Raw genomic sequence first — 57,671 nt, 5'->3', positions numbered from 1 at the left:
ATCAAATCAATCAAGTTGGTTGGATTGGTATTGGATTAGTTAACTTAGTTATTGCAGGATATGTTGCTTATGCCATTGGTGATAAACCCGCACTAGGTGCAGGTTTTATTGGTGGACAATTAGCTACAACTATTAACGCCGGATTTTTAGGAGCTTTGGTTGCTGGATTTGTTGCCGGATATGTTGCACGTTACTGCAGAAAAATTAAAGTCGGTGAAGCTTGGAAATCAGCTCTTCCATTGTTGATTGTGCCACTTCTTACCACAGGTGCGGTTGCAATTGTTGTTGGCGTTATTTTATCTGGACCATTGTCATGGTTAAATGTCACCCTAGTAAATTGGGTTAAGGCTATGATTAATAATCACACAAACGGTGCAATCGTTGCACTAGTTCTAGGTGCCATGATTGGTACTGACTTAGGTGGACCAATTAATAAGGCTGCCTGGATGGTTGGTAATATTCTATTTATCGAAGGTATTTATGGACCAGCTTTGATGACAAATATTGCAATTTGTTGTATTCCATTGGGTTATTCTTTAGCAACATTTATCTATCCACGTAAACGCTTCTCAGATGAAATGTTTATGGCAGGCCGTAATGATTTAATTATGGGATCATTTGGTATTACTGAAGGTGCTATCCCATTCTTCCTTGTTAGTCCTTTGAAATTATTACCAGTTAATATGATCGGAGGAGCTTTAGGTGCTGTAACTGGTGAACTTTTAGGTATGAAATCGCATATTCCTCCATTGGGTGGACTTCCTGGGATTATTACAGCTGATAATAAATTAGCCTATATTGCTGGTATTTTAGTCGGTGCATTATTTATTGGTATTGTTGCTCCACTTGTCGCAAACTTCAATGTTTCATCCGAAGAAAAAGAGGAAGATGAAGACTTAGACGATATTAAAATCAGTATAGAATAGAATTATTTAGAAGGAAGTTATAAGAAAAAATGGTTAAAACAGTTCACGTTATTCCACATACCCATTGGGATCGCGAGTGATATTTTACTACCTCACGCTCAAAGGTATATTTACTCAAGGATTTAAGAAATGTAATAAATAACTTAGAAAATAATGTTGGATATGATCGTTTTATCTTGGATGGGCAATCTTCACTTATTACTGATTATCTAAAGTGGAGACCACAAGACGAAAATACAATTAAACAACTAGTATCGGATAAGAAGCTGATATTAGGACCATGGTACACTCAAACAGATCAATTTGTTATCTCTGGAGAGAGCATTGTCAGAAACCTTCAATGTGGCATGGATATAGCTAGTAAATTAGGTGGCTATATGAATGTTGGCTATGTTCCTGATTCATTTGGGCAGGAATCAAGTATGCCTCAAATTTACAAAGAGTTTGGTATTTCAGATACGATGTTTTGGAGAGGCGTGTCTGATGAAGACGTTAAACACAATGAGTATCTTTGGAAAGGTGAAGATGGTACAGAAGTAAATGTCTATCAAATACCTTGCGGATACTATATTGTCGGTGTTGTTGATGAGACTCAGCTTGATAAATTAATGCACCAAGAACCATTTTCATCACTGGTTAAAAGAGCTACTACCAATCATATACCACTTCCAAATGGCTTTGATCAAGCACCAGCCAGAAAGGATCTACCTCAATTAATTAGTAAATTGAATAAGATTGATAAAGATTTTCATTTTGAGGTTAGTTCCATTCAGGAATACATTGATGCTGTAAAGGATGAGAATCCTAAGCTAGAACAAATTAGTGGCGAATTGACTAATGGAAAGAATATGAGGATTCATAAATCTATTTATTCATCACGTTCAGACTTGAAAAAATTGAATACTCAAATTCAATATTATTTAGTTAATATCTTGGAACCAGTTTTGACTATGGGAGAGCACTACGGAATCGATTATCCTCGGGAGGCAGTTAATGATATTTGGGAATTAATGTTTGAAAATGCAGCCCATGATTCTATAGGATCTTGTGTATCTGATACGACTAATGAAGACGTTTATATGCGTTACAAGCAAGCTCGAGATATTAGTACAAACTTAGTTGAAGTCACATTACGTGAAATTGCGACTAGAATTAAAATGAATCAGAAGTATTCAATTAGTTTAACTGCGTTTAATACATTGCCAGTGGATAGGACTGAAATTACTCAAATTTCCTTCTACGCTCCATCCAAGGACTTTGAAATTATTGATGAAAATGATAATTCCATTGATTTTACAATTGAATCCGTTAAAGACGTTACTGATTATGTTTTGGAACAAACAATTCAACTAAATCCGGGTGAAAAGATTTATCGTCCTGAAAAAGTGTATAAAGTTGTTGCTTCTGTTTTTGTAAAAGATGTTCCAGCAATGGGATACAAACAGTTATATTTGAATGAATCAAGAGCACAGAATAAAGTTCTCAAGGAAAGTTCCAATAATAAGTTTGAAAATGATTACTTTGAAATTGAAATTCAAGATGATGGATCGCTTAATATCAAAGATAAGGAATCTGGAGTTGTTTATAAAAATCAGGCTATTCTTGAAGAGAATGGGGACGATGGTGATTCATTTAATTATTCTCCAGCAAAAAAAGATATGGTTATCTACTCAACAAATCAAAAAAGTAGTTTCACCATTGAAAAATCTGAATTAGCTTCGATTGCCAAGATACATTTTGACTTTAAAGTACCTCGTACTTTAGAAGACAGAGCTCATAAAGATTGTAATGTTGCAATGCCCGTTGATCTAGAGATTAGACTTAATAAAGCATCTTCTACAATCGGATTTAAAGTTTCAATTGATAATAATAAGCCTTTAGATCATCGTTTGTGCGTCGATTTTGCAACGGGAATTGCTTCTAAAGTTTCGTATGCGGATCAGCAATTTGGAGTAATTAAGCGTCCAGTATATCGTGAACAGGCAATGCAATTGTGGCAACAAAATAAGGATGAGTGGAATGAAAAACCAATTTCTATTGAAACTTGTCAGTCATTTGTTGCATTAGCAAATAATACGAATACTGTTGCTGTATTTCCCAAGGGGGTCAGAGAATACGAGATTATTGGAGACAACTATTCAACAATCAGATTAACTTTGTTTAGAACGTACGGCATGATGGGTAAAGTTGATTTATTATATCGTCCAGGTAGAGCTTCGGGGGAAAGAACTATTGCCACTCCAGCTGCAGAGTTAAATAAAAAACTTACTTTTGAATTTGGATTATTTATTGGAAATAGAAGTTTTGACTTGAGCAATGTCGCTAATAAGGCTAAAGTTTTTGATACCCCTGAACAATTTTACGAATATTCAGAGTTCTTAAATGGTCGCTTAATTTTTAATATGGATTCAGTTGATCGTATTTTAAACGAAGAAGATAGCATACTAGAGACTCAAGGTAACTTAGTCTTAAGTACTTTAAAGAAAGCCAACCATCGTAGTGGATATATTGCAAGATTTTATAATGGTGTTAGTGGAGTAACTCAAAATGATCAAATTATCTTTAAAAAGCATCCAACTAGAGTCGAGCAAGTTGATTTGAAAGAAGATAAGATTAGTGATCTTAAGGTAAGTAATAACACTGTTAAATTGGACAACATTGAACATGCTAAAATTGTAAGTATCTATTTCGAGTACTAATAATATAACCAATCTTCAAATAAAAATATTGAAGGTTGGTTTTTTATTAGATTAGTGACTGAATAAGGAGGAATGGAAAATTGCTCAAACTCTCTTATCCACGTTTAAAACAAATCTTGATAATAATTCTTTTAGCAAAAGTTGAAGTCCAAGGGAATGAATTGTCAAAGAGGTTAAAAGTTAGCACTAGAACGATTAGAACGGATATAAAAAGGCTTAATGCAGATATAGAAAGTTATCATGTATCAATTGAGAATCATCGTGGGAAAGGATATTTTATTCAACTAAATGAAAATTCAAAAATAGATCAAATAAAATCTGATTTGAAGGTTTTAGATAAACATGCTTCTTTAGAAACATCAAATGACAGAATCAAATATCTTTTAGCAAGTTTATTAGAGTCTGACAAGCCCCTGTCCATCGATAGTTTATTAGACAAATTATATATTAGTATTAATACTCTAAATAACTACATATCAGAATTAAAGAAAATACTAGATCAATATAATATAGAATTACATCATAAAGATGGTGGGTTAATTCTGGTCGGTGATGAGGAAGACAAACGTTATTGTTTTATTGAACAATTGGAAAACAAAAATTATCACGAATATATCTTAGGCTTTACTGAGAGTGAAAAACGTTTATTTAATAATATAAATCTACAGACTATTGATAAGTTTGTTAATGACTTTATTAGTTCAGTGATGGAAGATATTTCTGATTATAATAGAAAAAATATTGTCGTTCACGTGGCCTTGGCTATTTCTAGAATTAAGTCAGGACATGAATTGACAAATTTTAATAGTGATCTGATAGTTACAAAAGATTTTCAAAGCTCATTTGATCAATTGTTTTTTCAGTTGGAGAAGAGTTTGAAAATTATTATTCCACCATCTGAAAGAGAATATGTTAAATACCATGTGGCTTTGAATAATCCAGAAATAGTAAATGGATCTAGTTCAGCACAATCTGAAATGATAAGAAAATCTATACTACTTTTTTTGGATAAGATTAGAGATAACTATACATTCAATTTGTTAAATGATAATTTATTGATTAAAAATTTAACAGAGCATATCAAATCTGTGGTTAAGATAAAGGAATTAGTCCAAGGCAGAAAGAACCCCTTACTCGATGTAATTCAATCAACTTTCCCATTAGCATACGAAATGACAGCCACTTCGATAGGTATTTTAGAAAAACAATTAAATCTTGATTTATCGGAAGATGAGTTATCATTCATTACTTTGCACATAGGAGCTTCAATGGAACGAAATTATAGTAACCATTGGGAAAAGAGAAATGTTGCAATTATTTGTGGGTCTGGGACAGCTACAGCCATTTTATTAAGAATTAAATTAGAAAGTAGGTTTAGCGATTATTTAAATATCAATGGTGTATATTCATATGCCGATTATAAAAAATCAAATTATCCTCAAAATGTTGATTTTTTGATTTCAACTGTGCCAATTCTCAATAGCAAAATACCAGTGGTTCAAGTGGATTTAGCTAACTTCGCAAATGATAGTAAGGAACTTTATGATTTCATAACCTCAACGTCCAATGGACAACAGATTTTATATAATCTTTTCAATCCTAAATTAACATTTGTTAATAGTAAATTGAAAAGCAGAGAATCAGTTCTAAATTTTCTCTGTGACAAGTTGGAAACTCAAAATATTGTAAATTCAGATTTTAGAGAAAAAATGTTTCGGCGAGAGCATATGTACTCTACGGCTATTGGTGGTGGTATTGCCATTCCACATCCAATTAAATTTGCATCAAAAAAGTCTAAAGTTGCTTTTATGCAATTGAAACAGCCAATTAAGTGGGATAAAAATGGCAATGAAATCAATCTTATTTTTTTGTTGGCAATCAATGAGCAAGAATATCCCAAAGTTCAAACTTTGTTTAGTTTTTTGGTTGATTTACAAAATGACGTTCGTTTTGAGAATGCAATGAGTAAATGTATTAACTCGGAACAGGCTATTAAAGTGATTAATTCATTTATTCAGGATAGTGTCAATAAATAGTTATAATCATGATTTACATATCTCCAAGTTGCAAAAGAATTGAAAAAAATAAAAAAATTTCAGAAAAAACTTACGAAGAAAATTTTTTTCTGTTATATTAATCAATTGTTGCAACAAATGGAGGTAACTTATGAGTCAAACTCAAAAAATTAATACAAAACCTCTTCATCCATTATTATCATTAATGGGTGTTCTGATTGGTGGATTCGTCGGCATGTTCAGTGAAACTTCATTGAATATTGCTCTTCAATCTATTATGAAAGCTTTTAATATTGAAACAGGTACTGCTCAATGGTTAGTTACAGGCTATATGCTTGTAATTGCTATCGTTTTGCCTTTGTCCAGTCTCTTGACCAAACATTTCTCAACTAGAGGCTTGGTCAGATTTGGATTAATTGATTTTATTGTTGGTTCAATTATCGCCGCTGTAGCGTTTAATTTTCCAATGTTATTAGTTGGTCGAATGATTCAAGGTATTGCGACCGGAATTATTTTGCCACTAATGTTTTCTATTGCCATGAGAATATTCCCACCTAATAAATTGGGCGCTGCTTTAGGGATGGCAGCCTTAGTAATTATGTTTGCTCCTGCTATCGGGCCTACTATTTCCGGAATTATTTTGGGAGTTTCATCTTGGAGATTTATCTTCTGGTCATTCATTGTTTTCCTTTTGATCGGTTTAGTTATCATGGAAAAGAATTTAACGAATGTCTTTGAAGTCACAAAGCCAAAAGTTGATTGGGCAGCAATTGCTCTTTCTACGATCAGTTTCGGTTTAATTGTCTTTGGAATTAGTTTCCTAAGTAAAAATATGGCAATCGCTTTGGCTGCATTAGTTGTCGGTCTGATTTTCTTGGTTGTTTATATCAGACAACAATTACATGCTCAAACTCCAACTTTGGACTTTGCTGTTTTAAAGAATCCTAAATTCGTCACTGGTTCAGTTTTGGTCATGTTGAATTTTGGGATTACTTTGTCAGCGATGTACTTATTGCCAATGTACTTACAAAATGGTCTTGGCGTTGCGGTCGCTTTAACTGGGGTAGTGATGTTACCTGGTGGTGTGATCAATGCAGTTGTTTCTTTCGGAGCTGGTAAAGCTTACGATAAAATCGGTGCTAAGGTTATGTCTCGTTTAGGATTTTTGATCTCTATCATTGGTGCTGCAATGTTTATTTTCAGTAACTCACATAGTTCACTAGGCTATATCATTGCTGCACATATCGTCTTGATGATCGGGGTTCCACTAGCTATGTCACCATCACAGACTTATGGTTTGAACTCGCTTGATGCATATCAATCAGCTGATGGGTCAGCCATTATCAATACGTTCCAACAAGTTATTGGTGCGGTTGCGACCGGAATTGCTACCATTTTGTTGAGTACTGGTCAGTCCAATTACTTTGCAAATGGCGGAAGTTCATCGAAGTTAGCGTTTACTAATGGCGCTCACTACGGTTTTGTGTTTACATTAGTATTAGCTGTTTTTGGATTCATATTAGCATTCCGTGTGCATAATAAGAGCGAAGAAACAGTCAGTGCTAAGGAGTCAGAATCGGCAGTGGAAAAAACTGATGATTCTGCAGCCGAAGTAAACTAGTTGCGCAGTTTCTCGGTTAAAAACAATTGATACTAAGAAAACTGATCAAGATGATAATTGATTAGTTTTTTTTATGCCAAAGTAATTTATTCAACTAAAATTTACGGTTGAAATCTGAAATGAATTCTCTTATAATAATAGGGTTAATAAAATAAGTTAAATGTATAACAGGAAGGAGGGTTTTTTAGATGTCACAAAATACACATAAAGGTATGACTGGCCACCGCCGTCCTGTAAACCAAAAAAATGGTGCAGAAAAACGCGCTAAAACACAAGCTGTTCTTGACTTTTTAAAGAGTCGCGACACAAAAGAATCTAAATAATTATAAAAGCCTCTGGTCTTGATGATCAGGGGCTTTTTTTTACGGTTGAATGGTTTTGAGAAGTTTTAATTACCCCCAGATTTCGTCTTGGATTGATTTAACGAGTTTTAATTTGTCCCATTCTTGTTGTTCGGTCAAAATATTACCTTCTTCAGTGGAAGCAAATCCACATTGAGTTGATAACCATAGTCGATCCAAAGGCAAATACTGGCTGGCTTCTTTGATACGATCAATGACATCTTGGCGGTCTTCCAATTGGCCGGATTTAGTAGTTATTAGTCCTAAAACAACACGCTTGTTTCCAGAAACCTTGAGCAAAGGTTCAAAACCACCTGCACGTGTGGAATCATATTCTAAGAAGTAAGTGTCGACATTTTCTTTGGCAAATAAAGTATCTGCGACTGGTCCATAGCCGCCTGAAAAGGCAAAGTCAGAATGATAGTTGCCACGGCAAACGTGAGTATTGATCGTTAGATCCGCTGGTAAGTCTTTGATAGCGTTGTTATTCAAATCCAAGAGGATGTCTTGAATACCAGATTCAGCGTAAGCTTTGCCATCAGGTGTGGCTAAGAAACTATCATCTAAAAATAGTCCCCATGAACAATCGTCTAGTTGAATAACTCTAGCTCCTTCATCATAAAGGGCCACGATAGTGTCATGATAAGCTTTTTCAATATCGAGGTATAAGTCATTGATGTTGGGATAGAATTGCTTGATTTTGTCGTTATTAGTACCGCGGATCAATTCAATATACAACTGAGAAGGTGCAGGAATGGTCTGTTTAGGTTCGATATCCAAATTATCGGTTAATGACTTAAGATAGGCGAAATGCTTTAGGAAGGGATGATTAGGGTTGAACCTGATTTTTCCAGACAAAACGGCGGTATCGTCACGAGTTTCTTCATGGGCAAAATGATACCCCTCACCGTAATGAATATGATCGATTCCATCTAAACCCCAGAAGAAATCCAGATGCCAGTATGAGCGGCGGAATTCACCATCAGTAGCATAGTCTAAACCCACAGCGACTTCTTTATTAACGAGTTCCTTAATACTTTGATCTTCAACTGCTGTCAATTGTTCTTGAGTAATTTTTTTAGCAGCAAAGTCTTTTCGAGCCTGTTTCAGTTCGGCTGGTCGTAGAAAACTTCCTACATGTTGAAAACCAATTTTGTTTAATGTTTTTGTTGTCATAAGTGAATCCTCCTGAGTTTTAGTTTATTCAATTTAAAGGTAAAGAAGAGGTTAGAGTCATTTCAGTGCAGTGAATTGGGAACAAAAAAATCGTCCCTACATTAACAGAGCTTCTCTGCAATGTAGGGACGATCACCCGTGGTACCACCCTAATTTATATTTTGCTGACACAAAATACCTCAACGACACTAACATGTCCGGGATGATATCGCATCCTTGCGTACCTTCGGCTTTCACCTAGGTAAGACTCCAAGCTCATCTTCAATCAACGTTTGTTCCATCTTTTCACTCACCGATGGTCACTCTGCAAACTACTAGTTGATCTACTCTTCTCTTCAACGTCTAATTAAATTAAATAAGTTTTAATTATTTATTGGTGAATAATCTACACCTGGTTTTGATATTTGTCAAACTAAGATTTGAAATTACTGGATCAATTTGTCAGCATTCAATTCAAGAATTCGATTGAGGCGGACGATTTTAGTATTTTTACGATACTTGGCTGTCCCTGATTCAAAAATGGAGAAGATAGTTTCATCATTAGAAGCTAATTGTTCCAGATAAGGTGGTGCAGGGATATCTTTGAGAGGTTTTGTATCCAAATTAAAGTCAAAACCATTAGTTGGTGCATTGAAAACTAAAATGTGTGAGCTTTTGGGACCGTAGGATTTGGATAATAAGATCTTGTCTTTATAAAAGGCAATTCCTTGCATTTTACTGTCCAAGGAATAAGTTTGTTCGGGTTGAGCTAGCTTTCGTTGTTTCAAAACCTTCAAGGTTTTGTTTTTGTCGATATCCAAAGTACCGTTTTCGTTGACACTGTATCTAGCTAAGAGACCATCTTTTTTCTTATCAAAGAAGCCGATAAATAATGAATTCTTATGTTATGAAACAAATGAAGCTTCTGGAATTGTTCCTAAATTGATACTTTGCTTGTAAGTGATAGGTTTTTTGGTATTTTTGACATTATAATTTTCAATTTTGTCGAGGCCAATACTGGAGATTTGAGCGTGTTTTTTGCCATTGACAGTTGTGATCCACAAATTTTTATTTTCGGCATCATAAGCCAAACCACCAGCATGTGGATGCCCTTTAAGTACAATCGTCTTACTGAATTTTCTAGTGTCCTTGTCTAAAACATAAATTACGGAATTATTTTGATGATGGCGATCATAAGCTGAAATCAGCAAATAATTGTCAGCCAAAACTAAGCCCTGGGGGTCCATATTTTTGGCCGATACGACTGCCCCTTGTTTATTCAAAGTAGTTGTATGATTTAAATTGGGAATGATAAAATTCTGACCAGCTTCATCCAAACGAGTGTATTGGTAAAAGTCTGGATATTTCTTTTTCAAGATTTTCTTTAATTCACTTTGAGTGTAAACTGTAGTGCCTTGTTGTGCTCTTTGATTATGAATATAAAAAAAGGAAATCCCAGCTACAATAATTACTATTAGCGCAACGAAAATCCCTCTCATTTTTTTGGATTTCATAATTTCCCCCTCTAATTAATATTCAAAAACTATATTTAGTTTATAGCCAGAGAGAATAATCAGTCAATTAATATGAAACCCTTTTCAATTTAAAAGTTAAAGCTAAGGCCACGATTAGAAAACCTAGACAGGCAAGAAATCCCGCTTGAATACCGACTGCTTGATTGGTGGTACTGTTAGTAATTATTTTGTCAGCTAAGGTAATCACAGCAATGATTATTGCTGTCCCAAAGGATGCAGCAATCTGCCTCAAGGTATTGAACGTTGCTACACCGTCAGACAGAAACTCTTTGGGAACAGCGCTCAAGGCATGCGTTTGAATTGGAATCAGGATTAAGACTAAGCCTAATTGGCGAATTAATTGACCTAAAGTCAACATCAAAACGGAAGCATTGACATCGATGACAGCTTGCATGAAAGTTCCAAAGCAGTCGATCAAAACTCCGGTGAGAACGATTCTTCGGATGGGGTATTTATCAAACAGCCTACCGCTGACGGGTGACATGAAACCAGTTAGGATAGCTCCAGGTAAAAGCGCTAGTCCTGAAACTAACGGGCTCTTGTGTAAGATCATCTGTATCATTAACGGTAAAAGAATCGTATTACCATACATGGTTAAAACAATCAGCATATTGATCGTAGTAGCAAGGGTAAATTGAGCGTGTTTGAATATTTCGAAGTTGATGATTGGTTTAGTGGATTTGTTTTCTAAAATGGAGAAGATAGCTATGAGGGCTATTCCAATCAAGGTAAAGCCAATTACGGGAAAGGTTAGGAAGTTTGTTTGTCCGATATTTGAGAAACCACTGAGGAGGAACAGTAAACCTAAACTGATTGTGATCAAACTAGGGACGTCAAATTGTGGATTTTGGTTGGTTTCAATTTGTGGTAATTGCCAGATCGACAAAATTACTACTAAGATAATGAAAGGCAGAATTAAGATAAATAAATATTGCCAAGGAAAGTACTCTAAAATCACTCCTGACAACGTAGGACCGATGATGGGGGAGAAATTAAAAGCCAGACCGATAATCCCCATAACAGCTCCTTGTTTACTTCTGGTAGTATATTTCATTGCTAAGACGTTGACTAACGGCATCATCATACCAGTCCCGATTGCTTGGATCATTCGACCGATGATCACCATAATGAAAGTGTTGCCCAGTGCTCCCAGAATCGTTCCGATTAAGAAAACTGAACTGAAGGTAATAAATAGGTGTCGGAAGGAAAATTTCTTTATGAAAAAGGCACTAGTAGGTATCATGATGGCATTGACTAAAGTATAGCCATTAGTTAACCACTGTACGGTAGAAGAATTGACGTTAAAGACTCGCATAAAGGTTGGTAATGCTGTGTTCATCAGAGTAGAGCACAAAACACCAAAGAAGGTCCCAAAGACCATGATAAAAAGTGATTTCTTGATTTGTTTCGACATGTTTAATGCTCCTAAATAAAAAGTAGTAACTTATTTAGTTTAGTTATTCCAAGCTAGATGGTCAACACGACAAAAAGAGCAGCAACCCGATTTTGAGTTGCTGCTCTTTTTAGCCAAAGCACAAGAAACTGTGCTTTTATTCCGCATTTTTACTGTAATAGTATGTATCGGTATTTTTATTGATTATAAGTTTAATTTTGTATAAACGTCGCTAGGAATATCTTTTTGGAAAACTTCTTTGTATGAATAAACGTAACTCCCCTTGGTATCTAGTTCTAGATAATGTCCTTGCTTCAACTTGCCCATACCAAGGAATTGAATGGGATGTTCTTGTCCATCTTTGTCATAACTCTTTAAATCATAAGTGTAGTTACCGTAACCATCAGTATCCTTAGCAGATTTATTATCGATCTTGACGTATTTAGGCTCACGCTTGACCAAAATATTATAGGCATTGAATGCTTGAGCTACCTGACTAGTATTGTCTTTACTGTAGAAACAAGCTCCGAAATATCCCACCATCATTACTACTAAACCTAATAAAAAAACTCTTAATAAACTTCTCATTTGAATTACCTCCTGAAAAGTATATTAAGGGTTTTGATATTTTTTCTACATTTGATTCACTAACATTACTCTTACAGATTTGTAAGCTAATTGTTACCACCAATCAAAGTTAAGCGTATAGTCTACAATTCTGTTGAACAACTTTGCTATAAGTCTCATAATATAGCGCCTCCAACATCATAAACTTTAATTCTTAAGTTCATTATAGTTCTCTTTGAAAGCGCTATCAAATATTTTCTTTGCTAATTTTACGAATTACTGCCAAGGGAACTAGTTAAGGTCCAAGTAAGAGTTCCTGTATATGTACCACTAGTATTGGAACCTGTTTGTTTCAAAAGTAATCCCGAATTATCGGTCCAGTTCTTAGAAATGTCAGTTTCAATTAGATTATTACTGATTGTAGAGTCTGATTCAATCAAAGTTGGAGAGCTAGTTAAATCCTGAGAGTTAGAAGCTTCTGAATGCTTATAAACGACATTACCATTGAAAGCTTGGCCACCTTGAGCCAAACCATTAGAAGAAACGCTCAATTTCCAAGGATCTTGTCTACTTGAGATTGATAGATCGAAATTAGTTTTACGTTTTAGTATTCGAGAAGTACTGAAGGTATTAGTACTCTGGAATGTCAGATTTTTTGTTACCGTCATGCTTAGTAAGTGATCTTCATGAATATTTACATTGTAGGTAACGCTGTTCGAAACCAAACCGGTCTCACGGTCATAGGCGGTTACAGTGACCTTTTGAGTGGTGTTGGCTGGGAAGAGATCCCAGAAATCATTGACAGTAGAATCAGCAGCAATTAAGGATTTCAGAGGGACTGAGCCATTGTAAGTTTTTAGATCACTAGATAAATTGGCACCTGTTTCAACTGTGTGATAAGTATGGCCATTAACGGTGACGGTATAATTCATCGAGCTATTTTGGTCAAAAGTATTACCATTACTATATTTCAATTGTGTAGGTAACGTTAAATCTGTATTAGCTTTCTTGTAATATAGATCGATATCACCACTAGGGTTTGCTAATTGTAACGTATAATCCTTTTTGCCTTTGATAATAAACTTAGGTGAACTAGTTGAGACGATGGCTTCATTACCGGTGAAGACCGATGGTGCCGGTCCAACTTTTAGATCCGAAGTAGTAGGATTATTTGCTTGTCCATTGATACTAATCTTAACTTTGTCAAAGTCAGCACCACTTTGAGCACCTAAAGCTTTACTCAATGTGAAGTTTAATTGTTGTGCAGTTAATTGGGAACCGCTGATATAGTCAGTTGATGTTTTGTTAGTTAACGTGTTTGTATAAGTTATTGTAGCAATATTACCGTTGGTATCAGCTTTATAGTTGATATTTGTTGGCAAATTCATTTTAGCAATTACATTAGTCCAGTTCTTACGGCTAGCTTCACGATCAACATCTAAATTGTAATCAAGCGTCAGGTCATCGCCATTGTTTACGGTCTCGACATCTGAAGTGGAATCATCATAGATTACCTTATTTAAATTATGATCAGTAATAGTTGTTGATGGAGTTACTGTAACCAAAGCTGGAATTGATTCAAAGACAACTAGTTTATTGTAAGTAGTAGGATTTTTAGGATTGCCAGAAAGGCTCGCTGTAGCTGTATTTGAACCGGTGAATCCCCAATACACCTTGCCATCTGAACCAGCATTTAAAACTTTGGGATCGACTGTGAAAGTTTTATCTAAATATTCATAGTCACTATTATTAGCATTAGCATTTAGAGTACCATCTAGATATTTATCATTTATTTGGTATTCAAGTTGATTGGTTTTACCACCGTCAGTTGATTTATGCCAAGTAATAGTAACATGATGCCAATACAAAGGATTATGCTGGAGATCAGTACCATCTACTAAGTCAGATACCTTAGTACCTGAATGGAAAACAGAATATGCTTGATCAAAGCCCTTAAAATTGTTAATGAGTAAAGAGAGAAGGTCATTACTTAAATTTTGGGAACCAACGCGTCCCAAGGCGTAAGATTCTTTTTTACCAGGATAAGTTAAGGCAATATGACCAAATGGACCTGCGGCACCGAGTTTTGTATCTTTTGGATACCCATCGGGAGCGGTGATTTTGCCTGTTGTGTCGGCTGTGTCATATCCGTTTAATGTGTAATCATATGTACCCAAGCCACTACCTTTTTGAAGTGGTAGTGGTGAATTTTCACTTGTTACATCATTTGTTAAGGAATCAAATTCCAAAGCCATACTGTTTTGCACAGCAGTTGAAGCGATGTAGTCAGTTGATGGTAAACGGGAATAGAAAAATGGTAAATAGGTAGACTTATCGTATCCATAGACGCCTAACCCTTGATCACCTGCACCAATAGCATTAGTTTTTCTAGGATCATTCTGCAAGACAAAAGCCATACCTTGACCGTTTAAAGAGGCATTATCACCAGCAGCCCCGAAATATAACCAGGCAGAGATGGTTTCTGTTTGATTGATATTAAAATAGTTGTCATTAGACTGATTGGACCAAGATACGCCATAGGTACCATTACCGTTGGTTAAACCAAGAATCGTATTATTTCGATAAGTAGTTGCGGAATTAGTATTGTATGGATTATTATCCCCATAGACCGTGGGATTGGTTGGCAAAACAAAGTATTTGGATATATCAAGACCAGGTGGAGCTGAATTAATCGCATTCTGATTATCATCGGTATCGGCCAAAATTTGGGTCGTTTTTATTGGGAATAAAAGTGAAAATAAGAGCACGATAAATGAACCAACAACCAACCTCAGGCCGTTTTTCAAGAACCTCATAAATATTCCTCCCCTTTTTAAATATAAAAAAAATTATATATATTCCTCTTTGTAATTATAGCGGGGATGGATAATAAAAATATTTCATTTTTGTATAGAAAAATTATTGAGATATGATTTATTAATATAGATTGTTATTTATAAAAATGTGTGTTATAAAATATATAAATGTTATTTTTTAAAACAAAACAGAACTAAAAAAAGCCTTAACTTGTCTAGAGAATTATTTTCTGACAGGTTAAGGCCATTTTTTACCGCTAATATTTGATAATCACTATTATTTTTGAGTGTCGACAACTGTAGCTGGAGTGGAACCTTCAATCAGCTGCTTGTTGGAATCAAATGCGGTCGTGATCATATTGTGAATTGCCGTTTCCGTGTAAAAAGCGCTATGAGGAGTAATAATAACGTTGATGCGATTAGCTAAATTTTTGATTTTGGCGTCGGGAATATTCTCGGGACTGCTCCAAACCTTGCCAAAGACTGCATTCTCGTTATCTAAAACGTCCAAGCCGGCACCAGCAACTTTGCCACTATCTAAACCTTTAATCAAAGCATCAGTATCGATCAATTCGCCACGGGCACAGTTAATAATATAAACTCCGTCTTTCATTTGGGCGATAGCTTGGTCGTCGATCATATGTTTATTGCTATCGAACAAAGGTACATGAAGTGTGACGATATCTGATTGCTTGTAAAGCTCTTCTAAGCTATCAACGTAGAGACCAAGTTTTTCGATATCTTCATTATGATAGACATCATAAGCGACTACTTTAGCACCGAAGCCTTGTAAAATTTGAATAACCACGCGGCCAATGTGACCTGTGCCAATGACACCTACAGTTTGTTCACGATATTCTTTACCAATTGTTGGAGCCCAGGTGAAGTCACCGTTATCAAATTTTTGGTCGAATTCAGGTACACGACGAAGCAAACGTCCCATTAACAGAACTGTATGTTCAGCAATGGCATTAGGTGAATAGACGGGCACATTTGTTAAAGTGAAATCTAAATCGTTAAGATCGGTGAAATTAAAATTATCGACACCTACATTACGGATTGAAATAAATTTAATTCCCAGTTTTTGTAAAACTTCCAAAGCTTCACGAGTGTAAGCAGCGGTTTGTAAGGTAACGACACCATCTGCACCCTCAGCTAAGCGAGCTGAATCGGCCGTCAAAATATTTTCCGTGAAAGCTACCTCAACTTCAGGATTATTTTCCTGCCACTTTTTGAGTGAAGGTTGTTCATCCTCACGAATACCATAAGCAAAAATTTTCATCTGTGTTCCTCCTTGAATAGCATGTATAAGTATATTAAAACAGAATTTTCGTAGTGCTTCAAAAAAATGCCCTCTGAATTCACATTAGAATCAGAGAGCATTTTGTTTAATTACTTGTTGAAGAAATCATCCGACATCGTCATAACGGTTCAAGACATAAATCGCAAGAACTACGATGATGGCACCGATAATTTCTGGTAAGTTCACAACATATTTCAAGAAAATAATACTTAAAATTAGGGTAGTAAATGGTTGTACAGCATCAGTAATACTTACGATTGCTGCAGTTGTGTATTTCGTACTTAGAACCATCAGTAAGAAGGCAGAAACTGTACCAATTAAGATAACTGTACCTACACCTAGAATACTAGCAGTATTCATTTTAGGGGGGTTGACCCAAATGGGATTAAAGCAGTTAGCGATGATTCCCGCTAATAACATACCCCAACCGGTGATTAAAATACCGTGGTATTTAGCAATCAGTTTTTGAGGAATTGTAATGTACAAGGCAGCAGTGATACCACTACCGATTCCCCAGATGACTGATACCAAAGGAATAGATAGATGACTAAGGTTTCCACGAGTGATCATCAAGACGACCCCGACCAAAGCCAGTGCAAAAGAGATTACATCGATTCGAGAGGTCTTTTTCTTTGTGAAAATAATTGCCCCAATCATGATAAAGAGTGGCGATAAGTATTGCAAGATGGTTGCAGTTGATGAATTACCAGTTTGAATTGACAAGAAGAATGTATACATATTAGCCAATAGTCCAAAGACTGAGAAGCTCAATAATGTTAACAGATCTTTCCAATTCTTGAAAACAGCAAAGAATTGATTTTTTGGCAAAACAATTAAGCCGACGATCAATAGAATGATTCCAGCTACAGTTGTTCTAGTGCCAATGAACCACATTGCCGGGATGTTAAGATTCTTAGCAACAACTTGTAAAACAGTACCTGAAATTCCCCAGAGAGCAGAAGCACAAAACGCTAACCAGAAACCACGGTTAAGTGTTTTCTTAGCTAAGTTTTTACTTTCTTCCATTAAAAATATCCTCCTAAAAACTAATAGAACTATTATACCTGTGCTTATTTGATTTTGACTATCATTTTTTTCAATTTGTGAAAATCAGGTGGGATGAATCTGCCCCAAAGCTATGATACTTAAGGATTTCTGTGCTTAAATATTGATAAAATAATTTAGAATCTTCCAGAAAAATCAAAGATGAATTTCAATAATTTTAATTTGGTATGAATTGTCTGGGGCGACAACAGTCACGGTATCGTTCACTTTGTGGTGGTTCAAAGCCTTGCCAATTGGGGATGTAAAGGAGATTTTGTTTTTTTCCAAGTTGGCCTCTTGTTTACCAACTAGCTGGTAGGTGATCTGCTCATGGTCGTCTAAGAACTCAATTGTTACGAATTTACCGATATCTAATTGGTCATTATCTTCTGGTTGAACGACATCGGCATACTGTAATTGTTTTGATAGATAGTGCAGACGCCCGTTTAATCTGCCCAATTCTTGTTTAGCAGTTGTATACTCGGCATTTTCAGAGCGGTCACCAAGTGCAGCTGCAGCAGCTAGGTTTTTAATCTTTTGGGGGCGTTGTTTTTTCAATTCCTTGATTTCTAATTCAATGGCTTTGTAGCCAGCTGGAGTCATTTTATTGAATGTTGGTTCCATGTCTAAAACCTCGTATTTAATGAATTTCTATCATCAATTTAGCGTAATTTAGTATAGAAATCAAAAAACATCTGCTGACTATTATAAAATCAGCAGATGTCTTAATTGCATCTATGATAACTAACGATATTTCGTTAAGCTTCAAGATAATTGATTAAAGGTTTTCGTCCATGTTAAATGTAAGTTTTGAAAGGTTGATACCTTTTGTATAGAGTTCACCAAATAGTTTGTGAGCCTTATCTTGCATTTCTTTAACAACAGCTTGGTTTCTGTCAGTTAAGAATTCTGTTAATTCATCGCCAGAATAGTTAGCCGCCAGTTTATCTGTTTCAGCAACGGCCATACGAAGATCTTGACGAACTTCTGTTAAGTAGTCGATGTCGTCTTGAATGAATTCAGAATAGTTTGATTCAACAAGAACTGACAAAGCGTTATACATCCAGTATGCATCCTTGAAATTGAACTTGAGTGAAGCGTCGTTATATGATGGGTCAGTTTCGTTCATATTAGTGTAGAAAGGAATGTAAGGTGTGAATGTAGGGAAGCCGATACATAACCACATGATAGCTGCAAATTCTTCTGGGACATCGTTTCTGATTTGAAGAACATGTGAGTTTTGAGTTCTGTTCAAACCAATTGGACGGTAACGGTGCTTATCTTCATCAGAAGCATATGGGCTATATGGATCGTAAGGTGTTTCGTTGTAGTGAGAACCAAGAACATATTCAATATCGTCAACTGAAATCTTGTGATCTGTCTTCATGATGAATGGTAATTCGCCATCTTCAGGGTCTTGTTCGATTTCTGGATTGAAGAACTTTTGGCCGAACCAAACACGTGGTGTGTTATAGTGACGGTCTTTCAAGTTATCTGTACCAAAGATATGTCTGAAGTTCCAACCAGTTTTATCAGTATTTAAGTGGTTCTTTTCGACGAATTCTTGGATACCTTCGGACCACATGAATTCATCAGGTTTGTTAAAGTCGACTTGTTGAATTGAAACACGGTTAGCACATACGGCATAACTGTCATCAGGAATTCTTTGAGCTACCCAGTGATGACCAGTAACGATTTCCATATACCAAACGTCATTTTTATCACTGAATAGAACTGAGTTACCAGCTGGTGAACCAAACTTCTTGATCAATTCGCCGGTACGTTCAACAGCTCCTCTAGCTGAATCAACGTAAGGAAGAACCATACGTACGATGACATCTTCATCCATACCGTCTTTAACTAATGGGTCAAAAGCTAAAGCACGTTCGTTACCATAAGTACTTTCAGTAGCTGACATGGCAACGTTCTTTCCATTGATACCACTTTCGTCATAGTAACCGAATTTCTTGTAATCAACGTTAGGAACGGCTGGCCATTTGTAACCATTTTCTGGAACTTCTGATTCAAAGCCATTCAACCATGACTTAACCTTACGTCCTTTTTCGCCCTTAACAGCAGGGTTTAAAACAAAACTGTGTGGTGCTACAGCAAAGAATGTATCGTCATTTCTGGCAATCATTGTTGAACCGTCTAAACTGGCGTCTTTACCAACTAAAATAGTTGTACAAGCGTCATCTAAATGATTTTTCTTCATTATAAGAATTCCTCCTCTTCATACTCATCTCATTTTAGCATAACTAAACTTAAGAGTTATCCAAACTTGTTCTTTATTATGTTTTGAAAATAATGCTATACTTTTCTAAATAATAGGAGGGCAATAATGGATCTAGATACAAAAAAACAGGGCGATTCTTTTCTGAAAAATCTGCTCTTAGGGTTTCAACATTTATTGGCCATGTACTCCGGGGATATTCTGATTCCAATTCTGATTGGAACTTCACTAGGGTTCAACGCCAAGGAAATGACTTATCTAATTTCAGTTGATATTTTTATGTGCGGGGTGGCTACACTCTTACAAATTAAACGCACACCTTTGACTGGTATAGGATTGCCAGTGGTTTTAGGATCAGCTGTTGAATATGTAACGCCGTTACAAAACATTGGACATCACTTTGGGATTGCCTATATGTATGGTGCCATCATTGTTGCAGGTGTCTTTATCATGTTGATTTCGAAATTATTCGCTAGTTTAAAGCGCTTCTTCCCTCCAGTCGTAACTGGATCTTTGATCACCTTGATTGGATTTACTTTAATACCGGTAGCCTTTCAAAATATCGGTGGCGGTAATGTAGCGGACAAAAGTTTAGGTAATCCTACTAATTTGATTTTAGGCTTTAGTACAGCTCTAATTATCGTTGTTATTAGTATTTGGGGTCGCGGATTTATCAAACAAATTGCCGTATTGATTGGAATCGTGATCGGATACTTAATGGGTATTGGTATGGGTGAGATTGGCTTTAAGACAGTTAGTTCGGCCCACTGGTTCCAAATACCTCAACCATTTTATTTTGCAACGCCAAAGTTTGAATGGTCGTCAATCTTGGTTATGTTACTGGCTGCTTTGACTTGTATGATCGAGTCGACTGGAGTTTATTATGCTTTAGCCGAGTTAACTGAAAAAGATTTAGATGAAAATGATTTACAAAGAGGATATGCTTCTGAAGGTTTTGCAGCTATCCTAGGTGGTATCTTCAACACCTTCCCATATTCAACTTTCTCCCAAAATGTTGCGGTTGTACAACTTTCAGGGATTAAGAAGAACAAGCCAGTTTATTTTTCAGCTTTCTTGTTGATCATCTTAGGATTGATTCCTAAGGTTGGAGCGGTGGCAGAATTGATTCCTAATGCTGTGTTAGGTGGAGCCATGTTGATTATGTTCGGTACCGTTGGTATTGAAGGAATCAAGATGCTTTCAAAGGTCGAAATGAATAATAATAATATTATGATTATGGCCGTCTCAATCAGTTTAGGCTTAGGTGTGACCGTACAGCCTACCTTATTGCACTTCTTGCCATCAGCAGTCCAAACAATTTTGAATAACGGATTAGTTGTTGGTAGTTTTTCAGCTATCTTGTTGAATTTGTTGTTAAACCCTCAAAAGAAGACAAATTAGATAGTTCAAGCTTTTTCAAGACAATTACAAAGTTTAGTCATATTTTCATCACATTTGCTACGTATACTTATCGAGAAAGTTAAGATAAGTGTACGTTTTTTTAATATAAAGGAGTGAAAAATATGACAGAATATAAATATATCAGCATTGTCGTTAACAAGTTTGATCTGCCGATGGAAATTAAATTAGCTACTCCCAATTCAAGTTTGATCGATACTAAAGTAATTGATGCGACTATCGAAAAAATTTCAGAAAAAATCAAAGAATATGATAACGTCTTTTCATTAGAGAATAGCAATTCCGTTTTAGCAAGATTTCAAGATGGTGAAGAGACTGGTTTGATGACTTCAAAAGTCTTTCGTGAGGTATACGAGCAGACAATCACGGCTGAACAGATGACTCAGCATTATTTCAGTTCATACTTCAATGGTAAATACGATCCCATTGGTTTGTTGAATGGTTGGATGATCGATCAGATTTTTAATCGCTATTTACTCTCATTACTCAGCGCAGACGGAATCGATGGCGTGTCCTTGAGATGTGGCGAGGATGTTCGCTTGGCCAGTCGTCCCAATATTGATTTTCGGTGGCGGATTGCAATTAAGGACCCTAAGAAATTAGATATCCTTTTGGCAACTTATTTCTTGCAAAATGGCGCTGTCTCGACTTCCAATGAATTGCGTAGTTTACGTAAAGAGAAGAGTAATATTGAACAAGTTACAATCGTCAGCAGTAACGCGCTGGATGCCAATATTTGGTCTTCAGCTGGAATTGCTGCTGGAACGGACAAATTTCCAGAATTTATTTCCAAATATCACTTAACTGGTATGTTGGTTGATAAGAATTTGGGAATGGAAAACTTCCGTGATGGATTTTCAAATAAAATAGCTGTTTCCAAGTGAGACATATAACGTCGTTATATGTCTCTTTTTTCACAAATTTTTTCCTAATTACTTCATAAATAATTCAAATATGCTGAATATAATCAGCCTTAAAAATAAAAGATAGAAGGACAGACCAATGATAAAAAAAGTGACTGGAGTGGCACTATCGGTTGGCGTCGCTATTGCTATGGCAATTGATGGTTATATCGTTTTCTTTAAAAACCAACAAACAAGTTCCACTTCTAATGCAGATACACAAACTACGAATAAAACAGAAAGTTCGAAAACCTCATCCTCGTCTTCATCTTCATCGACGAGTGATTCATCAACAGGAAAATATAAGGATGGAACCTATACTGGAACGGCAACTAGTACTCAATGGGGCGATGTCCAAGTTCAAATTACTATATCTGGAGGGAAACTAACCAAAATCAATGTTTTGTCTTCGCCAGATACTGAACAAAAGTCAGTCGAGATCAATGAACAAGCTTTACCAACATATAAGTCAGAAGCAATTAAAGCTCAGAGTGCTAGCATCCAACAAATTTCTGGTGCAACGGAAACGTACAAAGGATTTACCGGATCATTGCAGGATGCTTTAAATCAAGCGGAATGATGAGGTAATAATAAATGAAAAATATACAGTATCATTTTCCCAATCGAGTGATTAATCAGATGAACATTCCTTTTACAGTAAAATTAGCGACATTTGATCCGGATGAAATAGTAATGGAACAACTAGATTGGGTTACTGAAAAAATAAAAAAACGACTACATCAAATCGATATGGACTTTTCGCCTTTTCGAACGGATTCCTTAGTATCAAGGTTTCAAAGTGGCGATCGTGATCCTATTTTGGAGTCAAAAGATTTTCAATCGGTCTATGCTCAATCCGTATTGGCTGAACAAATGACCGACAGTCTGTTTACACCTTATTTTTCGGGACATTATGATCCAACTGGGTTAGTAAAAGGTTGGGCGATCGAGCAGTCATTTAACGACTATTTAAAACCACTTTTACAAGATCCGAAGATTTACGGTGTCTCATTAAATGGTGGTGGCGATATGAAATTAGCTACTCGCTCTGACAATGATTTTTGTTGGGGAATTGGCATTGAGAATCCGGAAAATTTACAGGAGATCGTGGCTGTCTATTATTTGAAAAATGGCAGCGTAGCTACTTCGGGTAATAATAAACGTGGTGAACACATAGTACGTCTTGATGACAACGATGTTAAACAAGCAACTATTATTAGTGATAGTTTGGTTAATGCTGATATATGGGCAACGACTGGTATTGCTGCTGGTCATGCAAAATTTCTTGAAATGATTGCTCAAAATGATCTTTCAGGACTGTTAGTAAATAAAGATTACACCTTGACAGGTTTCAGTAAAGGAGTGCTGGCTAATGCTCAAAAGACACCGTTATAGTTTTGGATTATTTTGGTTGATTGCAGTCTTTTTGTTGCCCCTGCCATTTATTCAAACCTTGTCAGCTGGGTTGCCGACTATTTATCAAAGCGAATACCGAGCTATTTATTATGGAACGATTGCTTACGTGTGGATGCTATTTGCAGTTTATCTGAGTACTAAACCTAAGTGGTTAGATAGGCTGATTGGGTTACCAGAGATGTACATGGTTCACGGCATGTTGAGTATCGCGGCGATAGTTTTGGCATATTTACATAAAGAAGGTGCCCCCTCAACTGGTTGGATCAAAACAACTGGAGATTGGGCATTTGATCTCTTCTTAGGATTGATGATTTATTCATTAATTTTTATGGCCGGGTGGTTGACTAACCGAGTTTCACTTCTTAAAAAGATCAAGCAGTTCTTAGAAAAATTATTTAGACACGAATTGTCCGTTTGGATTCATCGATTGAATATTGTAGCGTTGATTTTGGTATTTATTCATGTTCAATTGATCAGTTATATTACCGCAATAAAACCTTTTATTTATCTTTTTGATATAGTCAGTTTGTTAGTTCTAGTCAGTTATATTTTTAGCAAGCTAGTTCAACCATTGACGTATGAGCAAGGAATACTATCATCTAATCAAACGATCGCCAACAATATTCAGGAACTAAAAATCAGATTACCGCGTAGTTCCCATATCCAACTGTTGGCCGGTGATTATATCTTCTTGTCGTTCCCAGATTACCCTGGTTTACAAGAGATGCATCCTTTCTCAATCGCTAACGCCCCTAATAAAGAGCGAGAGATCACCTTAGCTATTCGTGGTGATGGGGATTTTACTAAATCGTTGACCCAAGTTGAAGAAAAAGCCCGCGTCAAAATTGACGGAGGCTATGGCCGATATCAAGAATTTTTAGAAGAGCAGCCAGCTAATGCCAACATTGTGATCTTAGCTGGTGGAATTGGTGTAACGCCGCTATTATCAACGATTGATGCCAACGTTGGTCGTAACATGCGTATCTTTTATACGGCTCATAAACAAGATGATCTCTTGTATTTAAATCGCTTTGAAGAGTGGCAGAAACAAAATATTGTTGACTGTCACTTGCAAGTCGGCCGATTTAAAAATGAGCAAGTTTTGAGTAATTTACCGAATGGTTGGCAGCAAAATACGATTTTTCTGATCGGCGGACCAAGTTCGATGATGCATCATTGGATTAGAGTTTTGAAAAAGCACGGAGCGGGCAATGGTCAAATTTATTTTGAAGAATTCAGTTGGTAAACTATTGTTACGATCTTATAAAGATAGTTCATCAAAGGATAGTTCTTTTTTCAAAAGTTCATCATAAAGTCTTCAAACTTCATCTTTATACTTTTAGTTGTATCAAGAAATGATATTGATAACGAGGTATAAATTAATGAAAGCAAAAAAACAATTATTATTTAAAAAAGAAATTAATCAGATGAATATGGATTTAGTAATCAAATTGGTCACTTTAAGTTCAAACGTAACGGTGATGGAACGCATAAAAGTGGCGGTAGAAGAGATGGAGGAACATCTAAAGGATATTGATACGCTATTTTCACCATTTCGGTATGATTCACTAGTCTCTAAATTTCAGCGTGGTGATCACAGTCCGTTGACTACTTCAAATGAATTCAAGTCGATTTATAATTCAGCAATTTTATCTGAACAAATGACAAATGGTATCTATCGAGCATACTTTGCCGGGCGCTTCGATCCATCAGAGGTTGTTAAGAATTGGGCAATCGAACAAGTATTTAATGATGAATTAAAGCCGCTGTTAGAAAATCCAGAAATAATTGCCATTTATTTAAGCGGTGATGGTAACAGCAGATTTGCTACAAACCAAAATGTAGACTTCAGTTGGGACATTAAGATAGCTGATACTAGTGAGGACGAGGTATTAACTACTTATTATTTAAAGAACGGTGCCATAGCTACTAAATATGATGAACGAAGCCATCAACAGGCAACGATTATTCGCAGTAGTTTAGTAGAAGCTGGAATTTGGTCTTTAGTTGGAGCCAGTGTCAGTTTTGAGGAATTCTGGCCCTTTGTTGAACATTATAATTTGACCGGAATTACGACAGATCAAGCAAATGAAGTTCAAAATTTCAACCTTGGTTCACTGATTTCTCCCGAAAAGGCATTTAACGTAACCGTAAAAAAATAAAATACAAAAAGACCCCGAAAATTCGAGGTCTTTTTGTATTTTATTTTCATATCTAATGAAACTAGATAATTATTTAGTAAATTGAGCTTGGTCATCCCAAACGTCAACCTCATCTTTGTAGCCATCAGGATTGCCACTCCAGTAGAAACCGCCATACCAAAGGCTGCGTTTGTCTTCATCAAAGCCGTTGATTTCTTTCATATCATCGGCGCTGATTTCGAAGTCATAAACATCCGCATTTTGAACGATTCTTTGTTCATGGACTGACTTAGGTATCGTTATGACACCGTTTTGCAAGTCCCAACGCAAGATCAATTGAGCAACCGATTTGTTGTATTTGTCAGCAATGGCCTTGAGTCTAGTGTCTCCTAAGACAGTACCGCCACCAAGTGGTGACCAAGCTTCAAGGTAAATATTGTTTTTGTCACAGAAGTTTTTAATATCAACTTCTTGGCAAAGTGGGTGATATTCCATTTGATTGACTGCTGGTTTAACGGAGCAGTTTTGAAGAATATCGTTCAATCTTTCGATATTGAAGTTAGATACACCAATAGCACGTGCTTTGCCCTCTTGATAGATCTTCTCTAATGCACGCCAAGTTTCTAAATAAGTGCCATCGACTGGCCAATGGATCAAGAGTAGATCAACATAGTCAGTTTGCAATCTCTTTAATTGACCTTCGAAGTTATCGAGAACTGATTGATAGCCTTGATCGCCGTTAAAGATCTTAGTAGTTAGAAAAATATCCTCACGCTTGAGACCATTTTCAGCCAAACCTTTTTGTAATCCATCACCGACACCGGCTTCGTTACCATATTGCTTGGCAGTATCAATGGCCTTATAACCATGCTTTAATGCCCATTGAACAGCTTGAGAAGCACCGGAGTTATTAACTTTCCAAACTCCCATACCTAATTGAGGCATCTTAACACCATTATTCAAAGTTACTGTTGAATCTAATTTCAAATTCATAATAATAAAACCTCCTATAAATATAATTCTAACTCAAATATAATTGTGAGACTTGGAATTAGTGTTTCCGTTTGGTATAGTTCAATTGTATACGCTATCAATCAAGATAGTTCAAGCACTTTTTAGGGGAAGGCTGATAATCATGGATGAAGATTTCATAGATGTGGACAAAGTGAAGACAAAAATTGTAAATTTAGCGGCTAATTTGCATCTTCCAAAGGGAACTGAAGCCTTTATTAGTGACATTCATGGTAATAGCGATAATTATCTCAATATTGTTCGTAGCGGGGCCGGCAATGTCAGCCGCAAAGTTGAAGAAGTTTTCAACGGTCGCTTGACGGATCTGAATCAGCAGAAGCTGGTCTGTTTGATATATTATCCAGAAGAAATATTACCACAGATTCGTCAAAATTTTGTTGATGAAGATAGTTCAAGACAGTGGTCGATGGATACGATCAATCGTTTGATTGAAGTGATGCGTTATGTAGCGGATAAATATCCACGAAACATCGTCGAAGATGCCATGGACAGTAATCTACGTGATATAGCGCGGGAATTATTCTTAGGTAATTTAGATGCTGCAGATAAGCAGTCGTACTATCGGGAAATGATCAAATCATTAGTCAATCTAAAAATGAGTGATGAGTTTATTATTGCTACCTGCCATGCTATTCAAAAACTGGCAATCGAGCGTATTCATATTTTGGGCGACCTCTATGATCGAGGCAGTCATCCGGATGGGATCATTAATCAGTTGAACGAGAGCTGGCAAAATTTTGATTTTGAATGGGGCAATCATGATGTCTTGTGGATGGGAAGTCTAGCTGGTTCCAAGTTGTGTATGTTGAATGTCGTACGCATCTGTGCTCGCTATCATAACTTGGGATTGTTGAAAAATGTCTACGGAATCGACTTAACTTCGATAGTTAAATTTGCCATGAACTCCTATCGTCCATTGCCAAATTTTGAACCTCTAGGCGATTTAACTGGAGTCAGCGATGACGAGCGCAATATCGACAATTGTGTGCAACAAGCCGCAGCCATAATGCAATTTAAGCTCGAAGGGCAGGCTATTAAGCGTAATCCAGAATTTGGAATGGAGAACCGTCTGTTATTAGATAAAATCAGTCCGGATAAAAAGAGTTTAATGTTAGACGGTAAATCGTATCCACTCAAAAATGGCTGTTTTCAGAACGTCAATCCGGCTAAGCCCTATCAGATTATCCGTGGTGAACAAAATGTCATCATCGACTTGATCAATCAATTTATTCGTTCGTCACAATTGAATGAACATATGTGGTTCATGTTTGATAATGGTTCAATGTACCATCGTCATAACGGTAATTTATTATTTCATGGCTGTGTTCCCACAGCTAAGGACGGTAGTTTTATACCAGTTAAAATTGACGGAGAGGAGTACTCTGGTAAGGCACTTTTTGACAAGGCCAGTGAGATCATTAGAGATTCGTTGAGACATCCGACAACTGGAGATTGCTTCAATTCGGATTTCATGTGGTATTTGTGGGAAGGAAAAAATTCGCCTCTGTTTGGTAAAAATAAAATGGCAACCTTTGAACGTTATTTTGTGGAAGATCAAACTTTACAAAATGAAACACCTAATCCATTTTATAAACTGAGTCAACAGGAGTCATTTGCTGACAAAATCATGGAAGAATTTTCAATCAATAGTCGTGGACATATCATTATTGGGCATACGCCAACAGGTGAAATCGAACCGATAAAAGCCAATAAGAAGATCATTGTGGTCAATGGTCTGTCGGAACTTGATTACGGTCAGCATGATATTGGTGGTTTTGCTTTACTGTTTGATTCATTTGGAATGCGCCTGGAGACTTTGAAAAAATTTGATTCTTCGAATAAGACCGTGGCAGAAATGTCAGATGTGGTGCTGGATAAGCAGATTATCGAACACTATTCTGAGCGTAGAACGGTAGCTGATACTGATTATGGAACCAAAATAAAAGAGCAGATAGAAGATCTATCTACTCAACTTGATTAATTATTTTTTGGAGAAGCCGTTTAGGCTTCTTTTTGTTTATCTTTTTTCCACTCGTCTTTATCATCATCCCAACGTTCTGATAGGGCATGCTTTGGTAAGATCAAGTTTAAAATAATACCGACTACTGTTGCAACACCGACACCAGTAAATTGGAATGAACCCATTTGTAGATAAGCATTACCAATTCCGATTACTAAGACAACAGAGGCAATCATTAGGTTGCGTTTTTCGTTAAAGTCGACTTTATTATCAACTAGGATTCTTAAACCACTGGAAGAAATGACACCGAAGAGGACAAAACTGATACCACCGATGACTGGACCAGGGATTGTTTGGATCAAAGCACTCAATTTACCAATGAAACCGAATAAGGCAGCTAAGACAGCGGCCCCGATAACAACGTAGACACTGAAGATCTTGTTAACAGCCATAACACCAATGTTTTCACCGTAAGAGGTCACAGGAGGACCACCAAGGAAGGCGGCCATGATCGAAGCAGTACCATCACCGGCTAGAGTTTTGTGAAGACCTGGGTCTCTAAAGAAGTCACGGTTGGTCAACTCGTCAAGAACCATGATATGGCCTAAATGTTCAGCCATGGTAACAAAGGCAATCGGAGCAAAACTCAGGATAGCGCCCCAATATATTTGTTTTGGCATATAATTAGCAAACATAATATCGAAGGCAGGCAGTTTGAACCAAGGGGTGGAGATAACTTTTGAAAAGTCAACGATTCCACAAAATACAGCTAGAATGTATCCACCGACAATTCCCAAAAGAATGGCGATATTACTCCAAAAACCACGAAGGTACATATTCAATAGAACTGTTAAGAATAACGTGAACATGGCGATTCCAAAGTATTTCAAGTCGTAATGTGAACCATTCATCATGGCATTGTTAGCAGCACTTCCGGCAACTGACATACCAATGACGATAATGATTGGGCCAACGACGATTGGTGGCAAAGCTTTATCGATCCAATCAGAACCGACGAAGCCGACGATCAAGGAAACAATTAGGTAGACACAACCTACGGCAATTGTACCTTGAGCAACTCCGGGATAACCAACTGTTTTCATCAGCGAAACCATAGGCACAATGAATGAGAAACTAGAACTCATGTAAGCTGGAATCTTTCGATGGGTAATTAAGATATGAATGATCGTACCGACACCGGAACTGAACAAAGCGATACTTGGATCAAGTCCGACTAGTAATGGTACTAAAACCGTTGCCCCAAACATTGAGAATAAGTGCTGTAACGATAAGAACAACCAGCTGCTCAGTGGTGGCTTTTCATAGACATCTAAAACAGCATCTGGATTTCGATAGTCTTTACTATTTGGATCCATAAGAAACATCTCCCCTGTAATTTTGCAAAAAAATAGCCCTTCATCCCGTGTATGCGAAATAAAAGACTGAACGTGTTTCCTTATTAGCCTCACGGGACCAATTTTTAAAGGACTCTATTTAATTGATTTCACTATAATTGAGTTGCAATGTATTGTCAATAATGAAATACTAATTGATATAAATAAAAGCGCTAACAGAGGAGAGTTTTATGGTTGAATTATATATTGTCAGACATGGCGAAACAGATACCAACTACGAAGGACGCATCAATGGAATGTCAACTGACAAGCCTTTGAACGCCAATGGTATCAAACAAGTTGAGGAATTGAAAAAACATATCGATATTACTAAATTCGATGAAATTTATTCAAGTCCAATGAAAAGAGCAGTTCAAACTGCTGAGATCCTAACTGATGGTGCTTTGGAAATAAAGCAAGACAAACGTTTATATGAAGCTGATTATGGTTCATGGGATGGTCTAAAGGAATCAGATTTGCATGATAAATATCCTGATGCTTTCGATGAGAATAATTATTTATTACCAGCTTACACAAAGTATGCCAAAGATGGCGAAGAATATGATCATGTCTATCAACGGGTCAATGATTTCTTGAATGATATGGCTACTAAAGGTAATGAAAAAGTCATGGTCGTATGTCATGGATTTGTCAGCCGAGCCTTTTTAAAAGTTGTGACTGAAGCCAAAGATGTTTCTAAGATTATCCAGCCAGATAACGCAGGAGTATCGAAGTTTGTTATTTCAAAGAGTGGCACAAGCTATGTTCACTATTATGGACGAGTAAACTATATCGACTAGAGGCAAATGATGGGACTAACGAACAAAGTACCAGAAAAAGATGTACAAAAAACATTTAATGCAATTGCTGGTAATTATGATCGACTCAATACGATCATGAGTCTAGGTACACATCAACAATGGCGTAAAAAAGCTACTGCTAGAATTACCGTGGGTCCGGATAAGATTTTAGATCTTTGTTGTGGGACGGCCGACTGGACGATTATGTTAGCTAAACAATTTCCCCATGCTCAAGTTATCGGAATGGATTTTAGTCAAGAAATGTTGAAACAAGCTCAAAGTAAAGTCGCTCGATCTAACGTTACTAATGTGACTTTAGAAACTGGGGATGCGATGAATTTGATCAACTATGCAGACAGCAGTTTTGATGCAGTGACGATTGGCTTTGGACTTCGTAACGTTCCCGATGCGGCAAAAGTTTTATCGGAGATTTATCGAGTCTTAAAACCAGGAGGGCAGTTCGTCTGTCTGGAAGCCTTTAAAGTTGAGACACCAGTCATAAAAAAAGGCTGGCAATTGTATTTCAATCACGTGGTACCTTTGATGGGAAAAGTCTTTGCAAAAAAGGGTAGCGAATATCAATATCTTGATGATTCCGTTAATAAATTCGTCAGTATCAAACGCTTGGCTGAGATGATGCAGATCATTGGCTTTAAGGAGATAACAGTTGACGATTTGATGTTGAAAGCTGCCGCAATTCATTCAGCTTATAAATAAGACAAAAAAAGAACACCCGGGGAAGGTGTTCTTTTAATTTTTTAGGGGATTAAATATATATGTTATAGGGGGGATGAGATGAGATTTACTTATCTCTCATCTACAAGTAATACTATACTTGATAAGTGTGAACCAAATATTTTGAAAATGTGAAGAAATTATGAATTTTGATTTCTTTCATAAAAAAGTAAATAATTTACTTTGTAGCAAGCTAACAATTTTAATTTGAGGTGAAAACCATGGCAAATATCCGTGATGTAGCAAAACTTTCTGGACATTCAGTCTCTACTGTCTCACGAGTGATCAATCATCAGAGTTATGTAGCTGACAATACGCGCAAGGATATTTTATCGGCAATGAAACAACTAGATTATCATCCCAATGACGTGGCAAGAGCCTTGAGTATTGGGAAGACTTATCAGGTTGGAGTAGTCTTGCCTTACATTGATATTCCGTACTTCCAACGCTTAGTTTCGGCCATCACCAAAGTGGCTTTTAAAGAAAATTATCAAGTGACTCTATTGCCATCGGATTATAACGAAAAAAATGAAATAAAGTATCTAGAAATGTTGAAGCACCGCTCCTTTGATGGCTTGATTTTTACTTCTAGAACCATTTCCTTTGAAAAAATTCTTGAGTATAGTCAATATGGCACAATTACTTGTTGTGAAGATACGTTCAACTATCCCATTTCCTGTGCATATACTGACCGTAGAGAATCATATATGAAAGTTTTTGACTTATTGAAGAGATTAAAATTTCAACATATCGGCGTTACACTGAGTCGTAGTGCTAAATATAGCCAATCGACTAAGCAGACTAGTTCAGCTTTTAAAGAAATATTTGGACACGAAATCCCTAAAGAGGACTTATATATGGGTGCTTCTAATTATAGCGATGGTATTAAGGCCGCTAAGTCATTATTGCAAAGCGATTCAAAAATTCAAGTGATTTTTGCCAATAGTGATCAAGTTGCCGCCGGCATTTTACAACAATTAAAATTAATGAAGGTTGATATTCCGGTTATCGGACAAGAAGATTTTGATTACAGTCGCTTATTGAACTTTTCCACTATCGATCACAAACTAACCGAAATTGGCGAATATGCCTTTTGGTCACTTTTTGCAGATGGTATCGTCAAAAAGTCAATCCCGTCAGAGTTCATTTTGAGAGGGACTTTAATAAAATAAAAAAGAATCGATCATGAATTATTAATTCACGTCGATTCTTTTTAGTCACGAGACTGTTTTAACGCAGCCTCTTTTTTAGGGGATTGAATCTGTTTTGTAGGGGAGAAAGAATAGAAGAAACAAGTTCTATCCTGGTTTTATAACGAGCGGCTTATCATAAAAAGTTGTTAGTTTAATTTAAAAATGTAAGTGTATCTTAGATACCAATAGATAAGTCTTTTTTATTATATAAATTCTTTAGTCCTTTGTAGCTAAACGCTACATCCCATGAGAGTGGAAAAATTCCACTCTGCATTTAATAGTATAGCTTATTTTTAGTCCAACTACTACTGATAGAAGTCTAAAAACATAAAAAAACACCTCGGGGAAAGGTGTTTTAATTTAGGGGATTAAATATATATGTTATAGGGGGTGAGAAAAGGGATTAGGGATATCTCTTATCTACAAGTAATATAATACTCAATATATATTAATTAATTATTTGTAAAATGTGAAGATTTTGTGAAATCCTCTGTCAAAAGTAACTAAAAACCCGGTGATTCCAATCATAGAACCATCGGGCTTTTAGAAAAAATCAACGTTCAGTTAGTCAATATCTACGTGATGACCAGATTCGACTTTGTTTTCAAGCTTTGGCAAATTGATCTTCAAAACACCTTTGTCATATGTAGCTTTAATGTTGTTTGAATCAACTGCTGGCAAGTGATATTGTCTCGTGAAACGACCACTAGAACGTTCGCTCATGATCATATCGCCGTTTTTATCGTTATGGTCATTGAAGCTATCACGGTGTCCACTGACCGTCAAAACATTATTTTCATAGTTAATATCAATATCTTTCTTATCGAAAGCTGGCATATCTACATGGACTTGATAATCTTTATCAGTTTCCTTAATATCTGTTTTTAGAGTTGAATCTTCAGGGAAATTGTTGTCAAATATTGATGGAAAACTATTCATCCAAGAATCATTGTTAAACCAATTTCTCATCAAATTGTTACGATCCATAATTTCATTTGTCATACTACGTTACTTCCTTTCCCTTCATTACAAGTATATTATAGGTCGTGAGGGAACAAGAGTTCAAGAATTTAGCACTCTTAATTGATTAGTGCTAATTATTGGAATTTGGAAATGAATAGTTTAATTCGTGTGATACAATAAATTTTATAAAAGAAGGCTAGTGAAATGACTCAATTAATTATGAAGCGGATATATGATAAGGAATTACCGACAGGCTATCGTGTTTTGGTGGATCGCTTATGGCCTCGAGGAATGTCTAAAGTTCGAGCAGATTTGGACCTTTGGGCTAAAGAAATCGCTCCCTCAGCAGATTTACGCAAGTGGTTTGGTCATGATCCCGATAAATATGAGGAGTTCAAGAGTAAATATTTAGCAGAAATTAATACGAATTCATATACACCAGAGTTTTTAACAAGCATCAAAACGGCTTTAAAGGATCAGGATGTTCTTATACTGTATAGTGCCAAAGATCAAGAACATAATGATGCCGTAGTTTTAATGGAATATCTAAAATCTAAAGTATAAAAGTTGTAGATTGGGTTGGCTAAAAATATGGAAGAATTTGACTTACAATCTTTATTATCGAGCAACGAAAAAATGTTGATTAGATTACTGCAATCTTATGCACAGACCAGCAACATTGCGGTTTTTATCTTGGGGAATGATGATCACTTGCGTGCTGGAATTTTTGGCGAATTGGCAGAAGGCAATAATTTAGTAAAGATGAACCAATTGGCTGATTTATCTAAGTTGAGTGTCAATAAATATAAATATAATATTGAATACGCTGATGCACCGTTGCGGATAGCATCCATCAATCAACGAGTTGGTAAAGTTTGTGTTGCCAAAGATATCAAAAAAGGTACGGGAGCAGAACACGTAGCAGTTATGCAACAGCTGCAAAGTCATGCCACTTTTTTGAAAATGTTAACAGAAGACTTTTCTAAAATGATCATCCAAAATCGAGGGATCGATAATTTTATTATTAAGTATTCCCTGGATGTTAATAACGCTATTGATGAATTACAAGACAATGAAGGGCATGCTTTGCAACAGATCAAAGTAATGTCGACATCTAATACTTCGATCATTTCAGCGATTGAATACATCGATAATAACTTGAATAAACGGTTAACGCTTGATCAAGTTTCGAGTAAGGTCTATTTATCAGATTACTATTTCAGTAAACTCTTTAAACGGGAAACAGGGCTGAGTTTTTCAGTTTATTTGAATGCCCGGAAGATCCAAAAAGCAATGCTCTTACTTCGAGAGTCAGAAAAAAGTATCAATGAAATTTCGGATGCTTTAGGTTTTACACGTCTAAGTTACTTTAGTCAGACTTTTAAAAAATATACCGGCATTGCGCCCACGAAGTACAGAACTGAAAATGATAAAAAGTAGTTCTAAATGAAGATTGTGGAGTGAACCCACTTAGTTTGGAGATAAACCAAACTAAGTGGTTTTTTTGTGACGAATTTACATTTGAAGGGCAACATAGAAGAGAATACAAAACATAGCGAGTAGGGCAACCTTGTGAACATAAGATGAACAATTGTTTATAAATAATATACAAAATGACTTTTTTCATGAAAACAATTGTAGTAGACTTGAGACTTAATGTAATCGTACTACGTAGTTTTAAGGAGAGAGTTTCATGAAAAATGTCTTTAAGAAGGAATCCGTCGATACATATTTGAAGGCCGACTCCAGATTGACAAAGAGTCTCGGTGCTAGAGATTTGTTGGCCCTAGGAATTGGCGCGGTAATTGGGACTGGTATTTTTATTTTGCCGGGACACGAAGCAGCTTTGCACGCTGGACCTGCAGTGACGATTGCTTTTTTGATTGCTGCCATCGTTTCTGGATTAGTAGGAATGGCGTATGCTGAATTTTCTTCAGCGATGCCAGTAGCGGGATCGGCCTATTCTTTTGGCGCAGTTATTTATGGAGAAATTGTCGGCTGGGTACTGGGCTGGGCTTTGATTCTTGAATACTTTTTGACAGTTTCAGCGGAAGCAGTTGGATTCGCATCGTATTTCAATAATAATATCCTGGGAGCTTTTGGAGTCCATATGCCCAAGTTCCTTGCAGCTGGTCCTTTGGAAGGTGGCGGTATCAACTTATCGGCAACTTTGATTGTTTTATTGATTGCTGCCATTATTTTGAAAGGCGCTAGTCTCTCTAAAAAAGTTGAAAATGTGGCTGTTTTGATCAAGGTTGCAATTATTATTCTATTTATTGTCGTTGGGGCCTTTTATATCAAAACTAGTAATTACGTTCCTTTCTATCCCAAGCAGTTTCATACTGAACCTTTTGGAATGGGTGGAATCTCAACTGCAACGGCCACAGTTTTCTTTGCTTTTGTCGGTTTTGATGCTTTAGCTGCCAATTCAGCGGAAACAATCAATCCGAAAAAAGATGTCGTACGTGGAGTTTTGGGCACAGTCGTTGTCGCAGTTATTTTATATGTCGGTTTCTCATTTGTCCTGACTGGAATCGTTAATTATAAAGATTTAAATGTTGACGATCCGGCGGCCTATGCTTTGAAGGTGGTTCATTTGGACACTTGGAATAAATTGATCACCATTGGAGCTTTAGTGGGGATTTTTACCTCACTGTTAACGATGTTCTTCGGTGGTTCGCGTTTAGTTTATGCATTAGGCCGTGATGGTTTATTGCCTGAGAAGATGGGAGAAGTTGATGAAAAGTTTTCCGTACCTCGAAACGCCATTATCGTGGCGACAGTTGTCCAAGCATTCTTTGCTGGATTAGTGCCTTTGACTGAATTGACATCTTTGATTAACGCTGGAACGTTATTAGCCTTTGTCTTCATTTCCTTTGGAATAATTCCCTTGAGAAAACGTAAGGATATACCTAATGATGGTTTCAAAATGCCTTGGTTCCCAGTCTTACCAATTTTTGCTGGGCTGGCTAGTTTGTATTTCCTATTGATGTTACCAACTATTTCCAAAATCAGTGTTGGCTTGTGGATCACGATTGGAATCATTGTCTACTTTATCTATGGTTTGAGACATTCAAAATTACAAAATAAAAAATAGCCTCTGCGGAGACTATTTTTTTTTGCTCTTAGGAGCACGATTATTATTAATTTGGTGAATTATCAAAGTTATGACTATAGCGGCAATTAAAACACCAACGAAAACTAAGTTAGGTATTTCGATATCAATTGCTGGAATAGATAAGAATAATTTGATTGAGATGAAAAGAATCAAGAAGTACGCCATACCGTTTAATTCAGGAATACGACGCATCAAGCCCATAATCATTTCGGCGATTCCTCTCATGGCTAGGATACCGATCATGCCACCAATCAGCACGATTACGGGGTTACTAGATACAGCCAATGAAGCTAGAACTGAATCAATTGAAAAGACGATATCCATCAATTCAATCGAGATAACGACTTGCCAAAAGCGGGAGATATGTAGATGACGCTCTAAAGCATTGTCCTTATGTTCTTTTTTTGTAGCGCCATTAGTCTGACGTTTTTTGGAGAAGAAGAAGTGACTCAAGAACAGATAGAAAAGATAACCTGCTCCGAGAACTTTGATCCACCAAAAATTAATTAGATAAACTCCGATTCCGATAACTAAGAACCGAAAAATATAGGCTCCTAAAAGTCCATAAAAAAGTGATTTTTCCTGTTCGACTTTCGTTGGCAACGACTGCGTTTGTGCAGCCAAGACGACAGCGTTGTCCACTGATAGCATGCATTCCATGACTACCAAAGACAGAATAACTAGCCAATCTTCCCCCGACTCGATAACGGTTGCCCAATTATGGAGATCAAAGAATGGCCCATACATATTTACAATTGCATTCAATCAATATTCCTTGCTTTCTATTTGTTTTCCTAAACTGATAATAACAGATTGCTTTTAAGATTTACACAAAAAATATGAAAAGCAAATATCCCCATATTACATGTGAAAACTCCAAAAAGTAGGATTGATGTTGGAATCGTAATCAGAAATTGTTTGTCCAATCGTTTTGATTCCGGTCTCTATCTGGCTTTGATCGACTTGAGAAATGCTTAAACGTAATAGAGAAATATTCTTTTGTAACGGTAAAAACATCCGTGAAACGTCATCAACGAGGATATTCTTTTGAGCAAGCTGTTGCGTCAAGATAGTAGAGTTGATGCCGCGAGGTAACTTGATCGAAGTGTAAAATCCGGTTTGGGGATGATTGATCGTTGCGCCATTTGGTAAGTATCGATCGGCAACGTCCAGTAAAGTGGACATTTTTTTTGCGTAGAGTTGCTTGATATTTTTTAGGTGGACTGTAAACATCCCATTTTCCATAAAAGTGGCCAAGGTGGCTTGAGAAAGAGTGGAGGTGTAAGAATCTAAATATGATTTGTACTCCAAAAAAGCTGGAATCAGCACTTCTGGAACCACGATAGCGGCGATACGTAAACTGGGCAAGAATATTTTAGAGAAACTCTTCAAGTAGATAACCCGACCATTTGGAGAATCTGAGAAGAGTGGGTCACGTTTAGAGATTTGATCAATATCACCCAAATAATCGTCCTCAACCAAGTAGACATCGTATTTTTCAGCTAAATTTAACAGTTTTTGTTTTTCCTTTTTTGAATAGGAGTGTCCTAATGGATTTTGGAACCGACTCATAAGGTAGAAAAATTTTATTTCGTCATTTTTAAAGATTGATTCCAGACGTTTGAAATCAATTTCGTCGTTACTGATATCGATTCCGAGGATCTTACGGTTCGTTAGTTTAGCCGCGTGCAATATCCCGGAATAAGTCGGTTGTTCAACTAAGATATTTTCACGACCATTAGGAAAGGGCATATTCAGCAAAATATTGACAGCTTGTTGCGCACCCGAAGTTATGATCAGACGATCTAAAGATGTGAAGACTTGTTGAGTTTGCAAATAACGTTGAACTTGTTGCCGTAGCGATAATAAGCCTGTGGGTTCACCATAAGAAAGAATCTCCTTGGGATGATTAGCAATAATTTGATTGTAGCAGTGAGCGAGATTGGCAAAACTAAAGAATGATAAGTCAGGGCCAGCAGTTAGAAAGTCGATTTTTTGAGTTGGTTTCGCTGGTTCAAAGGAATTTTCAGTTACAAAGAAGCCCTTTTGAGGGATCGAGTAAATTAAATGTTCGCTTTCTAAAGCCGCTAAGGCTTTGATCACAGTGGTCTTACTGACAGAAAATTGTTGAGCTAAACGCCTAATTGATGGGACTTGATCGCCAGCTAATAGTTCTTGGTTGATAATTCGTCTTTTAATAGATTCTTGGATAGTTTGGTATTTCATCACAATTCCTCTCAAGTGTACTGGTACAGTTGTCGATTTCCCGTGTTTACAATTGTAGCATGTCTTCATAATATGAGAACTACCAAGAGGTTTTTGACCAGAAATTGAAGGGAGATTTTTTAAGATGAAAGTTACAGGAACAGAAGTTGTTAAACGGGGAATGGCGCAGATGCAAAAAGGTGGCGTAATTATGGACGTTGCCAATGTTGAACAAGCTAAAGTTGCCGAAGCTGCAGGAGCAGTAGCAGTAATGGCTTTGGAAAAGGTACCTTCTGATATTAGAGCTGAAGGTGGTGTGGCTAGAATGTCTGATCCAGCCATGGTCGAGGAAATTATGGGAGCTGTTTCGATTCCTGTAATGGCTAAATGCCGAATTGGCCACTTTGCGGAAGCTCGTATTTTGGAAAGCTTAGGTGTGGATTATATTGATGAAAGTGAAGTTTTGACGCCAGCTGATGATAATTATCATATTGACAAACAAGATTTCACGGTACCATTTGTCTGTGGTTGCCGAGATTTAGGTGAAGCTTTACGTCGAATCGGTGAGGGAGCTTCAATGCTTAGAACTAAAGGCGAACCTGGTACTGGCGATATCATTGAAGCCGTCCGTCACATGCAAAAGGTTAATCAACAAATTCGTCAGATTGCCAGTGAGAGACCGGAAAATCTGATGGCGATTGCCCGTGATCTGCGTGCTCCTTATGAATTAGTTCAAGAGGTTCATGAGCAAGGTAAATTGCCAGTAGTCAACTTCGCAGCCGGTGGGGTTTCAACTCCAGCTGATGCGGCATTAATGATGAATTTAGGTGCTGATGGAATCTTCGTTGGGTCCGGAATCTTTAAATCAGAAAATCCTGAAAAGTTTGCTAGAGCAATAGTTTCAGCCACGGCACATCCAACCGACTATCATTTGATTGCCGAAGTTTCAAAGAATCTAGGTAATCCGATGAAAGGAATCGACGTTTCAACCTTAGCTGATGTAGAGAAAATGGCTCCTAGAGGCATGGAATAGGAAGTGAATCAGATGATTATTGGTATCTTAGATTTGCAAGGGGCGGTAGCTGAACACCAACAGATGTTAAAGCAATGCCAAGTCGCAAGTAGATTAGTAAAAACTCCCGCTGATTTAAAAGATTTAGCAGGTTTGATTATTCCTGGCGGCGAAAGTACTGCCATCAAAAAATTATTGATTCGAGAAAATATGTTGGAGCCACTAAAAGCAATGGTAGCGGCTGGCTTTCCTGTTTTTGGTACATGTGCTGGCCTAGTTTTATTGACGCAAACTGAAAGCTTAGCTGGTTTTGATGGCGAGGTCGTTCGAAATGGTTTCGGTCGGCAAAAGGATAGCTTTGAAGAAGATTTGACTGTTTTAGGTTTTGATTCTCCCTTTGTAGGTATTTTTATCCGTGCGCCATACTTAAAGAGCGTCGGTTCCAAGAGTCAAGTTCTGGCCAAGACCGATGATGGACGGATCGTTGCGGCTATTCAAGACAATCTCTTAGTCACAGCCTTTCATCCGGAATTGACTGCCGATACTAGATTCCATCAGTTATTCATTCAAGCATGCGTTAAATAGATTAATAATATCAAAATAAAAAAGATTCGAATCTGACTTGAAAATCAGATGTCGAATCTTTTTTTGATTAATATCTAGGCAGTAGGTACGAATGTTGTATAAATCAACCAAATATTTAGAATAGTCAAGATAACTGCAACGGCGTAACCGATATATTTGACCCAGTTATTATTGGTAAATTCACCCATTAGTTCTTTATTACTTGTGAACTTGATCAATGGGAAAATTGAGAATGGTAAAGCGACACTCAAGAATACTTGTGAGAAAGTCAATAGAGATTCAATCTTAGCTTCGTTACCATGATAGATAATAGCGAAGGTAATAACTGGAATAATTGACATCAAACGAGTGATTACTCGACGTGCCCAGAGTTTCATCTTCATGTGGACGAAACCTTCCATAACGATCTGACCAGATAATGTACCAGTAATAGTTGAATTTTGACCAGAAGCTAGTAAGGCAATGGCGAACAAAATACTCAAGACAGGACTGGCAACAGCGCCGGCAACTTTTGGATCTTGCAAAGCATTGAACAAGTCAACGAAACGACCTAATTCACTATTTGTTCCATAGAATAAAGCAGCACCAAGAAGTAGTAACAAGACATTGACTACAAAGGCTAATGTCAATTGAATGTTAGAATCCCAAGTTGAGAAACGAACGGCTTGATGAACACTCTTAGGATCTTCACGGTCGTATTTTCTCGCTTGTGAGATGGAAGAATGCAAGTACAAGTTATGTGGCATAACCGTAGCACCAACAATACCTAATGATAGGTACAACATACTTTGATTTTGTAAAATCTTAGGGTCTGGTACAAAGCCGACAACCATTTGACCCATATCAGGTTTAGCTAAAATAACTTCGTATAAGAAGACGAACAAAATAACCATGATCAAGGTAGCAACGATTGCTTCGATTTTTCTAAAGCCAAGTTTCATCAAGACTAATAGTAAAAGCACATCGAAGGCCGTGATGATAACACCCCAGAGTACTGGAATGCCGAAAAGCAATTTTAGAGCAATCGCGGAACCGATAATTTCAGCAATATCAGTTGCCATAATCGCTAACTCGGTGATGATCCAGAGAATGAATCCACCAAATTTTGTAGTTCTATCTCTAGTTAACTGTGCTAAATCTCTTCCGGTCACAATTCCTAGTTTAGCTGACATGTATTGTAGTAACATCGCAATTAAACTAGAAATTAAGACTACGGATAGAAGTTTATATTTAAATTGGGCACCACCAGCAATGGAAGTTACCCAGTTACCTGGATCCATATAACCTACGGCGACTAAGGCACCTGGACCACTATATGCTAACAGAGTTTTAAAGAAACCGGCGTCTTTTGGTACTTCGACAGAATCGTTAATTTCCTCCAGGGAAGGGCCGTTAGCATAATGAATTAAACTCTCGTGTTTTTTATTTTTATCACTCAAATTTTTATCCCCCTTTTTCCATGACATATAATAACACTTTAAAAATCGTTTTAATACACTTTAAATAAAATAATTAAGCTCACCTAAAAATGTAAACGTTATTTTTTAACTCCAACATGTATTCAGCTAAAAGAAATGATTTAGCACGGTTAAAAGTGATTTATCTGTCTAGAAAAAGCTTGCTTTCATGAATTTACTATCTAAGTACGATACAATATAGGTAGTAGATGGGTTTGAAATCGATCGTGACATGATTATAATGACTAGAAAAGGGATAAAGTTAAAATGAGTGTAATATTGTTAATAGTTGATGTGATCTTTTTCCTAGGGGCAGCCTTTAATGTTTATTGGCAGTCACAAATCGAGATAAGATCAATATATAAAGTTTCATCATTAATCTTTGCAACCTTTATTGGTGCATGGCTGTTAGTATCGCCAACCAGTCAATTATCGTATATCGTGATGGTAGCATTGTTTATGCTCTTAACTATCATGAATGGTGTCGGTGGCGTCGGCGAAAAGAGGATCGTCTTGAACGGTTTCTATTCTGGTGTTTTGGATTATGCTCAAGTGGTTCATGTAACTTTGATTCCAATTGAAGTAGAAGGACGCAAACCAAAAGTAGCAGTAATCTTTAATACCAAGCGACCACAACAAGTGGAAATGAATTTTAATATTTCCTATAAAGATATGGAGAAGTATTTGCAAAAGAAATTATCCAATGATGCTTCAGTTGAAGTGGGACAAATATAAATTAAAATAACATCATTTTGAAAAAAGGTAGTATTAACTGATTATTTACAGTTAGTACTACCTCTTTTATTTGATTTTACAAACAATATTAAGCAATTAACATAAGTAAGAACCAGATGCTAGATAGCTGTCTTTTTTTTCGTACTAATATCCATATGAAATATACGATAGTTTAATTAGTTCGCCTAATTATCGGCTTGACTCTTGGATAAAATGATATGGTTTTTTGTCACCACGTTAGAAAGAGCAATATTCATTCTACTTAGAATATAGGGTACTGAAGATTCTTGTTTTTCTAATTCATCTTTATGAGCAATTAGAACTTTGCGAAGGGCATTATCTTCTGGTGTATCATTCAATACATTATTGATGATTGATATTGCCGCCTGGGCACGATCTGAACCGCCAGAGAACCACTTGATTGTTATTATTTCCTCCTTATAAGTTAGCACCCCAGAGATTGTTACCAAGATCATTATATGAGAAGGCTTTTCTCCAAGATACCTTTTCTTGATCATTTAACTTAATATTTTCAGATAGTTTAATCACTGGAGCTTTATTGAAGAAATACTGTAAACAACCAGTGAAGGCTACACCTTCACTTTTTTTGAGTTCGATAAGAGTTTCATTGACGAAATTGGCCGTTTCAGTACCACGATATCTTTTTTCTAGTTCAAGACTTAAATCGGTGAATGAATTGATAATACTAGTTTTGTCTACCATTGTTATTTCCTCCTATTTGTAATTAATATTACATGTTGAGATGGTTTCTAAGTAGAAAATATCTTCAATATGGGGTATATGTATCCTCAATGGGGTGAATATAAGCCTTTCAAGACTTAATACTATTAATTAAATTACTATAGTCGCCAGGTGTAAAAGGCAAGATATGTTTTATGAGGAAACTTGTCGTTCTAATACTTTTATTAAGAAAGAATATTTTCTACTAGAGTATCAACAATTTACTGAACCGTAATACTGATAACCCCCCTTGAATGATTGGTATTTAGTAATGAATTGCTTTGCAGTAAATGATTAAGAGTACTGTAAAGCAATTGAAGAACTAATTTTAAATATAAACCTAAGAATTTATGATAAAGAATTTTTAAATAAATAATTATAGTTGGAATTTTTTCGAAATAAAACAATTTTTTGACTTTGAAATCAAAGGGATATATATTAAAGATAATTTCAGGAGGATGTTTAAACATGTGGTATCTGATCATATAAGCCAATGAAAAGAAACGAAGTAACGATAACTATGATGAGAGCATTCTTTCCCGGTTTGCTAGGTGTAGGTTCAAATGAGAACACGGGAGATGCTGCAAAAGAATCAATGGGTGAACAATTAGAACGATTTGCTTTGTACAAAAGTACTGCTAGAACTTTAGATCATCTGACCGCATTTGAATTTCTAAAGATGAAAAATGAGACTGTGCTATATAAGTATGTGAGAATGGCTAATAATGACAGACAATTTTTAGATTCAACTGGAGCTGGATCGGGAAGTTTTTCCACGTATGCAATTGAACATGGATTTCTTGAATTTGTAGAGCGTCAAAGTTTTGTTTACACTTTTTTAACAAAGAATTCTGGACAGTGTATTGATGAAAAAATTGTAAAACGAACCGATGTTGATTATCAAAGTCTTTTAAGGGACTATGACTCAGTTAGTTTTAGGGGCGGACAGAAATTTATTAGTAGCCATCAATAAATCTTATGGTGAAGCTCTTGAAGGATATAGTAGTCCGAATGATTTGAAAAAACTAGAAACAGATAACGCCAGTGGTCAACAATATAGTCAAAGATTTTATTCAAGCATGAATGCTCCAGCCTTATATAACACTTATGAGTTTTTAATAAATAGTAATAATCATTTGGAAGATTATCACTATTTAAATCATGTACAACAATATTCTATCGGACAAGAAATACATAACTTTGCAAGTTTTTTTGATTGTAAAGTGTTCCTGATAATGCTGAAGAATAATAGAATTGAAAATACGATAAAAACAATAAAAATGTTCTCTCCTGAAATGTATCCGCATATAAATAATGAGTTAATAAAACCTGAAGATTTTAAAATATCTTTTTTTTAAAGATTCTAATCAAAAATTTCCCAATGCAGGTAAATATTTGCCATTTCCCTAGATAAGGAGACTAATCTATGATAAAAAAAATTAAGAGCCTAGTGTATTTCGAGCTAAATATTACGTTAGATAATAAAATCGTTCTTGTTTATACATTAGTTTTCCCGATTATATTTTTGCTTTTTAACCGAAATGCCAATATTACTAATGATTCATATTTATATGGATATTGGTCTTATATAATTGTAACCGGAATCTTAAGTGGTATTGTTGCAGGAACGATAAGTATGAGAGAATCAAATTTTTTAAAAATGTTTAGTTACTTAGCCAAATCAAAAGGATATGTATTTGTCTCTAATTTGATCTCTCAAATTATAGTATTAGAACTAGAATTATTAATATTCAATATATTTTCTATGTTAATTGCAAGAAATTTTAACATAAAAATTATCATCTATTGCTTCCTATCATCACTAATTATGATTCCGTTGTGCGGAATGTTTGTTTCATTCTTTTTAGTCATGAAGATGAGACAGAATACATTCAATGTTTTATTAAATGGTTATTTATTAATTATGCTAGCAAGCTTCTATGTTAAGTTCAATACCACAATAACATGGATTTTGATGGCAATTAATCCATTTGTTTATTTCTCTAACATGTATAAGTTGTTTACATTTCAGCAAGTTGATTTTATTAATTTGGTTGTACTTGTTTTCCTAGGAATAGCATATTCATTGATTGGAGTAATATCCATAAGAAGAATGCCTATTATTGGAGTTACGAATAGATATTAATAGAGGAGTTAAATATGCAAATAAAAAATTTTACATTTAAATTTAAAAAAGAACCAGATTGGTTATTTCATAATTTAAATATTAATTTTTCTTCGGAAAAAATCAATGTCATTATTGGACCAAATGGAATTGGCAAGTCTACATTATTGGACTTCATTGCCGATGCAGATGACAATCGAAATAATAAAATTTTTGAAGATTTTCCACGAAGAGAACGAATTGCATATCAATTACAAGGAGTTCCCTTTATTGGACAGACTACAGTGAAAAAAACTATTGATATGCTCCTACAAATTGATGGTAATGACAATGTTCAAAGAGAAAATCCAGATTACATTGCTAGAATTTATCCTAAAAAGATGAGTGAATTATCAGGTGGTCAAAGAAGACTCGTTGTAATTTATGGAATAAGTCTATTAGATAGAGATTTATATCTGTTTGATGAACCTGAAAGCGGATTAGATCCTGAAATGTCAAAAAAAGTGATATCTCTCATTGGTGATATTCAGAAAAGCGGAAAAAAAGTAATAATGACAACTCATCAATTTTCCAATATGAGTGATGAGCAACAATTATATTTTCTTAGTGGTCAAAGATGTGCATTTGTCGGTTCTAAAACTGAATTGTTAAATCTTACGAATACAGATGATATTTCTAAATCATACGAATATTTAAATAACAAATACTAGGATAAGAGCATATTGACATAAATGATTTAAAGCATGCATCATTGCTGATATCTATTTTTAAACCGTGTGAATTTGAGGTAAATCCTGATTTATTATATTGTAAAACACTTATTGATATCATTGATTTATACGAAATTAAAAATAAGATATTGACCAATTTTATTTATTCAAGAGATAAAATTTCGTCAGAACATAAAATAAGTAAAATAGATGTGATGAATCATAATTTGGATGATTTAACGGCATATATTTTATTTGATACTAAAAATTACTCTCTTTCAAAAGATTACTTTAATCTCTTGAAAGAGTACGAATATCCAACTCTTTTTTCGAAAGAAAGTAAGTTATTAGGTGTTAGGAGGGCAGGACAATGAAATTAAGATCAATCATTCGAAATGATTCCCAATACATGGGCAATTGAATTTGCAAGTCGAGACAAAGCACACTCAGTGTATGAAAAAGTAAAAAAAGCATATGAGTCAGATCTGGGTAGCATTACTGTTACTAAGACCGAGATTGGTAAATTTTGGATGCCATAAAATTATTGATACCGAGGAATACTGATGAATTTTGAAGAGCAAAAGAATCATCAGGGTAAAACTTTTTCCTCAATCAATACGATTCTAAATATTTTCCAAAAATAAAAACTCCTCAGATAATTTCTGAGGAGTTTTTATTAGTTCAATTCACGTTGTTGCTCACGTTTACGAAGCCATGGCATAACAAAGCCAAGTCCGAATAAGACGATAACAGTAACGAAGTTCAATAGTAATTGATGATTGAAAGCAACAGTACCGATCTTAGCTTCTTGAGGGATGAATCCTAAAGTAGCACAGATGAAGGTAAAGGCTAAACACCAGCCGCCGACTAGCAAGGCACCAGTACGGTTTTTGATGAAAGTATAATCTGAGTGAAACTTGTCTTGATTCCAACGCATGGCAACGAAAGCGAAGAAGACCCAACAAGTCTTATATGGTGAGATGATACCGTTAATGTTTAACAACCAGTTATAAATCGTATTGATATTTGGTAAAGTACCTGTCAATAGCAATAGGAATAAACTCAAACCAGTAGTCATTGTGTAACTGTGGATTGGACGACCATTTTTGTTAGTCTTAGTGATCCATTTAGGCATGAATTTGTCAGCAACATCACCGGCAAAGACCCGACTAGAGGCATCTAGTAAGACAGCTAATTGAGCCATCATGAAGATTGCTTGGACAACGGCGAAGATGTACATCAATAACTTACCTACGCCCAAACTATTGCCAAGAAGTTGGAAAGCATAGTAAGGGCCGTTCATCTTGAAGTCATGTGGAATGTGGTTGGCATTGAAGAACATTGCCAAAGCTAAGGTACCAAAGATAGTTAAGAAACCAGTCATGATAGCTAGTAACCACATAGCTTTGGGAAATTCATGTTTTGGATCACGCATTTGCACAACATATGGAGCAGCCAATTCAGCACCAGACATGGCGAAGATCAACAGCCCGGTCGTTGAGAAGTATTTCAGACTAAATGACGGTTTGAAGGCTCCCCAGTTGAATGGTTGCGTAGCGATGTGATGACCGTGCATAACGGCATATCCAGCCAATAAAACGAATAACATCGACATGATGAACATGGCACCACCACCTATAAGTGACAGAATTTCGAGTGAATTTTTAATAACATTTTCTAAAAGAATGAAGATCAAAATGATGATAAAAGTTAAGATACCGAACCAGAAAGTCGACATCTTTTTGTCTAAAGTGTTGTTACCTAAGAACATCCAACTGAATGAAACGATAACCGAGTTTGAAACGTCAACGATGTAAGGCACACTTTGAACCCAATACATCCATGAAGTCCAGTAGCCAAGTGTATCGTTACTACTATGACGAACCCATGAGGACAGACCTCCAGCTTGATTATCAAAGGTTAAACTCATTTGACTTGAAATCAATGCATAAGGAATAACGTACGAGAACAATAGGAAAATCCATGAGATAACTACAGATAGTCCTTGGTTTTGAAATGGATAAAAGATATTTTCAAAACTGATGATGGTAACGAAGTCGATCAAAGCAATGACCGGCCAGCTCAAATAATGTTTTTTAGTTGGTTCTAATGTTTCCAATTTTATTTTCCCCCGAATTGTATGTGAAGTCTTGATATATCAGGATTTTTAACTTTGGGGGTTTCAGCGTCAGCAAAGAACTGAGGAATTTCACTTGTTTACTACCTCGATCTGTATATATAATCAATGCCGTGATATTTTTTTATAAAACTTAGCTGTAAAAAAACATACCCAAAAAAGTATAATGATTTATATAATATTTTCAATAGTTTTATGAAAAATTTGAAAAATAGGGGGAAATTATGAATTTTCTGAAAATTGCCATTGGTAATGATGTGAAAGTAAGCCATTCTAGTGAGTGGGAGACAATTCCATTCAACGAAAATATCAATGTAGCTGAATTGGCAGCAATTGTTTTGAATCAAAATGATACTGCTGCCTTGAAGGTTGCAAAAAATCTACAAGTAGCGTCAGGACTCGGCATCCCTATTATTAAAATAAGCCAAAAAGAAATTACAGAATCAGAGATCTACTCACAAGCACTAGATTATCAACAAAAAATGGTGCCAGGTTTCTTAAGCGATTTAGTTAATTTTGCCAAGGACCGACCAATTAGTTTTACGACTCCAGGCCATCATAATGGTCAGTACTATGAAAAACATCCAGCTGGGGTAGTTTTTAATCGGTTCTTTGGAAAGAACTTAATGTTTGCAGATACGAGCGATACAGTCGCTGAATTAGGAGATACGATGACACATGGCGGGACTCCTTTGACAGCTGAACAAAAAGCGGCCCAAACTTATCACGCAGACAAAGTTTATTTTTGTACGAATGGGACGACTAGTGCTAACTCAATTTGTGCCAGCGCCTTATTAACGGACGATGATTTGGTTTTATTTGACCGTAACAATCACAAGTCACTTTATAATAGTGCCTTGGTAATGGGCGGAGCTAAGCCAGTTTATATCCCAACTGATCGTAACCCGCTGGGATTGATTGGTGAAATGAATCCGAAAGCTTTGGATGAAGATAATATTCGTGCAGAAATTGCCAAAGTAGATCCTAAAAAAGCTCAAGCTAAGCGGCCTTTTAGATTAGCCATTGTTCAATTGGAAACTTATGATGGCGTCTTTTATGATGCTGACTGGATGATCAAGAAAATCGGCAAACTCTGTGATTACATTCTTTTTGACTGTGCCTGGGGTGGATTTGAACAATTTGTCCCAATTATGAAGCATCTCTCACCACTGTCCTTAGAATATGGACCTGATGATCCTGGCATTCTAGTTACCCAATCGCTGCATAAGCAACAAGGCGGTTTAGCTCAAACGTCACAGATTTTGAAAAAGGATGCTCATTTGAAAGGTCAGAGTCGTTATGTTGACCACAAACACTTCAATAATGCCTATCTCAAATTTGTTACTTCCAGTTATTCATATCCTATCTATGCTTCTTTGACAGTGAATTCATACTTGACCTCTGGGCAGGGAAACGTCAATTGGTGGGATGAGACACTTCGCTTAGGAATTGATTGGCGCAAACAATTGTTAAAGAAGTCGAAATTGTTCCGACCCTTGGTACCAGATAATTTTTTAGAGATCAGTACCGATAAATTAGCTACCCAAAGTAAATATTGGTCACTCAACGCAAGCGATAATTGGCATGGATTCAAAGAAGTAGCATCAGGGCAAGCAATTCTTGACCCTTTGAAGATCACCGTTATAACGCCTGGTATTGATGTCAAACAGGCAAAATATCAAGATCAAGGTATTCCTGGACCAGTAGTAGCTGAATTCTTAATGGAGCAACGTATCATTCGGGCTAAAGATGATCTGAACTCATTATTGTTTCTCTTAACGCCAGGAGATTCTAAGGCAGAATTGGATTCATTATTGGCAGCCTTTTTAAAATTTGAAGAATTTTATTTAGCGGATGCGCCGTTAGAAAAAGTCTTGCCAAAATTAGTACAACAGTATCCCAACCGTTATGACGGCTATACCTTACAACAATTGTGCCAAGAGATGCATCAGTATTATCGAAAAAATAAAACTTTTATTTTGCAAAAAGACTTGTTCGCTAAGCCTAATATGCAAAACTATACTATGACACCTAAATTAGCCGATCAATTATTTATGAAGAATCAAAGTGAATTGGTGGATTTACAAAATATTCAAGGCCGGATTGCTGTTGAAGGTGCTTTGCCATACCCACCAGGAGTCTTTATTGTTGCTCCCGGAGAGAAGTGGGGACAGATCGATCAACGATACTTTGAGGTTTTAGTCGGAGCAATAGAGCGTTTTCCAGGCTTTGTGCCCGAAATTCAAGGTGTATATTGGGATAAAAATGCTGATGGCAGTATTTCAGTTCAAGCAGAAGTATTGAAGAATAATTTAGAGGAGAATTATAAATGACATTATCGTGGAAGACAGGTTTACCTGAAGAATTGAGTCAAAAGATTGAAAAGGTTGAAAAGATGATTCAACCAAGACTTGCAGAGATTGATCAACAAGTTCTCTATAATCAACAACGAGTTTTGAACTTGTTTAGAGAAAATCAAGTTGGTGAAGAGGATTTAGTACCATCGACTGGCTATGGTTATGATGATATCGGCCGTGATAAAATTGAAAAAATTTATGCCGGTTACTTCAAAACTGATGATGCTTTAGTTCGTCCCCAATTTGCCTCTGGTACTCATGCGATTTCAACAGCTCTTTTCAGCATGCTGCGTCCTGGGAATACTCTTTATTATTTAACAGGAACCCCATATGATACGATCCAAGAGGTTATTGGCTTGGCTGGTAATAAACGTGGCAACATGATGGAATATGGTATCAAATTTGCTACAACTGAATTACTAGATGATGGGTCAGTCGATTATGCTAACGCTGAAAAAGCTTTGAAAGCTGACAATTCGATCAAAGTCGTTGCCATCCAACGTTCACGTGGTTATGCCGTTCGTGATAGTTTTACGGTGGCAAAGATTGCTAAGATGATCAAATTTGTTAAGTCAATCCGTCCGGATGTAAACGTCTTTATTGACAACTGTTATGGCGAATTTTCCGAAATGGAAGAACCAACTTTCTACGGTGCTGATATTATGGCTGGTTCACTTTACAAAAATGCCGGTGCCGGAATTGTAAAGAGTGGTGCATACTTAGTCGGTCGCGAAGATTTGATTGATGGCGCTGGTTCGCGTTTAACCGTTCCTGGTGCTGGTAAAGGTGAGGGTGCTACTTGGGGTTACTTGCGTGACTTCTATCAAGGATTCTTCATGGGCGCCCATACGACTGGTGAAGCTTTGAAAGGGATGATTTTTACTGCCGCTCTCTGTGAAGAAATGGGTATGACGGTTTCTCCTAAGTGGGATGCGCCTAGAACTGATATCGTTCAAACAGTCAACTTTGGTAAGCCAGATCCAATGGTTGCTTTCTGTGCCGCCATTCAACATTATTCACCAATGAATTCTTTTGTCGATCCAATTCCTAGTCACCAAGATGGTTATGAAGATGACGTCGTGATGGCTTCTGGAAGTTTCGTTGAAGGTTCAACGATTGAACTTTCATCCGATGGTCCGCTCAGACCTCCATATGCTTTATATATCCAAGGTGGTTTGTCATACGCTCATGTACAAATTGCAATTACACAAGCTGTTAAAGAAACATTTTATAAATAATTCAAAAAAGTTCGCCGATTAATTTCGACGAACTTTTTTGGTTGTAACGGTTTTAGTTGATGATTAGGTCCCGGCGACGATAGCCTAGATAGCCAATAATCATTAAAATAACGGCAAATCCTATCTGCCACCAGAAGGTGCTGACTTCAAAGTTTTTAATCGGTACTTGGTCGATGAATCCAAAAGGCGTCAATTTTTTTGTCCAATCAGGTAATTTGAGCAGCTTGCCAAAGTACTGTACAAAAAAGGCCAAAACTAAATAGCCATAGTTCAAATTAGCTAACTTTGGTAGCCAGCCAATTAAACAAGCAGAAATTCCTAACATAATTAAGATTGGTGACAGATAGCCATAGAAACTGCTCATGAAGATATCAAAGTTCAATGGTTGTTTCATAACGGCGTTACCACCTAGGTATAAGCCACAAACACCAGCAAAGAGTACCGCGATGCTTGAGAGGGTTCCTAAGATTAAGACTGAACAAAACAATTTCAAGCGGCTGGTTGGTGTGGCGTGAATTATCTCAAGGTAACCTTTACTTTCACCGGTTTTAAGATAGTTGATAATCGAGATACCAGGTACGAGGGCTAGTGCCGCAAAAACGATCATTAAAACTGCCAGAAATTGTTTGATGATCAAAAGGTTGGCAGCATTAACGGCCTTAGTATCTAATAATTGTTTCAATAAAGGATTGGTCTTGAGAATATCGCCAATAGTATTAAAGATTGAGCCATAAGTAGCACCCAAAATCATAATACCGATAAACCAGATGATAATGCTGACCCGGTTTAAACGCCAAAAGAGTGATAATGGTCCACGCAAAAAAATTGTGGCATTGGCTTTTCCTGGTCTAGTGGCAATCAATCCTGAACCGATATCACGATGACTGTTTAAGTAAAAAGCCAAGCTTATTAATAAAACTGACAAAAATAACATCAATAAAACTGGCAGCCAATTATTATCTTTGTAAGTTGAAAACTTTTCTACCCAGCCCATAGGCACATACCAAGTATATTTAGGATGGGTGACATCAGTGATCATCCGTGCAATATACATAATGCCAAAGACCAAATAAGAGAGGATTGTCGCCATCCGAGCGTTGTCGGTCAATTGAGCCATCACTGCAGCGATAGTCGCAAACATAAAACCGACTGCTCCTAAGCCCAAACCTAGTAAGAAATTACCGTTAGTATCTGTACCAGTCAAGTTGGCAAACTGTAACCCTAGTCCGTAAATCAAACCGATTCCTAAATTCAAAAAGAAGAGCTCCAATAGGGTGGCAGATAAATTAGATAGTCGACCGACTGAGTGAGATTGAATCATTTCAAAAATTCCAGATTCTTCTTCGCCACGGGTACTCTTGATCATGAAGTTGAAGTTCATAATGGCAGCCACAATCGCCATAAAGACGGTCATTTCTGAAGCAAAGACATCGGCAGTAGAATAAGGTCCAGCAGGCATTTTTCCGAATAACGATACCATAGCAGGTGTCTTGAGGGTTTTAATAATTTGATCGATTGAATTTTGATTGCCGTAAAGTGTCGTAAATTTGCTTGCAACACCGACGAAAAGAGCCATCAAAACGACTGCCCAGATAATTAGTTTGAAGCGGTCACGTTTGAAACTAAAGCGAGTGAGAAAGAATGTTTTTTGAAACTTTTCATTTATCATTATGACTCACCTCATCAGTTGAATAATAGCGCATAAAGAGGTCTTCCAAAGTTGGCGGAGTGGCTTGTAAGGTAACAATTTGTTTCTGAACTAAGTAGTTCATTACCGAGTCAAGCTTGTCAGAATCAACCGAAAGAGTCAGAGTTTGGTCAGATTCTGTAACGACGTTATGGACACCTGGTAAAGTTTTTAATTCGGGAGTGGGCGCTTTAGTTTTGACCTTGACTACAGTTCTAGTCAGGTGGCGCATTTCATCAAGAGTACCAGTTTCAACGATTTCTCCATTACGAATAATACCGATATGGTCACACATCTTTTCAACTTCAGATAAAATATGACTCGATAGTAGAACTGATTTACCCGCTGCTTTCAACTTGAGAACTTCTTTTTGAAAAATTTCTTCATTCAATGGATCAAGGCCAGAAGTTGGCTCATCAAAGATATAAAAATCCGCTTCTGTTGAAAAAGCAGCAATCAGAGCAACCTTTTGACGGTTACCTTTGGAATAAGTTCGAGCTTTTTTGGTGGGGTCGAGCTGAAATTGTTTGATGAGTTGATCGGTGCGGGTGGAATGCTGACTGTGGCTAAGTTTCAGAAACAAATCGATGATTTCTCCACCAGTAAGATTAGGCCAAAGATAAACATCGCCAGGCACATAAGCAATGTGTTTGTGGATCTCGACAGCGTCTTTGTAAACATCTTTGCCGAAAATCGTCGCCTGACCTCCTGTGGCACGCAAAATACCTAGTAAAGTTCTGATGGTAGTTGATTTGCCGGCACCATTAGGTCCAATGAAGCCAAAGACTTCACCGGGATAAATATCGAAAGTAATATTTTTTAAAGCTTGAAATTTGCCAAAACTCTTTTGAAGATGATCGATATGAAGTGTAGGCGTTTGTTCGTTTAGCATGATATTTAACCTCTAAAATGAAATATTTTTCTTGAATAGTTCACTATTTACCGAGTATATTAGAGCCAAGCAATACCAAAGTCAACAACTAGGCAGGCGGGGATTGAACTATTAAATAGCTGATCTTCAAATACCTTGTTGGATTAAATAAAAAAATGAACTATTCGCATAAAAAATATTTGAGGTAATTATCATGGTTAATAATTTCAAGCGTAAAAATGATAAAAAAGAGAGTATTTTAACAGCGGCGGAGAAGATCTTCATTGAACAAGGTTATAAAAAAACCTCCATTGCTCAAATAGCAAAAGAGGCAAAGTCGTCACAAGTGACACTCTATAAATATTTTCCCAGTAAAGTTGAATTAGCCCGGACAGTCGTAATTAAATTAATTATTGACGGTTATCGCCAATCGGAAGAGGCACTAGATAACTCACAAGATAGCTTTATTAAAAAAATGGAGAATATCATGTCTTATGGTTTAAATATGTCCAACGCTATTAATGATGATTTTGTAGTATTCATGTATAACGAATTCAGTGGTCAAAATGGTGATCGCCGCGTTCGAGACACTTACAATAAATACAAACACGGTTTCTGGAAAAAGCTGTTAGATCAAGGCAGAGCAGAAGGGGCGGTTGATTCTGAGATAACTGACGATGGGGCAATCATCTATTTAGATATGTTCATTAACTACGCTATGAGTACTGATCCTGTTAATCCTCACAGTGCGATTGAAATCAAGAATCACGAAAAAGATTTAATGCATCTTTTCTTTTATGGCATTATCGGCCGAGCATAATAAAGCCTGGTGATTTTTAAGAGCTATAAGGCTGGTAGTTGTAATTGGTAGTCTTTGAAGTAATCACTCTTTAGTTTGCCAAATTCATCGATCAAAGCGTGTAATTCTTCAGCTTGTTTGGATGTGAAATCAAAGTCAGCTTCCACGGCATTTTTTAATTGCATGTAGGTAGGTTTCTTGGTAAACGCATGTAGCTGAGAAAAGAGTTTCATCGCATAATTATCGGCCACAAAAGTTGCTCGATGAAAATAATAAAGTAAGACCACGTCCGCCGTTTCATTACCGATCCCTTTTAACGACAACAACTTTTTGCGTAATTGAGGAGTCGATAATCGTTCCCATTCCGTGAAATTGTCTTGGTAGGCCGTCAGCAAAGAACGCAGGTAGATGGCTTTATTGTGGAAAAAGCCACTTGGTTGGATCAGTTGTTCCATTTCTGAATTTGTTAAATCCAACATGCGTTGAACTTCAAAATTTGTTGCTTGTTTCAAGTTATCTAAAGATTTTTTGATGTTACGTGAATTCGTATTTTGGATCAGAATCATTCCTGATAGCATCTCCGCCACATTTTCAGCCGGCCACCAGTTTTGCTCACCTAATTGTTGTGACAGCATATTGAGTAAGTCATAAATAGTAATTTGTTTGTACAATATCAAAATCCTCCCAAAAGTAATTATCCATCAAACAAAAATACGTCGCAAATGAGCTTGGAGACGTTTTCAAAGACTTTTCGCTTATTTCTGAAAATAATTAGTGCTAACATGTTATACGCTGAATTAATTATGGGGGTGTAATTATGTTAGGGATTATTTTTGTTGTGGTCTCAATTGCCTCTTTGATCCTGGAAAAGTATGTTTTAGCAAATAACTCACACAATTGGTTGGGGGCGATTGTTCCGTTTCTTTCAATTGCCTTTATCGTTTGGATGATGTTAACAAGTCGAATGCAATTTGATTTGACTAATGTAATTCTGGCCATTGTTTACGTTTCATTAAGTTTTCTTTTTTGGGGACAAGGTAATGACCGTTATCACCAAAGAGTCGTCAGTAAAATTTATGAGTAGAATTTAAAAAATAACGTCTGGTTTTCAGAAAACTAGGCGTTATTTTTTTGAATCCAGTTTAAACGATTGCTTTAATGGCTGCGGTCAGACCAATGACGTCATCTTGGAGTGAAAGACAAGGAGTTTTGCGACGGTCGATTACTTGGTTGGGTAGGTAAGGGATGTGAATAAATCCTGCTTTTAGATTAGGGAACTTTTTATCAATTAAATACTGAACCTGATACATGATATGGTTGCAAACAAAAGTTCCAGAGGTTGTTGAGATATAGCTTGGTAAACCCACATTGTGAATTGCTTGCACCATTTTTTTAATCGGCAATTGAGTGAAATAAGCGTTTTGGCCGTCTGAATGAATAGTTTGATCGATAGGTTGAAAGCCTGCGTTGTCCGCAATTCTGGCGTCATCGTAATTGATCGCGACTAATTCAGGGGTTAAGCCGTATCTATTTGAAGACTGGCCAACATTCAGCACGAAATCAGGCTGATTCTTTTCAATAGCTTGTTGAACCACTGCACCAACTTGGTCAAAAATAGTCGGAATTTGTAATTTGATAACTTGAGTATCATCGATTTGATCAGGCAGAAGTTTGACAGCCTCGATCGAAGAATTAATCTGATCAGTACCAAAGGGATCAAAACCGGTTACTAGTATTTTCATAAGAACAACCTCCCATTGTAAGTTAATATCATCTTAAGCTTTTTTAAAAATAGTTCAAAAAAAGCATCCTTTGCTAGTCAAAGAATGCTAATAGAAAGATTATCTTAATAGTTAAATAAACTGATTATTGCAGTAAAGAACAAGACATACAAGACTACGATCACAGCGGCAATAATGAATTGTACTAAGCCAGCACGGTTCCAAGTTGCTTGCACGGCTTTAAAAGTTTCAACGTCTTTGTAATTACCATTTTGCCAAGCCCAAGTATTGCCTTTGAATCCAACAACAAAGACCCAAACAATATTAAAGAATGGAATTAAGCAAAGTAAAGGTAGGTAAGTCCGATTACCGATCCCCCAAAAAATGTTGTACATAAAGGCGCCCCAGTTCCAGCCCTTAACTTCTTCTGGAATAGATGTAGAATTTTCATACATGATAATAATCTCCCTGTGTTTTTTGAAATACATATTTTTTCAATATGTAAGGCAGAAATATTATATCATGAATGTTTAATTAAAAGCATCAAGCCAAAGATTATTAGGATGACAT

Annotated in this window: 54 protein-coding genes and 1 pseudogene (2 of these 55 running past the window's edge); 30 read left to right on the top strand and 25 right to left on the bottom strand. The window is 36.4% G+C overall.

Going from position 1 to position 57,671, the window contains the following annotated elements:
* The 5 genes and pseudogenes from ACG72T_RS01055 to ACG72T_RS01035 all read left to right on the top strand — a co-directional run.
* Nucleotides 1–926, top strand: the 3' portion of a protein-coding gene (locus ACG72T_RS01055; RefSeq protein ID WP_395264087.1) for a PTS fructose transporter subunit IIC. Its footprint begins 175 nt before the window's first position; only the last 926 of its 1,101 coding nucleotides appear in the window; its start codon lies off the left edge, out of view; its stop codon occupies nt 924–926.
* A gap of 29 nt (nt 927–955) precedes the next feature.
* A pseudogene (locus ACG72T_RS01050) lies at nt 956–3,625 on the top strand (glycoside hydrolase family 38 C-terminal domain-containing protein).
* An 80-nt stretch (nt 3,626–3,705) separates the two neighbouring features.
* On the top strand, nt 3,706–5,661 hold the full coding sequence (locus tag ACG72T_RS01045) for a BglG family transcription antiterminator (RefSeq protein WP_395264086.1): 1,956 nt from the start codon (nt 3,706–3,708) through the stop codon (nt 5,659–5,661).
* Between the two features lie 130 nt (nt 5,662–5,791).
* A complete protein-coding gene (locus ACG72T_RS01040; RefSeq protein ID WP_395264085.1) occupies nt 5,792–7,261 on the top strand; it encodes an MFS transporter in 1,470 nt (489 codons plus the stop codon).
* 188 nt (nt 7,262–7,449) lie between these two features.
* Entirely contained in the window at nt 7,450–7,584 is a 135-nt protein-coding gene (locus tag ACG72T_RS01035; RefSeq protein ID WP_395264084.1) for a hypothetical protein, read from the top strand.
* 69 nt (nt 7,585–7,653) lie between these two features.
* Here the strand turns inward: ACG72T_RS01035 and ACG72T_RS01030 are convergent, their stop codons facing one another.
* The 10 genes from ACG72T_RS01030 to ACG72T_RS00985 all read right to left on the bottom strand — a co-directional run bounded on the left by ACG72T_RS01030 (nt 7,654) and on the right by ACG72T_RS00985 (nt 19,630).
* On the bottom strand, nt 7,654–8,778 hold the full coding sequence (locus ACG72T_RS01030) for a 5-methyltetrahydropteroyltriglutamate--homocysteine S-methyltransferase (RefSeq protein ID WP_395264083.1): 1,125 nt from the start codon (nt 8,776–8,778) through the stop codon (nt 7,654–7,656).
* A gap of 425 nt (nt 8,779–9,203) precedes the next feature.
* Complete coding sequence (locus ACG72T_RS01025) at nt 9,204–9,578, bottom strand: hypothetical protein (RefSeq protein WP_395264082.1); 375 nt, start codon at nt 9,576–9,578, stop codon at nt 9,204–9,206.
* An 84-nt stretch (nt 9,579–9,662) separates the two neighbouring features.
* Complete coding sequence (locus ACG72T_RS01020; RefSeq protein WP_395264081.1) at nt 9,663–10,271, bottom strand: YncE family protein; 609 nt, start codon at nt 10,269–10,271, stop codon at nt 9,663–9,665.
* 67 nt (nt 10,272–10,338) lie between these two features.
* The gene (locus ACG72T_RS01015) at nt 10,339–11,706 is read right to left on the bottom strand and encodes a DHA2 family efflux MFS transporter permease subunit (protein ID WP_395264080.1); all 1,368 of its coding nucleotides are present in this window, start codon (nt 11,704–11,706) and stop codon (nt 10,339–10,341) included.
* A 183-nt stretch (nt 11,707–11,889) separates the two neighbouring features.
* Nucleotides 11,890–12,273, bottom strand: a complete 384-nt coding sequence (locus ACG72T_RS01010) for a YxeA family protein (protein ID WP_395264079.1) — start codon at nt 12,271–12,273, stop codon at nt 11,890–11,892.
* Between the two features lie 248 nt (nt 12,274–12,521).
* Nucleotides 12,522–15,068, bottom strand: coding sequence for a hypothetical protein (locus ACG72T_RS01005; protein WP_395264078.1), 2,547 nt, complete (start codon nt 15,066–15,068; stop codon nt 12,522–12,524).
* Nucleotides 15,069–15,345: 277 nt separating this feature from the next.
* The gene (locus ACG72T_RS01000; RefSeq protein WP_395264077.1) at nt 15,346–16,350 is read right to left on the bottom strand and encodes a D-2-hydroxyacid dehydrogenase; all 1,005 of its coding nucleotides are present in this window, start codon (nt 16,348–16,350) and stop codon (nt 15,346–15,348) included.
* Between the two features lie 126 nt (nt 16,351–16,476).
* Nucleotides 16,477–17,397 carry a DMT family transporter gene (locus ACG72T_RS00995; RefSeq protein ID WP_395264076.1) on the bottom strand — a complete coding sequence of 307 codons (921 nt, stop codon included), beginning with the start codon at nt 17,395–17,397 and terminating at the stop codon, nt 16,477–16,479.
* Nucleotides 17,398–17,571: 174 nt separating this feature from the next.
* Nucleotides 17,572–18,039 (bottom strand): transcription elongation factor GreA, encoded by a 468-nt coding sequence (gene greA, locus ACG72T_RS00990; protein WP_395264074.1) that lies wholly within the window; start codon nt 18,037–18,039, stop codon nt 17,572–17,574.
* 154 nt (nt 18,040–18,193) lie between these two features.
* Nucleotides 18,194–19,630, bottom strand: a complete 1,437-nt coding sequence (locus ACG72T_RS00985; RefSeq protein WP_395264073.1) for a C69 family dipeptidase — start codon at nt 19,628–19,630, stop codon at nt 18,194–18,196.
* Between the two features lie 126 nt (nt 19,631–19,756).
* On the opposite strand from ACG72T_RS00985, the gene ACG72T_RS00980 reads away from it, so the two are divergent.
* From ACG72T_RS00980 to ACG72T_RS00955, 6 genes are all read left to right on the top strand, one after another.
* Nucleotides 19,757–21,049, top strand: a complete 1,293-nt coding sequence (locus ACG72T_RS00980; RefSeq protein ID WP_395264072.1) for a nucleobase:cation symporter-2 family protein — start codon at nt 19,757–19,759, stop codon at nt 21,047–21,049.
* Nucleotides 21,050–21,171: 122 nt separating this feature from the next.
* Nucleotides 21,172–21,951 carry an FAD:protein FMN transferase gene (locus tag ACG72T_RS00975; protein ID WP_395264071.1) on the top strand — a complete coding sequence of 260 codons (780 nt, stop codon included), beginning with the start codon at nt 21,172–21,174 and terminating at the stop codon, nt 21,949–21,951.
* 118 nt (nt 21,952–22,069) lie between these two features.
* A complete protein-coding gene (locus ACG72T_RS00970) occupies nt 22,070–22,549 on the top strand; it encodes an FMN-binding protein (protein ID WP_395264070.1) in 480 nt (159 codons plus the stop codon).
* Nucleotides 22,550–22,563: 14 nt separating this feature from the next.
* A complete protein-coding gene (locus ACG72T_RS00965; protein WP_395264069.1) occupies nt 22,564–23,364 on the top strand; it encodes an FAD:protein FMN transferase in 801 nt (266 codons plus the stop codon).
* Nucleotides 23,342–24,631 (top strand): FAD-binding oxidoreductase, encoded by a 1,290-nt coding sequence (locus tag ACG72T_RS00960; protein ID WP_395264068.1) that lies wholly within the window; start codon nt 23,342–23,344, stop codon nt 24,629–24,631. The genes ACG72T_RS00965 and ACG72T_RS00960 overlap by 23 nt, the downstream gene beginning before the upstream one ends.
* A gap of 136 nt (nt 24,632–24,767) precedes the next feature.
* Complete coding sequence (locus ACG72T_RS00955; RefSeq protein WP_395264067.1) at nt 24,768–25,547, top strand: hypothetical protein; 780 nt, start codon at nt 24,768–24,770, stop codon at nt 25,545–25,547.
* A 69-nt stretch (nt 25,548–25,616) separates the two neighbouring features.
* Here ACG72T_RS00955 and ACG72T_RS00950 read toward each other — a convergent pair whose 3' ends face one another.
* Nucleotides 25,617–26,519, bottom strand: a complete 903-nt coding sequence (locus ACG72T_RS00950) for an aldo/keto reductase (protein ID WP_395264066.1) — start codon at nt 26,517–26,519, stop codon at nt 25,617–25,619.
* 142 nt (nt 26,520–26,661) lie between these two features.
* On the opposite strand from ACG72T_RS00950, the gene ACG72T_RS00945 reads away from it, so the two are divergent.
* Nucleotides 26,662–28,539, top strand: a complete 1,878-nt coding sequence (locus ACG72T_RS00945) for a fructose-bisphosphatase class III (protein ID WP_395264065.1) — start codon at nt 26,662–26,664, stop codon at nt 28,537–28,539.
* A gap of 20 nt (nt 28,540–28,559) precedes the next feature.
* Here ACG72T_RS00945 and ACG72T_RS00940 read toward each other — a convergent pair whose 3' ends face one another.
* A complete protein-coding gene (locus tag ACG72T_RS00940) occupies nt 28,560–29,894 on the bottom strand; it encodes a uracil-xanthine permease family protein (RefSeq protein WP_395264064.1) in 1,335 nt (444 codons plus the stop codon).
* Between the two features lie 209 nt (nt 29,895–30,103).
* Between ACG72T_RS00940 and ACG72T_RS00935 the strand changes: the two genes are divergently transcribed.
* The 3 genes from ACG72T_RS00935 to ACG72T_RS00925 all read left to right on the top strand — a co-directional run bounded on the left by ACG72T_RS00935 (nt 30,104) and on the right by ACG72T_RS00925 (nt 32,619).
* Nucleotides 30,104–30,712: a histidine phosphatase family protein gene (locus ACG72T_RS00935; protein ID WP_395264063.1), complete on the top strand. Its 609-nt coding sequence runs from the start codon at nt 30,104–30,106 to the stop codon at nt 30,710–30,712.
* A 9-nt stretch (nt 30,713–30,721) separates the two neighbouring features.
* A complete protein-coding gene (ubiE, locus tag ACG72T_RS00930) occupies nt 30,722–31,429 on the top strand; it encodes a bifunctional demethylmenaquinone methyltransferase/2-methoxy-6-polyprenyl-1,4-benzoquinol methylase UbiE (RefSeq protein WP_395264169.1) in 708 nt (235 codons plus the stop codon).
* 239 nt (nt 31,430–31,668) lie between these two features.
* On the top strand, nt 31,669–32,619 hold the full coding sequence (locus ACG72T_RS00925; protein ID WP_395264062.1) for a LacI family DNA-binding transcriptional regulator: 951 nt from the start codon (nt 31,669–31,671) through the stop codon (nt 32,617–32,619).
* A gap of 585 nt (nt 32,620–33,204) precedes the next feature.
* On the opposite strand, the gene ACG72T_RS00920 is transcribed toward ACG72T_RS00925, so the two are convergent.
* Nucleotides 33,205–33,642, bottom strand: coding sequence for an Hsp20/alpha crystallin family protein (locus ACG72T_RS00920; RefSeq protein WP_395264060.1), 438 nt, complete (start codon nt 33,640–33,642; stop codon nt 33,205–33,207).
* A 165-nt stretch (nt 33,643–33,807) separates the two neighbouring features.
* Between ACG72T_RS00920 and ACG72T_RS00915 the strand changes: the two genes are divergently transcribed.
* The 3 genes from ACG72T_RS00915 to ACG72T_RS00905 all read left to right on the top strand — a co-directional run bounded on the left by ACG72T_RS00915 (nt 33,808) and on the right by ACG72T_RS00905 (nt 36,700).
* On the top strand, nt 33,808–34,167 hold the full coding sequence (locus ACG72T_RS00915; protein WP_395264059.1) for a DUF488 domain-containing protein: 360 nt from the start codon (nt 33,808–33,810) through the stop codon (nt 34,165–34,167).
* Nucleotides 34,168–34,194: 27 nt separating this feature from the next.
* A complete protein-coding gene (locus ACG72T_RS00910) occupies nt 34,195–35,043 on the top strand; it encodes a helix-turn-helix transcriptional regulator (RefSeq protein WP_395264058.1) in 849 nt (282 codons plus the stop codon).
* Nucleotides 35,044–35,296: 253 nt separating this feature from the next.
* On the top strand, nt 35,297–36,700 hold the full coding sequence (locus ACG72T_RS00905; protein WP_395264057.1) for an APC family permease: 1,404 nt from the start codon (nt 35,297–35,299) through the stop codon (nt 36,698–36,700).
* 12 nt (nt 36,701–36,712) lie between these two features.
* On the opposite strand, the gene ACG72T_RS00900 is transcribed toward ACG72T_RS00905, so the two are convergent.
* Nucleotides 36,713–37,486, bottom strand: a complete 774-nt coding sequence (locus ACG72T_RS00900) for a TerC family protein (RefSeq protein ID WP_395264056.1) — start codon at nt 37,484–37,486, stop codon at nt 36,713–36,715.
* 96 nt (nt 37,487–37,582) lie between these two features.
* Nucleotides 37,583–38,947 (bottom strand): PLP-dependent aminotransferase family protein, encoded by a 1,365-nt coding sequence (locus ACG72T_RS00895; protein WP_395264055.1) that lies wholly within the window; start codon nt 38,945–38,947, stop codon nt 37,583–37,585.
* A gap of 124 nt (nt 38,948–39,071) precedes the next feature.
* On the opposite strand from ACG72T_RS00895, the gene pdxS reads away from it, so the two are divergent.
* Complete coding sequence (pdxS, locus tag ACG72T_RS00890) at nt 39,072–39,959, top strand: pyridoxal 5'-phosphate synthase lyase subunit PdxS (RefSeq protein WP_395264054.1); 888 nt, start codon at nt 39,072–39,074, stop codon at nt 39,957–39,959.
* 12 nt (nt 39,960–39,971) lie between these two features.
* Complete coding sequence (gene pdxT, locus ACG72T_RS00885) at nt 39,972–40,523, top strand: pyridoxal 5'-phosphate synthase glutaminase subunit PdxT (RefSeq protein ID WP_395264053.1); 552 nt, start codon at nt 39,972–39,974, stop codon at nt 40,521–40,523.
* Nucleotides 40,524–40,597: 74 nt separating this feature from the next.
* On the opposite strand, the gene ACG72T_RS00880 is transcribed toward pdxT, so the two are convergent.
* The gene (locus ACG72T_RS00880) at nt 40,598–41,989 is read right to left on the bottom strand and encodes an Nramp family divalent metal transporter (RefSeq protein ID WP_395264052.1); all 1,392 of its coding nucleotides are present in this window, start codon (nt 41,987–41,989) and stop codon (nt 40,598–40,600) included.
* 258 nt (nt 41,990–42,247) lie between these two features.
* On the opposite strand from ACG72T_RS00880, the gene ACG72T_RS00875 reads away from it, so the two are divergent.
* A complete protein-coding gene (locus ACG72T_RS00875; protein ID WP_395264051.1) occupies nt 42,248–42,715 on the top strand; it encodes a hypothetical protein in 468 nt (155 codons plus the stop codon).
* A 185-nt stretch (nt 42,716–42,900) separates the two neighbouring features.
* Here the strand turns inward: ACG72T_RS00875 and ACG72T_RS00870 are convergent, their stop codons facing one another.
* Both ACG72T_RS00870 and ACG72T_RS00865 read right to left on the bottom strand, forming a co-directional pair.
* Nucleotides 42,901–43,191 carry a bacteriocin immunity protein gene (locus ACG72T_RS00870; protein ID WP_395264050.1) on the bottom strand — a complete coding sequence of 97 codons (291 nt, stop codon included), beginning with the start codon at nt 43,189–43,191 and terminating at the stop codon, nt 42,901–42,903.
* On the bottom strand, nt 43,154–43,438 hold the full coding sequence (locus ACG72T_RS00865; protein ID WP_395264049.1) for a hypothetical protein: 285 nt from the start codon (nt 43,436–43,438) through the stop codon (nt 43,154–43,156). The genes ACG72T_RS00870 and ACG72T_RS00865 overlap by 38 nt, the downstream gene beginning before the upstream one ends.
* A 511-nt stretch (nt 43,439–43,949) precedes the next feature.
* On the opposite strand from ACG72T_RS00865, the gene ACG72T_RS00860 reads away from it, so the two are divergent.
* The 5 genes from ACG72T_RS00860 (at nt 43,950) to ACG72T_RS00840 (ending at nt 46,830) form a co-directional block, all read left to right on the top strand.
* Entirely contained in the window at nt 43,950–44,429 is a 480-nt protein-coding gene (locus ACG72T_RS00860; protein ID WP_395264048.1) for a hypothetical protein, read from the top strand.
* Nucleotides 44,377–44,814, top strand: a complete 438-nt coding sequence (locus tag ACG72T_RS00855) for a hypothetical protein (RefSeq protein ID WP_395264047.1) — start codon at nt 44,377–44,379, stop codon at nt 44,812–44,814. The genes ACG72T_RS00860 and ACG72T_RS00855 overlap by 53 nt, the downstream gene beginning before the upstream one ends.
* A 68-nt stretch (nt 44,815–44,882) precedes the next feature.
* Nucleotides 44,883–45,602: a hypothetical protein gene (locus ACG72T_RS00850; RefSeq protein ID WP_395264046.1), complete on the top strand. Its 720-nt coding sequence runs from the start codon at nt 44,883–44,885 to the stop codon at nt 45,600–45,602.
* A gap of 14 nt (nt 45,603–45,616) precedes the next feature.
* Nucleotides 45,617–46,291, top strand: a complete 675-nt coding sequence (locus ACG72T_RS00845) for an ABC transporter ATP-binding protein (protein WP_395264045.1) — start codon at nt 45,617–45,619, stop codon at nt 46,289–46,291.
* 395 nt (nt 46,292–46,686) lie between these two features.
* Nucleotides 46,687–46,830 (top strand): hypothetical protein, encoded by a 144-nt coding sequence (locus tag ACG72T_RS00840; protein WP_395264044.1) that lies wholly within the window; start codon nt 46,687–46,689, stop codon nt 46,828–46,830.
* Between the two features lie 137 nt (nt 46,831–46,967).
* Here ACG72T_RS00840 and ACG72T_RS00835 read toward each other — a convergent pair whose 3' ends face one another.
* Nucleotides 46,968–48,410: an APC family permease gene (locus ACG72T_RS00835; RefSeq protein ID WP_395264043.1), complete on the bottom strand. Its 1,443-nt coding sequence runs from the start codon at nt 48,408–48,410 to the stop codon at nt 46,968–46,970.
* A 242-nt stretch (nt 48,411–48,652) separates the two neighbouring features.
* Between ACG72T_RS00835 and ACG72T_RS00830 the strand changes: the two genes are divergently transcribed.
* Nucleotides 48,653–50,761 (top strand): putative ornithine decarboxylase, encoded by a 2,109-nt coding sequence (locus tag ACG72T_RS00830; protein WP_395264042.1) that lies wholly within the window; start codon nt 48,653–48,655, stop codon nt 50,759–50,761.
* The gene (locus tag ACG72T_RS00825; protein ID WP_395264041.1) at nt 50,758–52,023 is read left to right on the top strand and encodes an aminotransferase class I/II-fold pyridoxal phosphate-dependent enzyme; all 1,266 of its coding nucleotides are present in this window, start codon (nt 50,758–50,760) and stop codon (nt 52,021–52,023) included. The genes ACG72T_RS00830 and ACG72T_RS00825 overlap by 4 nt, the downstream gene beginning before the upstream one ends.
* 52 nt (nt 52,024–52,075) lie before the next feature.
* Here the strand turns inward: ACG72T_RS00825 and ACG72T_RS00820 are convergent, their stop codons facing one another.
* A complete protein-coding gene (locus tag ACG72T_RS00820) occupies nt 52,076–53,692 on the bottom strand; it encodes an ABC transporter permease (RefSeq protein WP_395264040.1) in 1,617 nt (538 codons plus the stop codon).
* Complete coding sequence (locus ACG72T_RS00815) at nt 53,682–54,602, bottom strand: ATP-binding cassette domain-containing protein (protein ID WP_395264039.1); 921 nt, start codon at nt 54,600–54,602, stop codon at nt 53,682–53,684. The genes ACG72T_RS00820 and ACG72T_RS00815 overlap by 11 nt, the downstream gene beginning before the upstream one ends.
* Nucleotides 54,603–54,795: 193 nt before the next feature.
* On the opposite strand from ACG72T_RS00815, the gene ACG72T_RS00810 reads away from it, so the two are divergent.
* The gene (locus ACG72T_RS00810; protein WP_395264038.1) at nt 54,796–55,401 is read left to right on the top strand and encodes a TetR/AcrR family transcriptional regulator; all 606 of its coding nucleotides are present in this window, start codon (nt 54,796–54,798) and stop codon (nt 55,399–55,401) included.
* 23 nt (nt 55,402–55,424) lie between these two features.
* On the opposite strand, the gene ACG72T_RS00805 is transcribed toward ACG72T_RS00810, so the two are convergent.
* The gene (locus ACG72T_RS00805) at nt 55,425–56,051 is read right to left on the bottom strand and encodes an endonuclease III domain-containing protein (RefSeq protein ID WP_395264037.1); all 627 of its coding nucleotides are present in this window, start codon (nt 56,049–56,051) and stop codon (nt 55,425–55,427) included.
* Between the two features lie 146 nt (nt 56,052–56,197).
* On the opposite strand from ACG72T_RS00805, the gene ACG72T_RS00800 reads away from it, so the two are divergent.
* Nucleotides 56,198–56,464 carry a hypothetical protein gene (locus ACG72T_RS00800; RefSeq protein ID WP_395264036.1) on the top strand — a complete coding sequence of 89 codons (267 nt, stop codon included), beginning with the start codon at nt 56,198–56,200 and terminating at the stop codon, nt 56,462–56,464.
* Nucleotides 56,465–56,522: 58 nt separating this feature from the next.
* Here ACG72T_RS00800 and pcp read toward each other — a convergent pair whose 3' ends face one another.
* The 3 genes from pcp to ACG72T_RS00785 form a co-directional block, all read right to left on the bottom strand.
* Entirely contained in the window at nt 56,523–57,122 is a 600-nt protein-coding gene (pcp, locus tag ACG72T_RS00795; RefSeq protein WP_395264035.1) for a pyroglutamyl-peptidase I, read from the bottom strand.
* 104 nt (nt 57,123–57,226) lie between these two features.
* Entirely contained in the window at nt 57,227–57,556 is a 330-nt protein-coding gene (locus tag ACG72T_RS00790) for a ribonuclease G (RefSeq protein ID WP_395264034.1), read from the bottom strand.
* A gap of 65 nt (nt 57,557–57,621) precedes the next feature.
* On the bottom strand, nt 57,622–57,671 hold the 3' portion of the coding sequence (locus ACG72T_RS00785) for a sulfite exporter TauE/SafE family protein (protein WP_395264033.1). The gene runs 685 nt beyond the window's last position; 50 of the gene's 735 nt are visible here — the last part of the coding sequence; its start codon lies beyond the right edge, outside the window — the gene reads right to left on this strand; its stop codon occupies nt 57,622–57,624.

Source organism: Companilactobacillus sp. FL22-1, from assembly GCF_043951805.1.
In the GTDB taxonomy this organism is placed as follows: Bacteria; Bacillota; Bacilli; order Lactobacillales; family Lactobacillaceae; genus Companilactobacillus.
Note: the sequence above shows the minus strand (reverse complement) of the source record. Positions and strands in the feature narration are given on the sequence as shown.

What these genes read in the sequence shown, in the direction of transcription:
- ACG72T_RS01040 (WP_395264085.1), top strand. Translation starts at nt 5,792, where the DNA reads ATGAGTCAAACTCAAAAAATTAATACAAAACCTCTTCATCCATTATTA.
- ACG72T_RS01035 (WP_395264084.1), top strand. Translation starts at nt 7,450, where the DNA reads ATGTCACAAAATACACATAAAGGTATGACTGGCCACCGCCGTCCTGTA.
- ACG72T_RS01030 (WP_395264083.1), bottom strand. Translation starts at nt 8,778, where the DNA reads ATGACAACAAAAACATTAAACAAAATTGGTTTTCAACATGTAGGAAGT.
- ACG72T_RS01020 (WP_395264081.1), bottom strand. Translation starts at nt 10,271, where the DNA reads ATGAAATCCAAAAAAATGAGAGGGATTTTCGTTGCGCTAATAGTAATT.
- ACG72T_RS01015 (WP_395264080.1), bottom strand. Translation starts at nt 11,706, where the DNA reads ATGTCGAAACAAATCAAGAAATCACTTTTTATCATGGTCTTTGGGACC.
- ACG72T_RS01010 (WP_395264079.1), bottom strand. Translation starts at nt 12,273, where the DNA reads ATGAGAAGTTTATTAAGAGTTTTTTTATTAGGTTTAGTAGTAATGATG.
- ACG72T_RS01005 (WP_395264078.1), bottom strand. Translation starts at nt 15,068, where the DNA reads ATGAGGTTCTTGAAAAACGGCCTGAGGTTGGTTGTTGGTTCATTTATC.
- ACG72T_RS01000 (WP_395264077.1), bottom strand. Translation starts at nt 16,350, where the DNA reads ATGAAAATTTTTGCTTATGGTATTCGTGAGGATGAACAACCTTCACTC.
- ACG72T_RS00995 (WP_395264076.1), bottom strand. Translation starts at nt 17,397, where the DNA reads ATGGAAGAAAGTAAAAACTTAGCTAAGAAAACACTTAACCGTGGTTTC.
- greA (WP_395264074.1), bottom strand. Translation starts at nt 18,039, where the DNA reads ATGGAACCAACATTCAATAAAATGACTCCAGCTGGCTACAAAGCCATT.
- ACG72T_RS00985 (WP_395264073.1), bottom strand. Translation starts at nt 19,630, where the DNA reads ATGAAGAAAAATCATTTAGATGACGCTTGTACAACTATTTTAGTTGGT.
- ACG72T_RS00980 (WP_395264072.1), top strand. Translation starts at nt 19,757, where the DNA reads ATGGATCTAGATACAAAAAAACAGGGCGATTCTTTTCTGAAAAATCTG.
- ACG72T_RS00975 (WP_395264071.1), top strand. Translation starts at nt 21,172, where the DNA reads ATGACAGAATATAAATATATCAGCATTGTCGTTAACAAGTTTGATCTG.
- ACG72T_RS00970 (WP_395264070.1), top strand. Translation starts at nt 22,070, where the DNA reads ATGATAAAAAAAGTGACTGGAGTGGCACTATCGGTTGGCGTCGCTATT.
- ACG72T_RS00965 (WP_395264069.1), top strand. Translation starts at nt 22,564, where the DNA reads ATGAAAAATATACAGTATCATTTTCCCAATCGAGTGATTAATCAGATG.
- ACG72T_RS00960 (WP_395264068.1), top strand. Translation starts at nt 23,342, where the DNA reads ATGCTCAAAAGACACCGTTATAGTTTTGGATTATTTTGGTTGATTGCA.
- ACG72T_RS00955 (WP_395264067.1), top strand. Translation starts at nt 24,768, where the DNA reads ATGAAAGCAAAAAAACAATTATTATTTAAAAAAGAAATTAATCAGATG.
- ACG72T_RS00950 (WP_395264066.1), bottom strand. Translation starts at nt 26,519, where the DNA reads ATGAATTTGAAATTAGATTCAACAGTAACTTTGAATAATGGTGTTAAG.
- ACG72T_RS00945 (WP_395264065.1), top strand. Translation starts at nt 26,662, where the DNA reads ATGGATGAAGATTTCATAGATGTGGACAAAGTGAAGACAAAAATTGTA.
- ACG72T_RS00940 (WP_395264064.1), bottom strand. Translation starts at nt 29,894, where the DNA reads ATGGATCCAAATAGTAAAGACTATCGAAATCCAGATGCTGTTTTAGAT.
- ACG72T_RS00935 (WP_395264063.1), top strand. Translation starts at nt 30,104, where the DNA reads ATGGTTGAATTATATATTGTCAGACATGGCGAAACAGATACCAACTAC.
- ubiE (WP_395264169.1), top strand. Translation starts at nt 30,722, where the DNA reads ATGGGACTAACGAACAAAGTACCAGAAAAAGATGTACAAAAAACATTT.
- ACG72T_RS00925 (WP_395264062.1), top strand. Translation starts at nt 31,669, where the DNA reads ATGGCAAATATCCGTGATGTAGCAAAACTTTCTGGACATTCAGTCTCT.
- ACG72T_RS00920 (WP_395264060.1), bottom strand. Translation starts at nt 33,642, where the DNA reads ATGACAAATGAAATTATGGATCGTAACAATTTGATGAGAAATTGGTTT.
- ACG72T_RS00915 (WP_395264059.1), top strand. Translation starts at nt 33,808, where the DNA reads ATGACTCAATTAATTATGAAGCGGATATATGATAAGGAATTACCGACA.
- ACG72T_RS00910 (WP_395264058.1), top strand. Translation starts at nt 34,195, where the DNA reads ATGGAAGAATTTGACTTACAATCTTTATTATCGAGCAACGAAAAAATG.
- ACG72T_RS00905 (WP_395264057.1), top strand. Translation starts at nt 35,297, where the DNA reads ATGAAAAATGTCTTTAAGAAGGAATCCGTCGATACATATTTGAAGGCC.
- ACG72T_RS00895 (WP_395264055.1), bottom strand. Translation starts at nt 38,947, where the DNA reads ATGAAATACCAAACTATCCAAGAATCTATTAAAAGACGAATTATCAAC.
- pdxS (WP_395264054.1), top strand. Translation starts at nt 39,072, where the DNA reads ATGAAAGTTACAGGAACAGAAGTTGTTAAACGGGGAATGGCGCAGATG.
- pdxT (WP_395264053.1), top strand. Translation starts at nt 39,972, where the DNA reads ATGATTATTGGTATCTTAGATTTGCAAGGGGCGGTAGCTGAACACCAA.
- ACG72T_RS00880 (WP_395264052.1), bottom strand. Translation starts at nt 41,989, where the DNA reads ATGTCATGGAAAAAGGGGGATAAAAATTTGAGTGATAAAAATAAAAAA.
- ACG72T_RS00875 (WP_395264051.1), top strand. Translation starts at nt 42,248, where the DNA reads ATGAGTGTAATATTGTTAATAGTTGATGTGATCTTTTTCCTAGGGGCA.
- ACG72T_RS00870 (WP_395264050.1), bottom strand. Translation starts at nt 43,191, where the DNA reads ATGATCTTGGTAACAATCTCTGGGGTGCTAACTTATAAGGAGGAAATA.
- ACG72T_RS00865 (WP_395264049.1), bottom strand. Translation starts at nt 43,438, where the DNA reads ATGGTAGACAAAACTAGTATTATCAATTCATTCACCGATTTAAGTCTT.
- ACG72T_RS00860 (WP_395264048.1), top strand. Translation starts at nt 43,950, where the DNA reads ATGAAAAGAAACGAAGTAACGATAACTATGATGAGAGCATTCTTTCCC.
- ACG72T_RS00855 (WP_395264047.1), top strand. Translation starts at nt 44,377, where the DNA reads ATGACTCAGTTAGTTTTAGGGGCGGACAGAAATTTATTAGTAGCCATC.
- ACG72T_RS00850 (WP_395264046.1), top strand. Translation starts at nt 44,883, where the DNA reads ATGATAAAAAAAATTAAGAGCCTAGTGTATTTCGAGCTAAATATTACG.
- ACG72T_RS00845 (WP_395264045.1), top strand. Translation starts at nt 45,617, where the DNA reads ATGCAAATAAAAAATTTTACATTTAAATTTAAAAAAGAACCAGATTGG.
- ACG72T_RS00840 (WP_395264044.1), top strand. Translation starts at nt 46,687, where the DNA reads ATGATTCCCAATACATGGGCAATTGAATTTGCAAGTCGAGACAAAGCA.
- ACG72T_RS00830 (WP_395264042.1), top strand. Translation starts at nt 48,653, where the DNA reads ATGAATTTTCTGAAAATTGCCATTGGTAATGATGTGAAAGTAAGCCAT.
- ACG72T_RS00825 (WP_395264041.1), top strand. Translation starts at nt 50,758, where the DNA reads ATGACATTATCGTGGAAGACAGGTTTACCTGAAGAATTGAGTCAAAAG.
- ACG72T_RS00820 (WP_395264040.1), bottom strand. Translation starts at nt 53,692, where the DNA reads ATGATAAATGAAAAGTTTCAAAAAACATTCTTTCTCACTCGCTTTAGT.
- ACG72T_RS00815 (WP_395264039.1), bottom strand. Translation starts at nt 54,602, where the DNA reads ATGCTAAACGAACAAACGCCTACACTTCATATCGATCATCTTCAAAAG.
- ACG72T_RS00810 (WP_395264038.1), top strand. Translation starts at nt 54,796, where the DNA reads ATGGTTAATAATTTCAAGCGTAAAAATGATAAAAAAGAGAGTATTTTA.
- ACG72T_RS00800 (WP_395264036.1), top strand. Translation starts at nt 56,198, where the DNA reads ATGTTAGGGATTATTTTTGTTGTGGTCTCAATTGCCTCTTTGATCCTG.
- pcp (WP_395264035.1), bottom strand. Translation starts at nt 57,122, where the DNA reads ATGAAAATACTAGTAACCGGTTTTGATCCCTTTGGTACTGATCAGATT.
- ACG72T_RS00790 (WP_395264034.1), bottom strand. Translation starts at nt 57,556, where the DNA reads ATGTATGAAAATTCTACATCTATTCCAGAAGAAGTTAAGGGCTGGAAC.